The sequence below is a fragment of the Pseudonocardia sp. KRD291 genome (assembly GCF_019263595.1).
GTDB lineage: Bacteria > Actinomycetota > Actinomycetes > Mycobacteriales > Pseudonocardiaceae > Pseudonocardia.
This window is the reverse complement of record NZ_JADQDD010000005.1, coordinates 1-56,108: the sequence shown is the minus strand read 5'-3', so window position 1 is coordinate 56,108 and position 56,108 is coordinate 1. Positions and strand designations below refer to the sequence as shown.

Annotated in this window: 53 protein-coding genes, 1 tRNA gene, 1 pseudogene and 1 riboswitch; of the genes and pseudogenes, 20 read left to right on the top strand and 35 right to left on the bottom strand. The window is 71.6% G+C overall.

The window, feature by feature from the left end:
* Positions 1–538, top strand: a 538-nt coding sequence (locus I4I78_RS02035; RefSeq protein ID WP_308251854.1) for a helix-turn-helix domain-containing protein, incomplete at its 5' end; no start/stop codon positions are given.
* Positions 539–586: 48 nt separating this feature from the next.
* Here the strand turns inward: I4I78_RS02035 and I4I78_RS02030 are convergent.
* Positions 587–1,072, bottom strand: coding sequence for a hypothetical protein (locus tag I4I78_RS02030; protein WP_218609423.1), 486 nt, complete (start codon positions 1,070–1,072; stop codon positions 587–589).
* A 466-nt stretch (positions 1,073–1,538) separates the two neighbouring features.
* Between I4I78_RS02030 and I4I78_RS02025 the strand changes: the two genes are divergently transcribed.
* Together I4I78_RS02025 and I4I78_RS02020 are read left to right on the top strand one after the other, a co-directional pair.
* Positions 1,539–2,096: a L,D-transpeptidase gene (locus I4I78_RS02025; RefSeq protein ID WP_218609422.1), complete on the top strand. Its 558-nt coding sequence runs from the start codon at positions 1,539–1,541 to the stop codon at positions 2,094–2,096.
* A 126-nt stretch (positions 2,097–2,222) separates the two neighbouring features.
* Positions 2,223–3,041 carry a trans-aconitate 2-methyltransferase gene (locus I4I78_RS02020; RefSeq protein WP_218609421.1) on the top strand — a complete coding sequence of 273 codons (819 nt, stop codon included), beginning with the start codon at positions 2,223–2,225 and terminating at the stop codon, positions 3,039–3,041.
* Positions 3,042–3,048: 7 nt separating this feature from the next.
* Here I4I78_RS02020 and I4I78_RS02015 read toward each other — a convergent pair whose 3' ends face one another.
* Positions 3,049–5,313: a sensor domain-containing diguanylate cyclase gene (locus I4I78_RS02015; protein WP_218609420.1), complete on the bottom strand. Its 2,265-nt coding sequence runs from the start codon at positions 5,311–5,313 to the stop codon at positions 3,049–3,051.
* 277 nt (positions 5,314–5,590) lie between these two features.
* Positions 5,591–5,676, top strand: a riboswitch (SAM riboswitch).
* A gap of 178 nt (positions 5,677–5,854) precedes the next feature.
* On the opposite strand from I4I78_RS02015, the gene I4I78_RS02010 reads away from it, so the two are divergent.
* The 5 genes from I4I78_RS02010 to I4I78_RS01990 all read left to right on the top strand — a co-directional run bounded on the left by I4I78_RS02010 (position 5,855) and on the right by I4I78_RS01990 (position 8,632).
* The gene (locus I4I78_RS02010; protein WP_218609419.1) at positions 5,855–6,118 is read left to right on the top strand and encodes a hypothetical protein; all 264 of its coding nucleotides are present in this window, start codon (positions 5,855–5,857) and stop codon (positions 6,116–6,118) included.
* Positions 6,115–6,606 (top strand): OsmC family protein, encoded by a 492-nt coding sequence (locus tag I4I78_RS02005; protein ID WP_218609418.1) that lies wholly within the window; start codon positions 6,115–6,117, stop codon positions 6,604–6,606. The genes I4I78_RS02010 and I4I78_RS02005 overlap by 4 nt, the downstream gene beginning before the upstream one ends.
* Positions 6,607–6,678: 72 nt before the next feature.
* Entirely contained in the window at positions 6,679–7,635 is a 957-nt protein-coding gene (locus tag I4I78_RS02000) for a beta-ketoacyl-ACP synthase III (protein ID WP_218609417.1), read from the top strand.
* Between the two features lie 78 nt (positions 7,636–7,713).
* Positions 7,714–8,187, top strand: coding sequence for a hypothetical protein (locus I4I78_RS01995; RefSeq protein ID WP_218609416.1), 474 nt, complete (start codon positions 7,714–7,716; stop codon positions 8,185–8,187).
* A 172-nt stretch (positions 8,188–8,359) separates the two neighbouring features.
* Positions 8,360–8,632: a hypothetical protein gene (locus I4I78_RS01990; RefSeq protein ID WP_218609415.1), complete on the top strand. Its 273-nt coding sequence runs from the start codon at positions 8,360–8,362 to the stop codon at positions 8,630–8,632.
* Positions 8,633–8,761: 129 nt separating this feature from the next.
* Here I4I78_RS01990 and I4I78_RS01985 read toward each other — a convergent pair whose 3' ends face one another.
* The 3 genes from I4I78_RS01985 to I4I78_RS01975 all read right to left on the bottom strand — a co-directional run bounded on the left by I4I78_RS01985 (position 8,762) and on the right by I4I78_RS01975 (position 11,136).
* Positions 8,762–9,124 (bottom strand): hypothetical protein, encoded by a 363-nt coding sequence (locus I4I78_RS01985; RefSeq protein ID WP_218609414.1) that lies wholly within the window; start codon positions 9,122–9,124, stop codon positions 8,762–8,764.
* A 107-nt stretch (positions 9,125–9,231) separates the two neighbouring features.
* A complete protein-coding gene (locus I4I78_RS01980) occupies positions 9,232–10,023 on the bottom strand; it encodes a hypothetical protein (RefSeq protein ID WP_218609413.1) in 792 nt (263 codons plus the stop codon).
* Between the two features lie 147 nt (positions 10,024–10,170).
* On the bottom strand, positions 10,171–11,136 hold the full coding sequence (locus I4I78_RS01975; protein WP_218609412.1) for an aldo/keto reductase: 966 nt from the start codon (positions 11,134–11,136) through the stop codon (positions 10,171–10,173).
* An 88-nt stretch (positions 11,137–11,224) separates the two neighbouring features.
* On the opposite strand from I4I78_RS01975, the gene I4I78_RS01970 reads away from it, so the two are divergent.
* Both I4I78_RS01970 and I4I78_RS01965 read left to right on the top strand, forming a co-directional pair.
* Complete coding sequence (locus tag I4I78_RS01970; RefSeq protein WP_218609411.1) at positions 11,225–11,812, top strand: Chromate resistance protein ChrB; 588 nt, start codon at positions 11,225–11,227, stop codon at positions 11,810–11,812.
* A 43-nt stretch (positions 11,813–11,855) separates the two neighbouring features.
* A complete protein-coding gene (locus I4I78_RS01965) occupies positions 11,856–14,501 on the top strand; it encodes a cation-transporting P-type ATPase (protein ID WP_218609410.1) in 2,646 nt (881 codons plus the stop codon).
* Here the strand turns inward: I4I78_RS01965 and I4I78_RS01960 are convergent.
* Positions 14,459–16,078 carry an NAD(P)/FAD-dependent oxidoreductase gene (locus I4I78_RS01960; protein ID WP_308251853.1) on the bottom strand — a complete coding sequence of 540 codons (1,620 nt, stop codon included), beginning with the start codon at positions 16,076–16,078 and terminating at the stop codon, positions 14,459–14,461. The two genes, I4I78_RS01965 and I4I78_RS01960, sit on opposite strands and share 43 nt — an antisense overlap.
* Positions 16,079–16,480: 402 nt before the next feature.
* Between I4I78_RS01960 and I4I78_RS01955 the strand changes: the two genes are divergently transcribed.
* Positions 16,481–16,726, top strand: a complete 246-nt coding sequence (locus tag I4I78_RS01955; RefSeq protein ID WP_218609408.1) for a hypothetical protein — start codon at positions 16,481–16,483, stop codon at positions 16,724–16,726.
* 147 nt (positions 16,727–16,873) lie between these two features.
* Positions 16,874–17,062 carry a DUF4177 domain-containing protein gene (locus tag I4I78_RS33280; protein ID WP_218609407.1) on the top strand — a complete coding sequence of 63 codons (189 nt, stop codon included), beginning with the start codon at positions 16,874–16,876 and terminating at the stop codon, positions 17,060–17,062.
* A gap of 76 nt (positions 17,063–17,138) precedes the next feature.
* Here the strand turns inward: I4I78_RS33280 and I4I78_RS01945 are convergent, their stop codons facing one another.
* Positions 17,139–17,774, bottom strand: a complete 636-nt coding sequence (locus I4I78_RS01945; RefSeq protein ID WP_308251852.1) for a TetR/AcrR family transcriptional regulator — start codon at positions 17,772–17,774, stop codon at positions 17,139–17,141.
* A gap of 100 nt (positions 17,775–17,874) precedes the next feature.
* Here I4I78_RS01945 and I4I78_RS01940 point away from each other — a divergent pair, with 100 nt between their 5' ends.
* From I4I78_RS01940 to I4I78_RS01930, 3 genes and pseudogenes are all read left to right on the top strand, one after another.
* The gene (locus I4I78_RS01940) at positions 17,875–18,537 is read left to right on the top strand and encodes a peroxiredoxin-like family protein (protein ID WP_218609406.1); all 663 of its coding nucleotides are present in this window, start codon (positions 17,875–17,877) and stop codon (positions 18,535–18,537) included.
* 63 nt (positions 18,538–18,600) lie between these two features.
* Entirely contained in the window at positions 18,601–19,515 is a 915-nt protein-coding gene (locus tag I4I78_RS01935; RefSeq protein WP_218609405.1) for an ABC transporter substrate-binding protein, read from the top strand.
* Between the two features lie 44 nt (positions 19,516–19,559).
* Positions 19,560–19,772 (top strand): annotated as a pseudogene (locus I4I78_RS01930) (hypothetical protein); the annotation flags it as partial.
* Between the two features lie 276 nt (positions 19,773–20,048).
* Here the strand turns inward: I4I78_RS01930 and I4I78_RS01925 are convergent.
* Entirely contained in the window at positions 20,049–20,372 is a 324-nt protein-coding gene (locus tag I4I78_RS01925; protein WP_218609404.1) for a hypothetical protein, read from the bottom strand.
* Between the two features lie 432 nt (positions 20,373–20,804).
* Between I4I78_RS01925 and I4I78_RS01920 the strand changes: the two genes are divergently transcribed.
* From I4I78_RS01920 to I4I78_RS01910, 3 genes are read left to right on the top strand one after another with little or no spacing between them, the layout of a single operon-like run.
* Positions 20,805–22,043, top strand: a complete 1,239-nt coding sequence (locus tag I4I78_RS01920) for an acyl-CoA dehydrogenase family protein (RefSeq protein ID WP_218609403.1) — start codon at positions 20,805–20,807, stop codon at positions 22,041–22,043.
* Between the two features lie 45 nt (positions 22,044–22,088).
* Positions 22,089–22,754 (top strand): TetR/AcrR family transcriptional regulator, encoded by a 666-nt coding sequence (locus I4I78_RS01915; protein ID WP_218609402.1) that lies wholly within the window; start codon positions 22,089–22,091, stop codon positions 22,752–22,754.
* Positions 22,755–22,796: 42 nt separating this feature from the next.
* Positions 22,797–23,633, top strand: a complete 837-nt coding sequence (locus tag I4I78_RS01910; protein ID WP_308251851.1) for an NAD(P)-dependent oxidoreductase — start codon at positions 22,797–22,799, stop codon at positions 23,631–23,633.
* A gap of 101 nt (positions 23,634–23,734) precedes the next feature.
* Here the strand turns inward: I4I78_RS01910 and I4I78_RS01905 are convergent, their stop codons facing one another.
* The 9 genes from I4I78_RS01905 to I4I78_RS01865 all read right to left on the bottom strand — a co-directional run bounded on the left by I4I78_RS01905 (position 23,735) and on the right by I4I78_RS01865 (position 32,482).
* Positions 23,735–24,952 carry an NAD(P)/FAD-dependent oxidoreductase gene (locus tag I4I78_RS01905; RefSeq protein WP_218609401.1) on the bottom strand — a complete coding sequence of 406 codons (1,218 nt, stop codon included), beginning with the start codon at positions 24,950–24,952 and terminating at the stop codon, positions 23,735–23,737.
* 88 nt (positions 24,953–25,040) lie between these two features.
* Positions 25,041–25,241 carry a ferredoxin gene (locus I4I78_RS01900; RefSeq protein ID WP_218609400.1) on the bottom strand — a complete coding sequence of 67 codons (201 nt, stop codon included), beginning with the start codon at positions 25,239–25,241 and terminating at the stop codon, positions 25,041–25,043.
* Between the two features lie 2 nt (positions 25,242–25,243).
* Positions 25,244–26,578, bottom strand: a complete 1,335-nt coding sequence (locus I4I78_RS01895) for a cytochrome P450 (RefSeq protein ID WP_226378932.1) — start codon at positions 26,576–26,578, stop codon at positions 25,244–25,246.
* 236 nt (positions 26,579–26,814) lie between these two features.
* Positions 26,815–28,338 (bottom strand): aldehyde dehydrogenase, encoded by a 1,524-nt coding sequence (locus tag I4I78_RS01890; protein WP_226378931.1) that lies wholly within the window; start codon positions 28,336–28,338, stop codon positions 26,815–26,817.
* On the bottom strand, positions 28,335–29,390 hold the full coding sequence (locus I4I78_RS01885; protein ID WP_218609399.1) for an alcohol dehydrogenase catalytic domain-containing protein: 1,056 nt from the start codon (positions 29,388–29,390) through the stop codon (positions 28,335–28,337). The genes I4I78_RS01890 and I4I78_RS01885 overlap by 4 nt, the downstream gene beginning before the upstream one ends.
* 33 nt (positions 29,391–29,423) lie before the next feature.
* On the bottom strand, positions 29,424–29,828 hold the full coding sequence (locus I4I78_RS01880; RefSeq protein ID WP_218609398.1) for an SCP2 sterol-binding domain-containing protein: 405 nt from the start codon (positions 29,826–29,828) through the stop codon (positions 29,424–29,426).
* 147 nt (positions 29,829–29,975) lie between these two features.
* The gene (locus tag I4I78_RS01875) at positions 29,976–31,526 is read right to left on the bottom strand and encodes an acyl-CoA synthetase (RefSeq protein WP_218609397.1); all 1,551 of its coding nucleotides are present in this window, start codon (positions 31,524–31,526) and stop codon (positions 29,976–29,978) included.
* 102 nt (positions 31,527–31,628) lie between these two features.
* Complete coding sequence (locus I4I78_RS01870) at positions 31,629–32,018, bottom strand: hypothetical protein (RefSeq protein WP_218609396.1); 390 nt, start codon at positions 32,016–32,018, stop codon at positions 31,629–31,631.
* A complete protein-coding gene (locus tag I4I78_RS01865; RefSeq protein WP_218609395.1) occupies positions 32,015–32,482 on the bottom strand; it encodes a hypothetical protein in 468 nt (155 codons plus the stop codon). The genes I4I78_RS01870 and I4I78_RS01865 overlap by 4 nt, the downstream gene beginning before the upstream one ends.
* Before the next feature lie 151 nt (positions 32,483–32,633).
* On the opposite strand from I4I78_RS01865, the gene I4I78_RS01860 reads away from it, so the two are divergent.
* Together I4I78_RS01860 and I4I78_RS01855 are read left to right on the top strand one after the other, a co-directional pair.
* Complete coding sequence (locus I4I78_RS01860; RefSeq protein WP_218609394.1) at positions 32,634–33,572, top strand: ABC transporter ATP-binding protein; 939 nt, start codon at positions 32,634–32,636, stop codon at positions 33,570–33,572.
* A 53-nt stretch (positions 33,573–33,625) separates the two neighbouring features.
* Positions 33,626–34,150, top strand: coding sequence for a hypothetical protein (locus I4I78_RS01855; RefSeq protein ID WP_218609393.1), 525 nt, complete (start codon positions 33,626–33,628; stop codon positions 34,148–34,150).
* 64 nt (positions 34,151–34,214) lie between these two features.
* On the opposite strand, the gene I4I78_RS01850 is transcribed toward I4I78_RS01855, so the two are convergent.
* The 18 genes from I4I78_RS01850 to I4I78_RS01765 all read right to left on the bottom strand — a co-directional run bounded on the left by I4I78_RS01850 (position 34,215) and on the right by I4I78_RS01765 (position 55,684).
* Positions 34,215–34,427 (bottom strand): hypothetical protein, encoded by a 213-nt coding sequence (locus I4I78_RS01850; protein WP_218609392.1) that lies wholly within the window; start codon positions 34,425–34,427, stop codon positions 34,215–34,217.
* Positions 34,424–35,560: a peptidyl-prolyl cis-trans isomerase gene (locus tag I4I78_RS01845; RefSeq protein ID WP_218609391.1), complete on the bottom strand. Its 1,137-nt coding sequence runs from the start codon at positions 35,558–35,560 to the stop codon at positions 34,424–34,426. Before I4I78_RS01845 ends, I4I78_RS01850 begins: the two co-directional genes overlap by 4 nt.
* Positions 35,560–37,851: an RND transporter gene (locus I4I78_RS01840; protein ID WP_218609390.1), complete on the bottom strand. Its 2,292-nt coding sequence runs from the start codon at positions 37,849–37,851 to the stop codon at positions 35,560–35,562. Before I4I78_RS01840 ends, I4I78_RS01845 begins: the two co-directional genes overlap by 1 nt.
* A 107-nt stretch (positions 37,852–37,958) precedes the next feature.
* Entirely contained in the window at positions 37,959–39,422 is a 1,464-nt protein-coding gene (locus I4I78_RS01835; protein ID WP_218609389.1) for an MlaD family protein, read from the bottom strand.
* Between the two features lie 13 nt (positions 39,423–39,435).
* The gene (locus tag I4I78_RS01830) at positions 39,436–40,749 is read right to left on the bottom strand and encodes an MlaD family protein (protein ID WP_218609388.1); all 1,314 of its coding nucleotides are present in this window, start codon (positions 40,747–40,749) and stop codon (positions 39,436–39,438) included.
* Entirely contained in the window at positions 40,749–42,095 is a 1,347-nt protein-coding gene (locus I4I78_RS01825; protein ID WP_218609387.1) for an MlaD family protein, read from the bottom strand. The genes I4I78_RS01830 and I4I78_RS01825 overlap by 1 nt, the downstream gene beginning before the upstream one ends.
* The gene (locus tag I4I78_RS01820) at positions 42,095–43,453 is read right to left on the bottom strand and encodes an MlaD family protein (protein WP_218609386.1); all 1,359 of its coding nucleotides are present in this window, start codon (positions 43,451–43,453) and stop codon (positions 42,095–42,097) included. Before I4I78_RS01820 ends, I4I78_RS01825 begins: the two co-directional genes overlap by 1 nt.
* Positions 43,453–44,841 (bottom strand): MlaD family protein, encoded by a 1,389-nt coding sequence (locus tag I4I78_RS01815; RefSeq protein WP_218609385.1) that lies wholly within the window; start codon positions 44,839–44,841, stop codon positions 43,453–43,455. Before I4I78_RS01815 ends, I4I78_RS01820 begins: the two co-directional genes overlap by 1 nt.
* The gene (locus tag I4I78_RS01810) at positions 44,838–46,124 is read right to left on the bottom strand and encodes an MlaD family protein (protein WP_218609384.1); all 1,287 of its coding nucleotides are present in this window, start codon (positions 46,122–46,124) and stop codon (positions 44,838–44,840) included. Before I4I78_RS01810 ends, I4I78_RS01815 begins: the two co-directional genes overlap by 4 nt.
* Before the next feature lie 4 nt (positions 46,125–46,128).
* The gene (locus tag I4I78_RS01805; RefSeq protein WP_374225828.1) at positions 46,129–47,013 is read right to left on the bottom strand and encodes an ABC transporter ATP-binding protein; all 885 of its coding nucleotides are present in this window, start codon (positions 47,011–47,013) and stop codon (positions 46,129–46,131) included.
* Between the two features lie 342 nt (positions 47,014–47,355).
* Positions 47,356–48,240: an ABC transporter permease gene (locus tag I4I78_RS01800; protein ID WP_226378930.1), complete on the bottom strand. Its 885-nt coding sequence runs from the start codon at positions 48,238–48,240 to the stop codon at positions 47,356–47,358.
* A 16-nt stretch (positions 48,241–48,256) separates the two neighbouring features.
* Positions 48,257–49,129: an ABC transporter permease gene (locus tag I4I78_RS01795; RefSeq protein ID WP_226378929.1), complete on the bottom strand. Its 873-nt coding sequence runs from the start codon at positions 49,127–49,129 to the stop codon at positions 48,257–48,259.
* An 80-nt stretch (positions 49,130–49,209) separates the two neighbouring features.
* Positions 49,210–49,815: a hypothetical protein gene (locus I4I78_RS01790; RefSeq protein ID WP_218609383.1), complete on the bottom strand. Its 606-nt coding sequence runs from the start codon at positions 49,813–49,815 to the stop codon at positions 49,210–49,212.
* A 5-nt stretch (positions 49,816–49,820) separates the two neighbouring features.
* Entirely contained in the window at positions 49,821–50,996 is a 1,176-nt protein-coding gene (locus I4I78_RS32460) for a LuxR C-terminal-related transcriptional regulator (protein ID WP_226378928.1), read from the bottom strand.
* A 763-nt stretch (positions 50,997–51,759) separates the two neighbouring features.
* Positions 51,760–51,833, bottom strand: a tRNA-Thr gene (locus I4I78_RS01780).
* 130 nt (positions 51,834–51,963) lie between these two features.
* The gene (locus I4I78_RS01775; RefSeq protein WP_218609382.1) at positions 51,964–52,479 is read right to left on the bottom strand and encodes a 2'-5' RNA ligase family protein; all 516 of its coding nucleotides are present in this window, start codon (positions 52,477–52,479) and stop codon (positions 51,964–51,966) included.
* Positions 52,480–52,488: 9 nt separating this feature from the next.
* The gene (locus I4I78_RS01770; protein ID WP_218609381.1) at positions 52,489–53,640 is read right to left on the bottom strand and encodes a DNA polymerase III subunit delta'; all 1,152 of its coding nucleotides are present in this window, start codon (positions 53,638–53,640) and stop codon (positions 52,489–52,491) included.
* 10 nt (positions 53,641–53,650) lie between these two features.
* Positions 53,651–55,684, bottom strand: a complete 2,034-nt coding sequence (locus I4I78_RS01765) for an MFS transporter (RefSeq protein ID WP_218609380.1) — start codon at positions 55,682–55,684, stop codon at positions 53,651–53,653.
* Positions 55,685–56,108: the final 424 nt, after the last annotated feature.

Sequence of the window (56,108 nt, the reverse complement as noted above, 5' to 3'; positions counted from 1 at the left end):
CGCCATGACCGAGCCTGTCCGGGAGGAACCGGGGTTCGAGACGCCGGTCGGGACGCCGTGGCGCGAGCTCGACAGCGGCGCGTGCTCGATCGCCCGGACGATGGACGTGCTCGGCGACCCGTGGACGGTGCTGGTCGTGCGCGACCTGCTGCACGGCATCCGCCGCTTCGACGACCTGGTGACGCACCTGGGCATCGCCCGCAACGTGCTCACCCGCCGGCTCGCCGGGCTGGTCGCGGCCGGCATGGTGCACGCGGTCGACTACCGGGAGCCGGGCCGCCGCACCCGCAAGGAGTACCGGCTCACCCCCGCCGGGCAGGACCTGCGGCCGGTGCTGCTGGCGCTGCTCGCCTTCGGCGACCGGCACCGCTCCGACGGCGTCCCGCCGGTCGTGCCCGAGCACGCCGGCTGCGGGGGCGCGGTGCACCTGGAGACGGTGTGCGAGCACGGGCACCGGATCGGGCCGGACGACCGGATCCGCAGCACCCTCGGGCCGGGCGCCCGCCGCCGGACTCCCCGGGCCGAGGTCCCGGGCTGAGGTCCCGCGCCGGGATCCCCCGCTGAGGTCCCGCGCCGGGGCCCGGGGTCAGGTCCCCGAGGTGGTCGCGCCGGTGCCGCCCGGCGTCGTCCCCGTCCCGCCGCCCGGGGTGGTGCCGCCGGTCGTCCCGTCCTGTGTGGCCGCCGCGCCGGGCGGGGTCCCGCCGGGGCCACCACCGGGACCGGTCAGCCCGCCGATGAGCGCGGACAGCGCAATCCCGATCACCAGCGCCGCGGTGGCGATCGCCGCCGCGAGCCGCGCCGAGATCGAGCGCCGGGCCCTCCGGGCGGGAGCCTCGGGGAGCGGACCGGGCACGGGGCCCGGCTCGTACCCGCGCGCCGCGGCGTAGGCCGGAGCGGCCTGCGCCTCGGCGTAGGCCGGAGCGGCCGCGTAGGCGGGCTGCCCGAAGTAGGTGGTGTCGTCGGCGTCGTAGAGGCCGTCCGCGGACGGGCCGGCCGGGGCGGTCGCGCCCGGCCACTCCGGGACCTCGTTCGCGGGCCGGTCGACGACGGGCTGCTGCAGTCGGGACGTCATGGCGATCCTCCGGTTCACGCACCGGACCGGCCGGTGCACGCCCGGTCCCGTGTGGTCGGGGCGGCGGGAGCACCCGCCGCCATCACCTCACCGACGATGCCGACCGGCCCTGTCCGGCCGGTGTGCTGACCGTGTGCACCGCCTGTGCGGGCGGGGTCGCCCATGTCCCCACCCGTCCCTGCCGGGGCGACACGCAGTGATCGCAGGTCATCGCGCGTGTGGGTGGCGACCGCACGATCGTGAGCATTCGGGCGCAGGCTCCCCCGCCGGACGGCGCAGCCCACCGACGGTGCAGACTGATCGACGGCATCGACCGTGACCGACGGCAACACGTCGTCACGGAGCGGAAAATTGATCAGTTTCACCACGCAACCCCGCGGGGGGTCCGGACGTCCTACGGACGAGACCCCGAGACCGCCCACTTCTCCCCGGTGGGCGTCGGCGCGAACGGCGAGGAGCGCTACGAATGAGCAGCAGTCAGCAGGCAGGCACACGCCGCACCCGACGTGTGGTCGCGGGCGTGCTCAGCCTGGTCGCGGCGGCCGGCGTGGCGCTGGCCGGCTCGGCGGCCGCGGACTCGCCCGCGGCGGAGAAGAACCGCGCGGAGCCGCTCGTCGCCGACACGCCCTGCACGGCGACGGCGAAGGCATGCGTCGACCTCGACTCGCAGCGGTCCTGGCTGTTCCAGGACGGCAAGATCATCCGCGGGCCGATCAAGATCTCCTCCGGCGGCAACGGCCAGGAGACCCCGATCGGGCACTCGCTGCGGGTCTACCGCAAGGAGGCCGGCCACAAGAGCCAGGAGTCGCGGCTGCCCGACGGGGCGCCCGCGCCCATGCCGTGGTCGGTGTTCTTCCAGGACGGCGGGATCGCCTTCCACAGCGGCGACCCGGCACGCTCGTCGGCCGGCTGCATCCACGTGCCCGACGGCGACGCGAAGGCCTACTTCGACTACCTGCAGATCGGTGACCAGGTCCAGGTCCTGCGGATCGGCGAGGAGAAGGCCGCGCGCGGGCTCAAGTAGCGCGGCGGCGTCGCCTCTTCCGGGTGGACCCCGACGGGTCCGGTAACGAGATCACGCGGTCGAAGCGATGACGGGATGACCCCGAACGGTCGGTGACCGTTCCACCACATCCCGTCAGGAGATCCGATGGCTGCCGGCTCCCCGGACCGCACCTCGCCCCTCGACCTCGCGCGGCGGGTCGTCCGGAGCGCGCTGAGCGGGTCCGTGCGCGCCGCGGCCGGCCCGCTGCGGGCGCTGGCCCGGGCTGGGCGCGCCGACACCGACCCGCGCTGGGCGGGCACGGCGTGGCTCTGGCAGCCGGGATGGGGCAAGGGCTGCCACGACCGTCTGTACCGCCGTCCGAACCCGTACGGGATCGACGCGAACGACTACGAGCAGCAGAAGTACGACCGCGTCGTCGAGGCCCTGGCCGGGCGCCGCTTCGGGCGGGTGCTCGAGGTCGGCTGCGGCGAGGGCGACCTGTCCGAGCGCCTCGCCGGGCACACCGACGACCTGGTCGGCGTGGACATCAGCGACGCCGCCGTGGCGCGCGCCCGCCACCGGGTCCCGTCCGCCACGTTCGAGACCCGGACGCTGCCCGGGGCGATGCCCGAGGGCACCTTCGACCTGATCGTCTGCACCGACGTCCTCTACTACTGGGAGCCGGTGACGCTGCGCGTCGGCCTGGACCGCCTGCTCGAGCGGCTGCGGCCCGGCGGGATGCTGCTGGCCTACCACTACCGCGGCGACTTCGGGCAGATCGGGACCGCGGACGCCGTGCACGCACTGCTGCGCGGGCACCCCGGGACGCGGGGCACGGTGCGCGAGGACTGCGACGGCGTCGGCCCCGGACGTGTGGGTGCCCTGTTCGACGTCGTCACCGCGCCCCCCGCCGACGCCGTGGCCGTCCCGGCGCAGCGGAGCGCACCGGTCGAGGCTCCACCGACGGTCGCCGCCGCCGAGTGACCACGGCTCACCGCTGCCCGGACGGTCCTCCCCGTCCCGGGGGTGCGACCTCGTAGACGTGGTGCCGGTTGCGCCCGGCCGACTTGGCCCGGTACATCGCGGTGTCCGCGTCGCGCAGCACGTCGGCGGCGTCGAGGCCGCGCCGGGCCAGCGCGATCCCGATCGACACCGTGACGACGTGCACGGTGCCGTGGACGTCCATCGGCCGGGCCAGCGACTCCGCGATCCGGCGGGCGACACCGCGGGCCCGGTGCAGCGCCTCCGCGGCCGGGTCCCGGACGGGGCGCGCGCCGTCGGGCTCGCGCGGTGGCGCCTCGAGCATCACCAGGAACTCGTCGCCGCCGGTGCGGGCCAGCGTGTCGCCCGCCCGCAACGCCCCGGCGATCCGCTGCGCGGTCACCACCAGGAGCGCGTCACCCGCGGCGTGGCCGTGGGCGTCGTTGACGGACTTGAACCCGTCCAGGTCGCAGAACAGCACCGGGGTCTGCGCCCCGGCCTCGGCGCGGGCGATCACCTCGGTCAGCCGGTTGCCCAGACCCCGCCGGTTCAGCAGCCCGGTCAGCGGGTCGTGGGTGGCGGCGTGCTCCATCCGCCGCTCGGACTCGACGATGTCGGTGACGTCGCGGGAGAACCCGAGCAGCTGAGTGACCCGCCCGCCCGCGTCCCGGGTGAACGGCGTGACCCGCCGCGAGAGCCAGCGGTAGCGCCCGGACCCGTCGCGCACGCGCACCCGCAGCGGCTGGACGTCGCCGTCGTGCAGGAGGCTCGCGGCGTCGTTCGCGGCGTGCAGCGCGGCGCGGTCGTCCGGGTGCACCAGGCCGGGACCGGTGTGACGGTCGAGCTCGAGCACCTGTTCCGGGCTGAACCCGAGCATCGTCTCGACCGAGCGCGACGCCCAGAGGATCGCGTGCGTGCCGGCGTCGGCGACGAAGATGATGTCCGGGCTGGCCGAGAGCACCGCGTCGTGGAACGTGACGGCCGCCTGCAGCCGCTCCTGCACGGCCCGCTCCGCCGTGACGTCGGTGAACGTCGCGACGGCGCCGAGCAGGCGCCCGTCGCCGGCCGTGATCGGCCCGGCCCGCGCCACGACGTGCTGCGCCGGCCCGCCGCGGGGGCCGACCTGCAGGTGCAACCCGGTCAGGACCTCACCGTCCAGCGCCCGCCGCAGCGCCGCCCCGGCCGGCGGGTCCGGGTCGACCGGTCCGGGGTCGGCGTCGCCGGTGACCCGGCGGTGGGCGGCGTTGCGCAGCACGATCGCGCCGTCGGCGTCGCAGGCCAGGACGCCGGCGTCGACGGTCTCCAGGACGGCCCGGTCGAACTCGCGACGGTCGGCCAGCGCACCCATCGCGGCGTCGCGCTGGGCGACCGTCGTCGCCACCACGAGCACCGCGAACACGCACACCACGACGAACGTCTGGACCAGCGCGATCGGCGCGTACGGGGACGAGCCCGCCGCGGCCGCGAACGGGCCGGTCCCGTGCAGGGTGAGGAACGCGACCAAGGTCCCGACCACCGGCATCTGCCACACGACGGCCCGCAGGCCGAGCCGCAGGCCGGTGCCGACCAGGACGGCCAGCGGCACGAACGCCAGCGGCCAGGCCCGGCCGGGTGCGAACGTCGCGACGGTCGTCGCGACCGCGAGCACCGACAGGCCGACGCTCTCGGCCGGACGGCACGGCCGGCGCCGCCGCGGCAGGCGCATGACCAGGGGCACCAGCAACAGGACGGCCGCCGCCCGCGAGGCGGTGGCCGACCAGAACAGCTGGCCCGGGTCCTCGGCCGGCAGGGGTTGCGCGCTCAGCGTCATGACGACACCGGCCCCGAGCGCACCGACCAGCGCCGCCAGCAACAGGCGTCCCAGATCCGACGGGGCGCGCAGCCGCAGGCGCCCCGCCAGCAGCAACCCGGCCGCCGCCGCCTGGACGACGTCGCCCAGCGCCCACCCGAGCGCGACCTCCACGGAGCGTCCGGCCAGCAGCCGCAACGCGACGCCGGCCACACCGACGGCCAGCAGGGTCGCGGCCACCAGGACGCCGCGGCGCGCCCCGGGGGGCGGGCTCCCACGGCCGGCTCCGGACGCGGCCAGCGCGACCCCCGCCGTCGCGGCGGCCGCCCCCGGCCACCAGACCGCCAGAGGGGTCCGCGACGCGGAGACCTGGACCGCGAGCAGGCCCAGCCCGAACACGGCGACCGCGGTACCGGCCAGCAACGCCGCCACGGCCGCCGCGCCGGGCGGATGCCGGCCGGGCGTGGCGCCGTGCAACACGGTCATGGTTCTCCCGGGGTGGGGCCGGCCGGTGCGGGGACACCGTCGAGCCGGGATGTCGCGGACCGTGGGGGGAGCTCGGTCCGGCCGAGACGGCAGCAGACTAACGCGCCGACCCGGCCGATCACCACGAACAGACGATCGCAATCGTGGCCGGCGTCGCCCGCCGTCACCGGGACGGGATCCTTCCGGGCGGCGGGGAGAAGTCGACCGCCGATCGGATGGATCGGACCGCCGCGCATCACCTTGACACCCGCGCGCCCCGGCGGGTTTGCTGGACGTCGATCCATCCTGAGCGGCCGAGAGACCCGGCTCGACGACGCCGCAGCAACCCGCATACGTGGGTGCTACCGCCGGGAACGATGGGAGACCGACGTGCAGACCCCGGCGAACGACATCCTCGCGGTGTCGGCGTGGTCGAAGTCGATCTGGTGCAGGCGCCGGCATGTCGACCTCTGCCGGACCGGGGCGGCGCTCTGTCGGTGATGCCTCGCGGCCCACGGCCGCCGACGCGTCCCGATCCCCTCGCACCTCCCGGAGCATCCGCATGTCCACACCAGCCCCCACACCCCTGCGCGTCCCCGCGCCGTCCCGGTCCCTGCGCCGGTCGGCGGTCGCCGACCGGCTGCTCGACGGCCTCGAGGCCCTCGTCGCCCGGAACCGCGCACTGGCCACCCGGTCCCCGGAGGACAGTGGCCTGCACGCCGAACTGATCACCGCCGAGGTCGCGCACGAGCTGGCGATGGCCCGCAGCGCGCTCGCCCGCACGCCGCACCTGACCGTCGTCGAGCAGCCGGAGGCGGGCCGATGAGCGCTCCCGTCGTCGACCCGTCCACCCTGCTCGGCGCCGCCGTGTCCGAGCTCGACCGGGACGCGGAGAACGCGCGGCTGTCCTTCCACGCCACCGGCTCCGGTGCCGGCGGCGTCCGGGTCCGGCGCGATCCCGCCGGACCCGACGAGCCGGCGCACCTCGACGGCTCGCTGAACCCGGTGGAGCTGGCGCTGGCCGCGCTCGTCTCCTCACAGATCGCGACCTACCGCTACCAGGCCTCGGTGCTCGGGATCCCGCTCGACGACGTCCGGGTGGACGTCGAGGGCGAGCTCGACGTGCGCGGGTTCTTCGGGCTGGAGGGCACGGTCCGGCCCGGCCTCGACGACGTCCGGATCGCGGTCCACCCGCAGGGACCGGCACCGGCCGAGGACTACGTCCGGCTGCTCGCCGAGGTGGACGCGCGCTGCCCGGTGCTGGACCTGTTCCGGGCGCCGCCCACGGTGAGTGCCCGACTCGTCACATCCTGAGTTCGATCCGGGCGGAACCCGCTTCGCGAACTACAGTGGGGTCACACCTACGACAGGACGCGGGTTCCGCCCATGCTCTCTCGCGCGGCCGTTCTCACCGGGGTCGGTCACTGCCTCCCACCGGAGATCGTGACCAACCACGACCTCGCCGCACGCCTCGACACCACCGACGAGTGGATCCGCACCCGTAGCGGGATCGGGTCCCGTCATGTCGTCGACGGCGGGACGGCCACGTCCGACCTGGCCGTCGAGGCCGGGACGCAGGCCCTCAAGTCGGCCGGGGTCTCGGCGGTGGACATGGTCATCGTGGCCACGAGCACGCCGGACCACCCGTGCCCGGCGACGGCGCCGGCCGTGGCGACCCGGATCGGGCTCGGCACGGTGCCCGCGTTCGACCTCAACGCCGTGTGCTCGGGCTTCCTCTACGGGCTGGCCACCGCGAGCGCGATGCTCACCTCCGGGCAGGCCGGGTCGGTGCTGCTGATCGGGGCGGACACGTTCTCCACACTCATCGACCCGGAGGACCGGTCCACCGCGTTCCTGTTCGGCGACGGGGCCGGGGCGGTCGTGCTGCGCGCGGGCGACCCCGGGGAGGCGGGCGAGGTGCTGGCCCTGGACCTGGGCAGCGACGGTGACGGCGAGGACCTGATCCTCGTGCAGGACGCCGCGACCCCGTTCACGATGCAGGGCCAGGCCGTCTACCGGCAGGCGGTGGCCAAGATGTCCGAGTGCGCCCGGACCGTCATGGACCGGGTCGGCTGGGGCGTCGACGACGTCGACCGGTTCGTCGGGCACCAGGCCAACCAGCGGATCCTGGACGCCGTCGCGGACCGCCTCGGCCTGCCGCGCGAGCGGGTGGTGAGCAACCTCGAGCACGTCGGGAACACGGCCGCCGCGTCGATCCCGCTGGCGTTGTCACAGGCCGCGGCGGCGGGCACGCTGCACGCCGGGGAACGGGTCGTGCTCTCGGCCTTCGGGGGCGGGGCGACCTGGGGCGGAGCCGCGCTCACCTGGCCGGCACTGCTCTGACTCGTTCCCGTCCGGCCGTTCTCGTCGGGCCGACAAGTGGCGGTATCGACCGGGTGAACCGGTGGCTACCGTGAGTGCATGTCAGTGAATGCGGACGGCCCGGCAGGCATGACCGACGCGCAACGCGTCGTCACGATCCCGGAGCTGAGCGCGCCGAGCTACCTGCAGTCGGTGCTCTCGATCGCCTACCGCGACGAGGGCAATAGCGTCCCGCTGACGGTGGCCACCTCGGCCGGGATCGTGTTCGGCAACGCCGTGCACCCGACCACCTGGCTGCGCCGTCTCAGCGACCAGTTGCGGGATCTGACCAGCGACGATCCGCACAACGAGTCCGCACAGGCGATGGCGGCGATGTTCGAGCAGATGGCCGAGGAGCGCAACGACGACGCCCCCGGCCGGGACATCCCGATGAAGGACATCCACTGGGTCTACTTCACCGACGCGCTCGTCGCCCCGGTGCACAACGCGGTACCCGCCTACCAGGAGCCGGCCTGCTGGCAGATCGCGCTGCGTGACGTCACCGGCTGGACGATCGGGCTCCCCCCGAGCTGAGCGCCGACCGCGCCGGGGTCCTCGCCATCCATGATCGATCCGTGTGGTGGGTCCGGTGCCACCCGTGGCACCGATCGACCCACACAGATCGATCACTGCCCCGTGGGAGCGACCGTGAGGCAGCGCCGCGGGTGTTCCGGTTCCGGCAAAGCTCAGACGAAGGCACGCGACCGTGACACGGCGACACTCGTCCGGCGCCTTGCCGGTCAGCCAGTCGCAGGCGCGGGGATTCAAGGCCCTGGTCGACGCCGACGGGACCGGGAACGTCGAGGAACTGACCAGCTCCCGCCGTGCGCTCCGCGGAGTCCGGTGGACCGGCCGGAACTACGTATCCACGAGAGACGAGACGACGGTCGTGAACGCGCAGGCCGAGCCGGTCGGCCGGACGGACGCCGCAGCGGAGCTCGCCGCGATCGCCACGACCACCGTGACGACGCCCTCCTGACGTGACGGTTCCACCTCGCCGTTCATGATCGATCTGTGTGGTGGATCCGGTGCCACCCGTGGCACCGATCGACCCACACAGATCGATCACTCGCCGTGCGCGGCCGGGAGACACGCGACGCGGCCCTTCTCAGGACGGGCGCGGCGCGCCGGCACCCTCGACCAGCAGGGACCGCCAGGTCTTGCCCTCGCGCCGGCCGGACGCCACGTCGCCGATCGACCCGGTCGCGGAGGCGAGGTCCGGGCCCGACGGATCGGGAGCGCCGTTCGGGCGGGTCAGCGAGATGCGGTGACGGGTGCCTGCGATCGTGGCCGTGAACCCGCCGGAGAACTGGTACCAGGGGAACTTCACCCCGGTGACGGCCTCGAGCGGCTCGTCGAACACGACGCCGTCGTCGCCGGTGAACGACAGCCGCCCGTCGCTCAGTTCCAACACCCCAGGGGTGTTCGCGATCCCGGACAGGATCCAGGCCGGGCCGATGTGGTCGGTCATCGTTCTCCTCGTCTCCGCAGGTCGGATCGGCCTTCTCGGCCTCGGGAGAACGGTGCCGGACGAGCCGGGAGGAGCCCATCCCAGAAAGCAGGGATCCTGAGCCGCCGTCAGGAGCGGTCGGTGAACGTCCCGGCCAGGCGCAGGCCGCTGCCGCCTGCCATCCGGAGCAGCCCGGCCATCGCGACGATCAGCCCGAGCATCTCCATCGCCTCCTCCAGACCACCGAGGACCAGGTAGACGAGGTCGTCGGCCCTGCCGGTCTCGTCGAACCACCACCCCTCGATCGCCTCCACCCCGACCGCGCCACCGACGAAGATCAGCGCGGCGAGCGCGACCAGTCGTCCGCCCGGGCGGCGCAGCACCATCGGACCGCACCACAGCGCGACGACCGCGACCAGCACGGTCGCCGGGATGATCCAGGCGTAGGTGAGGAACCCGCTGGTCCCGAGCGTGGTGTGCAGGATGTAGCCGACCTGCTCGTGGTTGGCCGACACCTCGTCCATCGAGACCACGAGCACGGCCAGGGCGAGCACGATCCACCGCACGCGTTCGCGGCGCACCGAGTTCGCGGCGACCAGTGCGAGCAGCCCGGCGTTGACCAGGTGCAGGGCGGAGCTGAACCAGGTCGCGATGTTCAGCTCGCCGCCGAGCCGGATCGCCTGCGGGATCTCGAACCCGGGCCGGCCGTGGCCGATCGCCAGGGCGGCGAAGTGGGCGATCACCAGGACGGCGGCGACACCGAGTGCGACCCTCAGCACGGTGGTGCCGCGGACGAGCGTCAGGTGCGGCGCGGCGGGCTCCGGCGCGGGAGCCGCGACCGGGTCGGCCTCGACCCTCGCGATCTGCCGGGTCGCCGGGTCCTCGTCGGCCGTCCAGGCCATGTGGCGTCCAACGGTCATCTCCGGGCTCCTTCGCAGTCCGGCCGATCGACCGCCCCGGTGAACCTCAGCGGTGGTGGTGGGTGTCGGTCGGCCGTCCGTGGGGTGACGTGAGGGTAAACGAGCTGCGCCGCAACACGTCACGCCAGGCCGGCCACGGTGGACGGCTCAGGACCAGGGACGACCCGATCGGGTGGCCCAGTACTGCTCCGCGGTCCCGCGCGACGCGTCCAGCTCGGCGCCGACCCCGTCCGGGAGGACGACGCCGACGGCGCCGACGTTGCTCGCCAGCTGCGCCGTGTCCACCGGCCCGAGCAGCACGTGCCCCGCCCACGGCCGGGCGAGCGCGGCGGCCACGGCCAGATGGTCGATCGGGAGGTCGAGCTCCTGCGCCAGCCCGGCCGCCGCGCGTACCGCCGCCGTACCGTCCCGGCCCCCGGGCGCCAGACGGCCGTTCGCGAACGCCTCCTTGATGATCACCCGGGCGCCGGCGTCGGCCGCTTCGGCCAATGCCGGACCGGCCGAGGGCTCGAGCAGGTTCCAGGTGGACTGGAACGAGGTGAACAGCGGTTCGCCGTCGACCCGGACGTCCAGGGCCCGGCGGATCGTCTCGGGCTGGCGCGGGCCGGACGTGGAGATGCCGAGCCGGATGCCGCGCTCGCGCAGGCCGGCCATCGCCCGGTGCACGCCGGCGTCGTCGAGCACGCCGGTCTCCAGGGTGGCCGAGTGCACGTGGTAGATCCCGAGCCGGTCACCGAGCAGGTCCAGGCTCTGCGCGGACTGCTCGGTGAACGCGGTGCGGGAGTGGTCCTTGACCTCGTGCACCTCGGCGTCGACACGCCAGTCGCCCACGTAGCGGTAGCCCCACTTCGAGCCGACCCCCACGTCACCGACGTCGGGACGGGCGTCGAGCCAGCCGGCCAGGAACTCCTCGGCCCGGCCGTAGGAACGGGCGACGTCGACGTAGCGGATGCCGTGGGCGTACGCGGCGTCGAGGAGCGCGTGGGTCCGGTCGCGGAGCTGGTCGACCCCCCGGGCGTCGCCGAGGTCGGCGGCGCGGCCGGAGGTGATGTAGGCGGGGCGGGCCACCGCGGCCAGGCCGAGGCCGAGGCGGGCGACGTCGGTGTGGACCATGCGACCAGGGTGCCGTGCCGATCCGTGATCGACGAATCGGTCAACACGTGTTGCACCGGGCACAGGTGGCTCCGTAACGTCGGTCACCGTGTCCGACGACGGCGATGACGCTCCCGGCTGGGTCCTGCTACTGGCCCAGCTCCCCGCCGCGCCGTCCAGCCCGCGGGTGACGCTGTGGCGCCGGGCCAAGGCCGCCGGTGCGGTCGGCCTGCAGAACGGGGCCTGGGTGCTTCCCGGCACGGACGGCAACGTCGAGTTCTTCCGCGCCCTCGCCGCCTACGTGCGCGAGCACGAGGGTACTGCGCACGCCCTGTGCGTCCGGGCCGTCGAGGACCAGGGCGACGCCGAGATCGTCGCCCGGTTCCGGGGCGAGCGGGCCAAGGAGTACGCCGAGTTCCACGAGCGCGGGCTGGCGCTGATCTCCGAGCTGGACCGTGAGACGGCGAAGCTCAACTTCACCTTCGCCGAGCTGGAGGAGAACGAGCAGGTCCAGGACCGGCTCACCTCGTGGCTCGACAAGATCGCGGTGCGGGACTTCTTCCCGGACGAGCGGGCCAAGGACGCCGCCCACCTGCTGGACCGGTCCCGTCGCGCGCTCGAGCGCTTCACCGCGTCGGTCTACCGGGCCGAGGGCGTCGCCCCCGACCTGCCGCCGGACTCCGAGACCGGCGACTGATGCGCCCGTCCGGCGCTCCACGACCGCGTCCCGGCGGCCCGCGGTGAGCGACGCCGAGCTGCTCGCGCCCGACCCGGGACCGGCCCGGGCACACGCCGGGACCGCCGACGACGCCGTGACGGAGCTGCACACCGACACGGCCCGCGGGCTGACCGGCTCCGAGGCCGCGGACCGGCTGGCGGCGACCGGCCCGAACCGCTTCCGGACGCCGAGGCAGGTCACGTTCCGCACCGTGCTCGCGGACGAGATCACCGAGCCGATGATGCTGCTCCTGCTGGCCGTCGCCGTGCTCTACAGCGTGTGGGGCCGGCTCGAGGACACGATCGCCATCGTCGTCATCATCTCGGCGGTCGTGCTGGTCGAGGTGTTCGCCGAGTACCGCGCGAAGACCGTGATCGCCGCGCTGGGGACGCTGACCGCGCCGACCGCCCGGGTCCTGCGCGACGGCCGCCTCGGGCAGGTCCCGACCGAGGACCTGGTCCCCGGCGACGTGGTCCCGCTGCGGGCCGGTGCCCGGGTGCCCGCCGACGTCCGGCTCGTCGGGACGTGGGGGCTGCGGGTCGACGAGTCCGCACTGACCGGGGAGTCGGTGGCCGTCGGCAAGGACGCCGACGACGTGCTCCCCGCCGAGACACCGCTGGCCGAGCGGAGCAACGTGGCCTTCGCCGGGACGACCGTGGCCGCCGGCCGGGCCCGCGGCGTCGTCGTCGCGACCGGGATGGCCACCGAGCTGGGCCGGATCACCGGTCTGGTGCTGGAGGCCAAGCCGCCGCGGACGGCGCTGCAGCAGGCGATGCGCGACCTGTCGCGGGTGCTGGCGTTCGTGGCGATCGGGTTCAGCGTCCTGGTGCCGCTGATCGGGATCCTCGGCGGGCAGCCGTGGCGGGAGATGGTCCTGACCGGGCTGACGATGGCGTTCGCGACCGTCCCGGAGGAACTGCCGATCATCATCAGCCTGGTCCTCGGGCTGGGCGCCTACCGCCTGTCCCGGCGCAACGGGCTGGTGCGACGGCTGCGCGCCGCGGAGGCCCTGGGCACGGTCACGGTGATCGCGACCGACAAGACCGGCACGCTGACCGAGAACCGGATGGCGGTGGCCTCGCTGGCCGCCGACGCCGTACCCGAGGACCGCCTGCTCGCGCTCGGTGCGGCCTGTCACGACGCGACCGCCGAGGGCCGCGAGTGGTCCGGCGACCCGACCGACGTCGCGTTCCTGGAGGCCGCCCGCGACCGGGACCTGCTGCCGGGCACCCCCGGCGGCGTTCCGGGTGACGTGGTGGCCCGATTCGCGTTCGACGCGCACCGCGAGTCCATGACGGTCGTCCACAGCCGGGACGACGGCCGGTTCCTGCTGGTGACCAAGGGTGCGCCGGAGGCGCTGCTGGGGCGCTGCACCGCACGCGGCGGCTACCGGGCCCTCACCGCGGACGACCGGGCCGCGCTCGCCGCGCAGGCCGAACGGATGGCTGGCGAGGGTCTGCGGGTCATCGCCGTGGCGACCCGGGTCCTGGCCACGGTCCCCGGGTCCGTGGACGACGCCGAGTCCCACCTGACGTTCACCGGCCTGGTCGGGCTCGCCGACCCGCCCCGCCCCGAGGTGCCCGAGGCGATGGCTGCGGCGCGTCGGGCCGGGATCCGGGTCGTCATGGTCACCGGCGACCATCCGGCCTGCGCCCGCGCGATCGCCGGGCAGATCGGCCTCGACGGCGACGGCCCGCTGCTCACCGGCCGCGACCTCGACCGCCTCGACGACACCGCGCTCGACGACGCCGTGGCCGGCACGTCGCTGTTCGCGCGTGTCGCGCCGGAGCACAAGATCCGGCTGGTGGAGGCCCTGCAGGGGCGCGGCGAGGTCGTCGCGGTGACCGGCGACGGGATCAACGACGCCCCCGCACTGGCGCGCGCCGACGTCGGCATCGCGATGGGGGCGTCCGGCACCGACGTCGCCCGCGACTCCGCCGACCTGGTGCTGGCCGACGACAACTTCGCCACCATCACCCGCGCCCTGCGGGAGGGGCGCACCCTCTACGACAACCTGCGCAAGGGCGTGAAGTACTACCTGGCGTGCAAGGCCGGTCTGATCGCGACGACCGTCGTCGGGGTGCTCGTGGGGCTGCCGATCCCGTTCGCCCCGATCCAGATCGTGGTGATGGAGATGTTCATGGACATCGCCGGCAGCGCCACGTTCGCCGCCGAGCCCGCCGAACGCGACACCATGGACCGGCCTCCCCGGAACCCGCGGGACCGCTTCCTGGACCGGTCTCTGGTGCGCTCGCTGGTCGCCGGCGGGGTGTCGCTGTTCGTCGCCGTCGGCGGGATCTACCTGGTGGCGTCCTGGTCGGGCGAGACGACCGCGACCGCCCAGACCCTGGCGTTCCTGGCGTGGATGGTCGGCTACCTGGCCCTGGCGTGGGTGATGCGCTCGGAGCGCACGCCCCTGGCCGGGATCGGGTGGTGGTCCAACCGCTTCCTCCCGGCCTGGACGGTGGTGACGGCGGTGTCCATCGCGCTGATCATGTTCGTCCCGTTCCTGCGGGAGGCGCTGCGTCTGGTGCCGTTGAGCGGGACGCAGTGGCTCGTGGTGGTCCTGGTCCCGATCGTGGCGGTGTCGTGGATCGAGATCGCCAAGTGGCCGGGCGCGGGACGTCAGGCCGGGGCCGGGGCTCCGCGCAGGTCGAACCCGTCGTAGCCGGCGGCAGCCACGTCGACGAGCTTCTGCCGGTAGTTCCCGAGCCCGGCCATGTAGAACATGACCGCATTCTTCTTGCCCGGGACGTTCGCGCCGAAGATCCAGGAGTCGGCCTTCGGGAACAGCGTCATGTCCGCGATCTCCCGGCAGGTCGCGGTCCAGTCGTCCTCGGCGTCGCCGGTGGCCTCGACGGCCGCGCTCCCGCCCTCCTCCGCCGTCCGGATCAGGTCGGCGACCATCTCGACCTGGATCTCGATGGCCGGCGGGATGTTGGAGAACGGGCCGTTCGGGCCGAGGATCATGAACAGGTTCGGGAAGCCCGACGTCGCCACCCCGAGATAGCTGGTCGGCCCGTCCTTCCAGTGCTGCTGGATCGTCTCGCCCCCACGTCCGCGCAGGTCCATCCGCGTGTACTGGCCGTCGACCGCGTCGAACCCGGTGGCGAGGACCAGGATGTCGAGCTCGTGCTCGACGCCGTCGGAGGTGAGCACCCCGTTCGGGGTGATCTCCGTGATCGGGTTCTCCTTGATGCTGACCAGGGTGACGTTGTCCCGGTTGTAGGTCTCGTAGTAGTCCGTGTTGCACAGTGGCCGCTTGGCGTAGAGATCGCTCGGCATGAGCTTGCGGGCGGTCTCCGGGTCGTCGACGACCTCCTCGATCTTGGACCGGATGAAGTCGGACGCCGCCCTGTTCGCGTCCTCGTCGGTGGCGATGTCGGAGAACGTGCCGAACATGAACCGGAAGCCGTTGCCGATGTCCCAGTTCTCCTGGAACACGCGCCGGCGCTCGTCGGCGGACACGCTCATCGCCGGGACGTCGCTCTCGGTGAACCCGAACCCGACCGCCGAGTCCTTGACCTGCCCCCAGATCCGGTCGTAGTCGGCCCGGCAGCCGTCCACGTACTCCGCGCTCACCGGCCCGTTGCCGGACGGGACGCTGTACTGCGCCGACCGCTGGAACACCGTGAGGTGCTGGGCGGTCTTCGAGACGGCGCAGATGACCTGGCAGCCGGTCGAGCCGGTCCCGATCACACCGACCCGCTTGCCGTCGGTGGTGAGGTCCGCGGGCCAGGCGCCGGTGTGGACCAGGGTGCCCTCGAAGCTGTCGCGGCCGGGGATGTCGGGGAAGTTGGTCCGCGACAGCAGCCCGAGCGCGGTGACGACGTAGCGGGCGGTGATCGTCGCGCCGTCGTCGGTGGTGACGGTCCAGATGCCGCGGGCGTCGTCGAAGACCGTGGCGTCGATCCCGGTCTCGAGCTGGATGTCCTTCGCGAGGTCGTGTCGCTCCACCACGGCCTGCAGGTAGGCCAGGATCTCGGGCTGGTCGAGGTAGCGGGTCTCCCAGTCCCACTCCTGGAGCATCGTCTGGTCGAAGGAGTACCGGTAGACGAAGCTCTCGGTGTCCGACATCGCGCCCGGGTACCGGTTCCAGTACCAGGTGCCGCCGACCCCTCCGGCCTTGTCGAAGACCCGGACGGTCAGCCCCAGCTCGTCGCGGAGCTTGTGCAGCATGTAGATGCCGGCGAATCCGGCGCCGATGACGACGGCGTCGAGATCGGCCTTCTGCGTGTCGGACACGGTGAACTCCCTCGTTCCCAGGTCGACGGGGGTGTGGCTCCCGGCTCCAGTGTGACCCATGTCGCTCTCCGGGCCCATCCCTCGGCGTAGGCGTGGTTGACAGCCTCGATCGGCTCGGCTGCACTTGCCGGGTCCGAGGTCCACAACGGAGAGGTCCGGGCGTGCGCAAACTGCCGGCGGTCGTCGTCACCGCCCTGCTCGCCGTACTTCTCCTCGCGGTTCTGACCACGGCGATCCTGACGACGGGGGTCCTGAACGGGGGCTCGTCGACCGCCGCGGACGCCCCGCCGGCACCCGCCCCGCCGGCCGCACCCGCCCAGCCGGGCGCTGCGGCGCCCGCCGCGCCGGCGGCGCCCGCGCAGCCGGGTGCTCCGGGCCCGGCTCCCGCAGGCGAGGATCGCGGTGATCGGCCCGATGTGGCTCGGCGGCGACGCACCGCCCCGGATGCTCGCCGTCCGGGACGCCATCCGCGACGCCGCCACCGGGGCCCGGCTCCCGTTCGTCGACCCGCTGGCCGAACGCTGGTTCAACGGCAGCGACCAGGGCGGCATCGCGCCGGACGGCGAGATCCTCAACGACCAGGGCCACCAGCGACTGGCCCAGCTCGTCGACGAGGCCCTGAAGCGCAGCGGTGCGCTGCCGGGGTAGTCGACGCCCGGAGCGGTCCGCGGATGAGCCGGGGCCGCTGCTCTTGACCATGCCGCCACGGCACGGTGTCCACTGACCTCACGGTGGGACCGGAACTCCCGGAGACGCTCCGGTCGTACCGCCACGACGTCGAGGGAAGGACACAGCGTGGCCGCCACGTTCGAGCACAAGGTGTTGAACTACGCACTGGGGTGGAAGGGGTTCGACTACTCCAAGATCGAAAGCGAACTGAACGATCTGGGTGGTCAGGGATGGGAGGTCGTGGGCACCGTCCAGCCGAGTGTCGGAGCGGCCCCCACGGACATCGTCGTGTTCCTCAAGAGAGCCTCCGGCTGAGCCGACGCCGCAGCACCCACGCACCACCCATGACGACCACGGTCGACTCCACTCCGGGGTAGCGGCGGACCGGCCGCTACCCGGCGACCGCGACCTCGAAGGACCGGATGTGCGCGATCGCCGCGTCCAGGGCGGCCTGAAGAGGCGCGGTGTCCCGGTGCACCTGGGCCAGCAACAGCCCGCCCTGCAACGCGGCCAGTGTCACCATCGCGAGCCGGTCCGGGTCGGCCGACTCGTCCAGGTCGCCGCGGGCGCGCATGGCGGCCAGACCGTCCCGGATCGCGCCGGCCCAGCGGCCCAGGCCGTCGGCGAGATCCAGCCGGGCCTCCGGGTCGATCTCGGCGAGCTCGGCGGCCAGGGACCCGATCGGACACCCGCCTGCGCCGTTGCGCCCCGCCTGCACGCCGAGCACGAGATCGCGCCAGGTCTGCAGTCCCTCGATGCTGTCGAGGCGGCTGAGCTGCGGCTGCTGTGCCGCGAGGACCGCCTCGGTCTGGTGGGCGATCACGGCGCGGACGAGCTCCCGCTTGCCGTCGAAGTAGTGGTAGAGCTGCGAACTGCTCACCTCGGCCGCCGACCGGACGTCGTCGATGCTCGTCACGGCGACCCCGCGTTCGAACATCAGACCGGCCGCGACGGCGACGATCCGCTCCCGCGTGGCCCGGCCCTTGCGGGTCAGGCGGGGGAGCCCTCCTGCGGTGCCGGTGTCCACAGCACGATCTTACCTGTTCTGGAGTTGCCGATCCAGAACAGGTGCGGTAGAAAATGGCTCGATCCATCCAGAAAAATACGCACACCCCATGGAGCGAGCCATGACCACCGCGCACGAGACGATCGCCGACCGGATCGAGACGATGGCGCGGTCGGGTCCGGCCTCGCGCCTGCCGGCCGACGCCGCCGCCGCGTTCGCCACCGAACAGGCCGGCCTTCGAGCGGGGGGCGTCCCGGCGGGTGTGCGACGGCCCGGCTCGCCGATGCCGGACGCGGAGCTGCTCGACACGGACGGCCGGGCGACGAGCCTGTCCGCCGCCGCCGCGGGCCGGCCAGCGGTCGTGGTGTTCTACCGCGGCGCCTGGTGCCCGTACTGCAACCTCACCCTGCGCACCTACCAGGAGCAGCTCGTCGGCGAGCTCGACCGCCGCGGCATCGCCCTGCTGGCGGTCAGCCCGCAGCGACCCGACGGGTCCCTGACCACGGCCCAGGCCGACGAACTCACGTACACCGTCCTGTCCGACCCCGGCAACCAGGTCGCGACCGCGCTCGGGGTCGTCACGGTGCCGAGCGCCGAGGTACGCGACGCCCAGCGCGGGCTCGGCCTCGACCTCACCGAGGTCAACGCCGACGGCACGGCCGCACTGCCGATGCCCACGGTCGTCCTGCTCGACCCCGACGGCACGATCCGCTGGATCGACGTACATCCCGACTACACCTCGCGTACCGAGCCCGCCGACGTGCTGCACGCCGTCGAGACCTGACCGCAGCGGCGCTGGAGAAGGTCAGCCTTGCCTTCTTTACCGGCTCTTGGTCTACTCCACGCCGTGTCTGTTGTCGCCCGAACGGTCGCGGCCCTCGGCGCCGTCGCCCTGCTCATCACCGGCTGCGGTGCCTCCGATTCCAGCGCCCCCGCGGACGGACGCCCGGTCGCACACGCCATGGGCGTCAGCACGGTGTCCGCTCAGCCGAGTCGCGTTGTGGTGCTGGACACCCAGGAGCTCGACGCCGCCGTCTCGCTCGGTGTCACCCCGGTCGGGTCGACCCGCGCGTCGGTGTCCGAGGAGCTGCCCTCGTTCCTGCAGGGCAAGGTGGTGCCGGGGGCGATCAAGACCGTCGGCACGATCCAGGACCCGGACCTGGAGGCGATCGCCACCCTGCAGCCGGACTTGATCTTATCCAGCAAGCTGCGCCACGAGCGGATCTACCCGCAGCTGCAGGCGATCGCGCCGACCGTGCTCTCCGAGCGCACCGGCGACGCGTGGAAGGACAACCTGCGCCTCTATGCGGACGCGCTGGGTCGGGCGCCGCAGGCGCAGCGCCTGCTCACCGCGTATCAGACCCGTACATCTGAGCTCGGCCGCCGGGTGAACGCCGCGCAGACAACGGTCAGCGTGATCCGGCAGACCCCGGAGGACCTGCGGCTGTACGGCCCCCGCTCATTCGTCGGCTCGGTGCTGACCGACACCGGGTTCGCCCGCCCGGAGATCGTGCGCAGCGCGCCCAAGGCCTTCGTCGAGATCGGGCCGGAGCAGATCGGGCAGGCCGACGCCGACGTCGTCTACGCCACGACCTACGGAAACGTGCCGAAGCTCTCCGCGTCACCACTGTGGCGCTCGCTATCCGCCGTCCGGGCCGGCCGGGCCTTCGAGGTGCCCGACGACAGTTGGATGCTGGCCATCGGCCCGACCGGCGCCAACCTCGTCCTGGACGACCTGGAGCGGACGCTGACCGCGCCCTGACGGCAAACCCGACCAAAGCTCGCCGGTCAGCCCTGCACCGACCCCGTCCAGCAGCTCCTTGGTGCCGGCTGTCCCGGCGCACACCGGCGACGATCAAGGTCAACCTGTTCTGGGCCTTCGCCTACAACGTCGCCGCCCTACCCCTGGCAGCGCTGGGGCTGCTGAACCCCATGATCGCCGGGGCGGCGATGGCATTCAGCTCGGTGTTCGTGGTCGGCAACAGCCTGCGCTTGCGGCGTTTCACCAGTCGCGGGTGAGGCGCCCGGTGGGCGGGTTTCCAGCCGCCTGGTCGACCCGCCGGGACCCGGTCAGGCGGGTGTCCGTGCGAGTACGCGGAAGGCGATCCCGCAGCAGCGGAGTTTGCTCCGGAGCCAGGAGATCGATCCCCGCCGACGTGGGCGGGAGCGCTTCGCGGAGGCCATCACCTGACGCCAAGACGACCGGGAGGCCACGAACCGGCTCCTGAGGGGCGGCCAGGGACCCTCAATGGGCCTCTGACCTGGAGAGCCGCCTGGGAGAGTCGAACTCCCGACCTACGCATCACGAGTATTTCCGTCACCGGAAGTACCGTGCCCGCGGAGTCCATCCGTGCACGTCACGCGGACCACCGTGCACAGGAGAGACCACCGTGCGCCTGCAGTGGAGGCCACGAAGGAGGCCACGAACGTCGGCGCAAGAGCGAGCACCGTCCCCAGGCTCAACCCGATCTGCTGCTCCGCAGTCCCAGCGAACCGCAGATCCACCCGGGTCGGCACTCGCCCCGCCACCCGGACCCCCACGCTCATCACCGACGACAACCCGTCGTTGCGCTCGATGTCCTGGCCCCTGTCGGTGCTGGTCTTCTGGCTGGTGCTCATGCTGGCCTCCCGATGACGTCGGGCCTGTGTCGGCCCGGGTACCCCTTGTGGGTGGCGGGACGCTGTACCCCGCCGCCGCAAGGCGTCCCCGCACGGCCGGCGAGGCTCGCGGTCCACGGGCAGCCCGAAGGGCTGTCGCCGGAGGCGACGCACAGCGCCCTTGACCGTGAGACCGGCCGTGCGAAGCCACCGGGCCGACAGGCCACGCCGGAGGCGTTCCACAGAGGTCTCGGCCACGCGGCCATGAGCGGGCCTTTCGAGTAGCTGATTCACGCCCGTCACGACTCGCGAGACACCCGGGCCAAAGCCCGCGGCGCTGCGGTTCGGTCGGTCGCGACACGACTCGCCTCGCAGTCAACGGGCACCTTCCGCTTCACAAACAGTCAGTTGTGACTGGTACTGTGCAGATCTCACCGACGAGGAGCGTGCCCGTTGACGACCATCGACTCGACCGTCCCCCGGACCCAGGACCGGATGACCCACGACGTCTGGCTGCCGGAGGAAACCGTCGCACTGCGCAGCGAGGCTCGCGCAGCCGTCGAGAAGCGCCTGGTCCCGTTCGCCCGCGAGATCGGTTCGCGCGAGGAGTCTGCTGACTCCTTTCCCTGGGACGCGTTCCGCGGTCTGGCCGACGAGGGACTGTTCGCCGTCCCGTTCGGATCGGACTTCGGCCGGGGGCTCGAGTTCCCCATGCTCGGCACGTGCACGGTCACCGAGGAGATCGCCTATCACTCTTCGTCGATGGCCGGAGTCTTCGATGGTCAGTGCATCCTGGTCCCGCAGACGCTCGCGTTCGCCAGTGAGGACCTGCGTGCGCGGTTGATCCCCGAGCTCACCTCCGGCCGGGTCGCGTTCTCGTTCGCCACGACCGAGCCGGAGACCAGCTCCGACCTCACCGCCGAGCGGATGCAGACCGTCGCCGAGGAGGCCCCCGACGGCTTCGTCGTCAACGGTCGCAAGCGCTGGATCACCAACAGCGTCGTCGCGGGTTGGGTCTCGGTACTGGTCCGGGCCGGAGCCGACAGCGACCGCGCGCACATGCTGCTGGTCGACCTGTCGTCGCCCGGCGTGCGGATCGGGACACCGGATCTGAAGATGGGCCACCGTGGCCAGATCACCGCCGACATCGTCTTCGAGAACGTACACGTCCCCCGGTCGAATCTGCTCGGGCAGCCGGGAGCGGGGCTCGGCGTCGCACTGTCCGCGCTCGTGCGCGGCCGGATCGGGATCGGCGCAGCCGGTGTCGGCGTCGCCCAGGCCGCGCTCGACCTGGCCGTCGAACGCCTGCGAACACGCCAGGTGTTCGGAGGACCACTCGGCGCGATGCAGCACTGGCAGTTCACGATGGCGCAGCGCGCCACCGAGATCGAGTGCGCGCGCACGCTCTACCAGAAGGCAGCCACCCTCCTCGATCGCGGCGACCGCTCGGCAGAGCCGGAGGCCGCGATGGCCAAGGCCTACGGCACGAAGTTGGCCAACGACCTGGTCCGTGAGGCGATCCAGATTCACGGGGCACTCGGCTTCGCCCGCCGAGTCTCCGAGAGCGGAGAGTCGGTGCGGCTGGAGGAGATGTTCCGAGACGCCAAGATCTTGGAGATCTTCGAGGGCGCGAACGAGCTTCAGCAGTGGATCGTCGCCCGCACACTGATCGGCCGCGACGTCACCGGCTGAACAGCGGCCCGACTTCGTACCGACGACGCGGATATCGTTGTCCGCATGGCCGCTGCTCCGAACGGACCCCTCGCTCGACGGACGCAGGGCGAACGGAGTGCGAGCAGCCGCGCACTGATCCTGAATGCCGCCGTGGAGCTTCTGGTCGAGTCCGGCTACGCGGGGACCACCACCGTGACCATCCAGGAACGAGCCGGCGTCTCACGTGGTCGGCTCCTCCATCACTTCCCGTCCCGGGAGGCAGTGCTCGTGGCCGCCTCACAGCATCTCGCAGGCGAGCGGATCGCCGAGATGGAGCAGTGGGTCACCCAGTCGAGCTACGGGCGCACGCACGGTGTCGAACGGGTCGACCGCGCGACAGAGCTTCTCTGGGAGACCTTCCGGCAGCCCTACTTCTGGGCGGCGATGGAACTCTGGACGGTGGCTCGCACGAACGACGAGATTCGCCGCAGCCTGCAGCCCGAAGAACAGCGCCTGGGCACCGCCATCGAGCACGTCGTCGCGACGATGTTCGGCCCCGTGCACAGCAGCCACCCGGCGTTCCCCGAGACGCGCGAGCTGCTGTTCACCAGCATGCGGGGCGTAGCGATCACCTACACGTTGAGCCACAGAGATCCGGTATCCGACCCACACCTGCCGATGTGGCGGCGGATGGCCCGTGAGCGACTCGGCGTCGAGACCGGAGACCGGTCGAAAAACAGTCAGGCTTGACTGCTAACTTGGTGTGACGACCGCGGCGAAACGGAGTTTCCTGTGAACGACACCTCGACCGATGTACTGACCGGACGAACGATCCTCATGTCAGGAGGCAGCCGCGGCATCGGCCTGGCAGTCGCATTGGCCGCTGCCCGGCGAGGTGCGAACATCGCGGTGTTCGCCAAGACCGACGAGCCGGATCCGCGATTGCCGGGCACGGTGCACACCGCCGTCCAGCAGATCGAGGAGGTCGGAGGTAAGGGGCTGGCGGTCGTCGGGGACGTGCGGAACCCGGAAGACGTCGAGCGAGCGGTGAATGCCGCCGCTGATCGCTTCGGTGGCATCGACGTCGTGCTGAACAACGCCAGCGCCCTCAACCTCGCGGGTTCCTCCGAGCTGACCCCGAAGCGCTACGACCTGATGCAACAGATCAACTCGCGCGGAACGTTCCTTCTCACCACCAGCGCACTGCCACACCTGCGCGCCTCCGATCGCGCCCGCGTACTCACGCTCTCACCGCCCATCAACCTCGCACCGCACTGGCTCGGCAGATTTCCGGCGTACATGCTGTCGAAGTACGGCATGACCCTGCTGACGCTCGGCTGGGCGGCCGAGTTCGCGGAGGACGGCATCGCCGCGAACTGCCTGTGGCCGCAGACCACGATCGCCACCGCTGCCGTGGTCAACCTGCTGGGCGGCGGGGACGCGGCATCCCGCGCACGGTCGCCCGAGATCATGGCGGACGCTGCGCTCGCGGTGCTGGAGCTACCCGCCGGCCGGACGGGCGAGACCTTCATCGACGTCGATGTGCTGAGCGAGGCGGGTGTCACCGACTTCTCCGCGTACGGCGGCGGGCCCGACCCGGAGCTCGACTTCTTCGTCGACCCGTCCTGAACCGACTCCGTCGGGGCGGTCGACCGCATCGCGCCGAGCGCGGTCGTCGCCCCGGGCGGATCACGACAAATCTGGCCGGATCGACGGGCCGGCCGGGCTGATCAGCCGACCCCTGCGAACTCCAGCGCTTCGGCCCAGCTCGCCCGCGTCGCGATCAGTCGCTTGTACTTCATGATCTGGGTCGGCCGGTCGATGGTGATCGTGCCGACGAGCCGGTCCGCCCTCCGGTACAGGGCGAGGAACCGCGCGTCGCCGGTCTCGGCGCTGATCACTCGGATCTCGTCGGCCTGCGGACGACCGACGAACTGGATGCGGCTTCCGTACCAGTCCGACCAGAAGTAGGGGACCGTGCCGAGTTCGGTGGCGTGGTCCGGGTCCAGCGCATTGCGAGCGGCGAGGGCTCCCTGCTCGGCGGCCGTCGTCCAGTGCTCGAGGCGCATCATCTCCCCGTCGAACAGCTTGTTCGGGAAATGCACCACGTCGCCGGCGGCGTACACCCCGTCCGCGCAGCGCAATGTCGCGTCGGCGACCACGCCGTGGTCGCGTTCGTGCACCTCGAGCCCGGATCCCTCCAACCACCCGGTGCTCGGGTCCACCCCGATCCCGACGACGACCAGATCGGCCGGAACCGTGCTCCTGTCGCCCAGCCGTACGCCGGTCACCCGACCGTCGACCTGCTCGAGAGACAGCACGGTGGCCCCGCAGAACAGGTCGGTCCCGTGCGCTCTGTGCAGATACGCGCAGGCATGTCCCATGTCTTCACCCACGGACCGGACCAGCGGCACGGGGAGCGACTCGACGACGGTGGCCGGCAGGCCGCGCTTACGGGCTGCGCTGGCGACTTCGGAGCCGATGAATCCGGCCCCGATCACAACGGTGCGCGCACCCGCGTCCAACGCCGAGCGGACGGCGACGGCGTCGTCCCAGGTCCGCAACGTGTGTACTCCGGCGATCCCGTCGGTGCCGGGAAGCCGGCGCGCCGTCCCTCCCGTCGTCGCCACCAGCGCGTCATAGCCGATCTCGGTGTCGTCCAGAGCGATCAGGCGGGCCTTCGGATCCAACCCGGTGGCGGGGGCGCCGAGGCGCAGCTCGACTCCCAGCTCGTCGCGCAGGTGTTCCTCGGTACGGAAACGAGGGTCGGCCGGCGCTTCCTCGGACGCCTCCAGGAACGCCTTGGACAGGGGTGGCCGGTCGTAGGGCAGGTGCTCCTCCGCGCCGACGAGCGTGATCCGCCCGGTGTGACCGGCTTTGCGTGCCGACTCGACAGCCCGGATCCCGGCCAGCGAAGCACCGACGACGACGAGATGGTCCACGGTCATCGCGGGGCCCTCCTTTCTGCAAGACGAGCGCCCCGGTCTCCGTCGGGGGCCGGAGACCGGGGCGGTGGGACCGCGTGGGGAGCCGCGGTCAACTCTCGATGAGCCTCAGGGCTTCGGTCGGGCAGGCGGCGACAGCGGCCTCGCAAGCCATTCGGTGCTCGTCTGCCGGGGTTTCGTCCAGCACCGCGAGCGATCCGTCCTCGCGCACCTCGAAGATCTCCGGCGCCTCGGCCTCACACAGCCCGAGACCGCTGCACTTGTCCTGGTCCAGTACGACCTGAAGACTCATGATCACTTCTCCGGGACGAATCGGAACGGCATGCGCTTGACGCCTCGCATGAAGTTGGTGCCGAGCAGCTCGGGCTCGCCGGCCTCGAACTCGGGAATGCGGGTGAGCAGCTCACGGAACAGGGCCCGCAGCATCGACTTGGCAAGTTGGTTGCCCAGACAGAAGTGCACCCCACCACCGCCGAATCCGACGTGGTCACGGGCGTTCTCCCGGGACAGGTCGAACTTGTGCGGCTCGTCGAAGACCTCGGAGTCCATGCAGCCGGACGGGTAGAGCAGCACGACCTTGTCACCGGGGATGATCGTCTGGCCACCGATCTCGGTCTCCGCGACCGCTGTCCGGCGGAACGTCATGACCGGACTGGCGAAGCGGATGAACTCCTCGATGGCGTTGTTGATCCGTCCGTCGAAGTCCTCCATCAGCCACTGCCGCTGCTCCGGGAAATGGGTCATGGCCCGAACGGTCAGGCTGGAGGTGTGCTTGGTGGTGTCGGTTCCGGCCACCGCCATCAGGACGAAGAAGGCGCCGATCTCGAAGTCGTCCAGCGCCTGGCCGTCGACCTCGGCGTTGATCAGCGCGGTGATCAGATCGTTGGCCGGCTCGGCCCTCTTCGCCTCGATCAGCTCGGCTGCGATGTCGTGCAGGTTCGTCGCGGCCTCGATCTGGACCTCGTCCGCCAGACGGCCGGCGAGGGTCTCGGGGTCGGCCCACGCCACGATGTCCGCGGCGTTGCGGGCCGTGGACAGCCGAAGGTGTTCCGGAACGCCCATGATGTCGCAGAAGATCCGGGTGGGCAGCTGCTCGGCACAGCGCTCCACGAACTCGATCTCACCGGAGGGCTCGGAGGCGAACCCGTCGACGATCTCACGGGCGGCGGTCCGGATCTTCTCCTCGATCAGCTTGACCTGCTTGGGAGTGAACGCCGAGGCCACCAGCTTGCGCAGCCGGTCGTGCTTCGGATTGTCCATCGCCAGGAACGACTGGGTCAGCTCCAGGAAGATCGGCGGCAGCAGGTCGAACAGCACGCCCTGGCCGGAGATGAACGTGTCGTTGTCCCGGCTGACCTTCACGATGTCGGAGTGCTTGACGACGGCCCAGAAACCAGGGTCGTCGGGGTCGGGAGTGACCGCGTCGTCGACGGGGCGCTGCCAGGACACCGGCTGCTCCCGGCGGAGCACCTCGAAGGTCTTCTCCCGCTCCTCGGAGGTCTGGGCCCAGAACACCTTGCTGGCGACGTCGACCGGGTAGTGGTCGGGCTTGCGCTCCGCGGTCGCCGGGATCATCACGATCTCGTCGGGGTCGGCCTGCATCTCGAGGTCGAAGTCGGTCGCGGTCATGCATCCTCCTGGGTAGACCGGTGATCGGTCCTGCGCCGCCGGGCGGGCCGGAGCGGGTCGTGTATCGGTGACGCACCGTCACAGGGAAGTGTGTCGGGGACCGCGGCGCCGGACATCCTCCGCGGAGGGAGTCCGTCTCTCCCCATCGGGAGAGAGGCCGACGGGCCGTCATCCGTCTGTTGAGATGCGCCGGCCCGGACGAGGGCGTCTCCTCCGGGCCGGCGCGCTACGGGAGCTCAGTCGTCCGCGTGGCTGAGCAGTACGTCGTACGGACGCGCGTCGCGGCGGTTCGACAGGTCGAGGTGCACGTTCTTCACCTCGGTGAACGGGTCGAGTGCGTGGGGCCCGAGCTCGCGGCCCACCCCACTCTGCTTGTAGCCGCCGAACGGCACCTCACAGTTGATCTGGTGCGAGTCGTTGATCCAGACCGATCCGGCCTGGATCTTCTCCGCCACCTCCAGGGCACGCGAGTTGTCCGTGCTCCACACCGAGGACGCGAGTCCGTACTCGGTGTCGTTGGCCAGTGCCACGCCCTCTGGCTCGCTGCCGTAGCGGATCACCGACAGCACCGGCCCGAAGATCTCCTCGCGGGCGATCCGCATGTCGTTGGACACGCCGGTGAAGATCGTCGGCTCGATCCAGTGACCGCGCTCGAACCGTTCGCCCTGGGGGACCCTGCCGCCGAGGGCAAGAGTGGCGCCCTCTGCCTTACCGGACTCGATGTAGTCGAGGATCCGAGAATGCTGGCGGGCCGATACGACGGGACCCATGTCCGTGTCCCAGTCCCGGGTGTCGCCGAGCTGGATCGTCGAGGCCCGCTCGAGGAGCCGCTCCACGAACTCGTCGTGGATCGAGTCCGGCAGCAGCAGGCGGGTCATCGACTCGCAGATCTGTCCGGAGTAGAGCATCGAGCCGTAGAGCACGCCGTCCACCGCGAGGTCGATGTCGGCGTCGTCGAGGACCAGGGCAGGCGACTTGCCGCCGAGCTCCAGGGTCACCGCCTTCACCGTGCCCGAGGCCAGGCGCATGATCTCGCGGCCGATGTCGGTGGACCCGGTGAACCCGATCTTCCCGACACCCGGGTGCGAGGCCAGGCGCGCCCCGGCGTCCGGCCCGGGGCCCGGGACGACGTTGAACACGCCCGGCGGCAGGCCGCACTCCTCGGCGATCCGCCCGAACTCCAGCGAGGTCAGCGGCGTCTTCTCATCCGGCTTGAGCACCACGGAGTTGCCCACGGCCAGTGCCGGGGCGAACTTCCACAGCGCCAGCAGCAGGGGGAAGTTCCACGGCGCGATCGCTCCGACCACGCCGATCGGCTCACGGCGCATCGTCGACTGCCCGAGCACCGGGAAACTGGCCCGCGGCATCGGCGTCTCGAACTCGTAGCGGGCCGCGAGGTCGGCGAAGTACGCCAGGTGCGGCGCCGCGTAGCCGACGTGGAATCCGGTGGCCTGACGCACCGTGGCGCCGTTGGCCATGATCTCCAGCTCGACCAGTTCCTCGATCTGCTCGCCCAGCTTGTCGGCGATGGCGTGCAGCACCTGCGAGCGGTGCGCGGGCGTGGCCCGGGACCATCCGCCGTCGTCGAAGGAGGCCCGTGCCGCGTCCACGGCGGCGTCGATCGCGGAGGCGCCGCCGGACGCCGCGGTGGCGACCAGCTCGTCGTTCTGCGGGTCCCGGATCTCCAGGACGTTCTCGCCGTCGACCGCCTTCCCGCCGATCAGCATTGGGAAGTGGCGGACGGTCGTCCCGGCCGTCATGCGGTGGGGTCCAGGACGATCTTGGTGGCCTCGTGCTCGTGAAACATCCGGTAGGCCTCGGCGGCCTCGGTCATCGGCATCCGGTGCGAGATGAACCGGCTGGGGTCGAGCTTGCCCGCTCCGATCAGGGCCAGCGTCTCGTCCATGTAGTTGGTGATGTTCGCGACGCCCTGGGCGATGGTGACGCCCTTGAGGTAGAGGTCGCCGAACGGCAGCTCGATGGAGTCCTCGGTGTAGACGCCGGGGATCGAGATCGCACCGCCGGAGCGCACCAGCGAGCAGGCCGACAGCAGCGCCGACGGATGCCCGACGGCGTCGATGACGACGTCGGCGCCGCGCCAGTCGGTGAGATCCTGCACGGCCTCGGCCGGGTCGGTCTCGGTCGCGTTCACCGGGATCGCGCCGATCGCCTCAGCCTCCTTGAGTCGGACACCGACCTTGTCCACGACGATCGTCTGCGAGGCGCCGAGCACGTTCGCGGCCATCGCGGCGCACAGACCGACGGGGCCGGCCCCGACCACCGCGACGGTGTCGCCGGGCTGGATGAACTTCCGGACGGCCTCGTAGCCGGTCGCCATGATGTCGCCGACGAAGAGCTTGTCCTCGTCGGTGCCCTTGCCTGCCTCGGGCAGCTTGCGCAGGGTGCGGTCGGCGTTCGGCACGATCACGTACTCGGCCTGACCGCCGGACAGGCTGCCGAACGTCAGCCCCAGACCGAAGATCATCGTGCCGAGGCACTGACCGGGCCGGTTGCGGCGGCAGGTGTAGCAGGAACCGCAGCTCACGACGCAGGAGGCGACCGCCCGGTCTCCCTCGGAGACCAGGTTGACGCCGGAGCCGACGGCCTCGATCGTGCCGAGGAACTCGTGACCGAGGATCACGTCGTCCTCGATCACGATCCGGCCCTCGAACGGGTGCAGGTCGGTCCCGCAGATCGCGGTGAGGTCGACCCGCATCAGGACGTCACCGGGATCGGTGATCTCCGGCTTCGGAACGTCCATGACCTCGATCTTGTGCGGCTCGCGAAGCACGACCGCCTTCATCGTCGCCATCGTCGGCGACCTCCTTCTCTACTGGTCCGGCCGTCAGGCGCTCTGCGCGTCCTTGTCCGCGACCAGGTCGCGGTACATCGGGAACAGCGGCTTGGTCAGCGGGACCAGCTTCAGGATCTTGTTGACCGGGCCCTTTGCCTTGACCTCGCCCTTGGCCAGGCCGACGGCGAGGTTGTAGTCGCCGCGCCAGAACTTGTCGCCGGTGTCGGCGCGCATCATCAGCGTGATGTCGGCCTTGTCGTCGTCGGCTCCGGTGTGGACCTCCATCGCCGGCTCGTGCATCTTGACCCACATCTCGGTGTCCGGGTCGGTGTAGAGCACGCGCAGGTTCAGGCCGGCGGCACGCATCTTCGGACCGGATTCGGCGTGGTCGTTGGCGGCGCGGAATACCCCGCCGATGTACTTGTCGACCTCGTTGCTGTCGGCGAAGTAGGCCATGTGAATCTCCTGAAGAAGTGGGGCACGCGGCGGAGCCGGCGTGCGGTTCTGCGACGTGACGAAGGATCGCGGGCCGGTGGGGTGGCCCACATCGCTCCCGGGGGGTGTATCCGTCTCACCAATGGCTGCCGTAGGGGCGCTCGGAGCTCAACCGAGGGCGGTCGAGGGCTCGCGGTAGCGACGCCGCAGCTCGTGCTTGACGAGCTTGCCGGTGGCAGTGCGCGGGAGCGTCTCCACGAAGTCCACGCTGCGGGGGGCCTTGTAGTGCGCGATCCGCTCGCGGACGAACGCGAGCAGTTCGTCGGCCAGCTCCGGGCCGTCCAGGACACCGTCGGTCGGCTGTACGACGGCCTTGACCTGCTCGCCCATCTCCGGATCCGGGACGCCGATGACGGCGACGTCGAAGACCTTCGGATGCAGGGCCAGGCAGTCCTCGACCTCCTGCGGGTAGATGTTCACCCCACCAGAGATGATCATGAAAGCCTTGCGGTCGGTGAGGAACAGGTAGCCTTGGTCGTCGAGGTAGCCGACGTCGCCGGTGGTGGACCAGTTCTCGTGCCCCGGGTGCTGTCCCTCGCGGGTCTTCTCCGGATCGTTGTGGTACTCGAACGCGACGTTCTCGCGTTCGAAGTAGACGGTGCCGACCTCGCCGGCCGGCAGGTCCGTACCGTCGTCGTCGCAGATGTGGATGACGCCGAGACCCGCCTTTCCGACCGATCCGGGCCGGTTGAGCCACTGCGCCGAGTCGATCAGCGTGACGCCGTTGCCCTCGGTCGACGAGTAGTACTCGTTCAGGATCGGGCCCCACCAGTCGATCATCTTCTGCTTCACGTCCACGGGGCACGGCGCGGCGGCGTGGATCGCGACCCGCAGCGACGACACGTCCGCCTTCTCCCGGATCTCGTCCGGGAGCTTGAGCATCCGCACGAACATGGTCGGCACCCACTGGCTGTGCGTGACGCCGTAGGTCCCGATCGCCGACAGCGCGGCCTCCGCGTCGAAGCGCTGCGGCATCACCACGGTGCCGCCGAGGGCGTGGACGATCCCGCCGAACCGCAGCGGCGCCGCGTGGTAGACCGGCGCCGGGGAGTAGTAGACGGTGTCGTCACCGAAGGCGTACATCGGGCCGAACACCGCGGTGTAAAGGTCTCCGGGCTCGTCCACCTGCCGGTCCGGCAGGGCCGGCTTGATCCCCTTGGGACGTCCGGTGGTGCCGGAGGAGTACAGCATGTCGGCACCGCGCGGCTCGTCGGGCAACGGGCCGTCCGGGGCGGCGCCCAGGACCGCGTCGTAGTCGTCGAACCCCGTCACCGCGCCGCCGAAGGCGAGCCGCCTGTCCACCGCCGGTACCTGCGAGGACACGGCCTCCGCCAGCTCGGCGACCGCTGCCGAGGCGACCAGCGCCCGGGCCCCGCAGTCGCCGAGGATGTAGGTCGCCTCGTCGGCGGAGAGGTGGTGGTTGACCCCCGTGACGTAGAGCCCCGAGCGCAGCGCGGCCCAGTAGACCTCGAACACCTCGGGGGCGTTGTCGGAGAGGAACGCGATGTGATCGCCGCGGCGCAGTCCGGCCTCGTGCAACACGTGGGCCAGCCGGCGCGACCGGTCGTCGAGCTCGGCGTAGGTCAGGGTGCGCCCCGACTCGGGGGCGATCACGGCCGGCTTGTCCGGGTGCGTGCGCGCGTGGGTTCCTGGGAACACGGATTCTCCTTCGACGTCGACCGACCCAGACATCGTCGTGAGGTCGACCGGCCCCGACATCGCTCCGCAGGGGTGGTTCCCTGCCCCCAACGGACCCGCGGCTCAGGCCGCGCGGCGTTCCCGGCTGCGCCCGGCCAGGTGTCCGGCGAGTCCGCCCATCACGATCGCGGTGAGGAGCGTCAGCACGAGCTGTTGTGGGTCGAGCGCGCCGGTGGCCAACACTGTCAGCGGTAGCACCAGCAAGTACCCGGCGACCGCGGCGCCCGCCCCCTGCACCCGTGGGTCCGGCGCGTCACCGATCCTGTACCCGGCGACGACGAACGCCAGGACGGCGGTCAGGATCAGCCATGCCGGCCCCACGACCGGGACCCGCGCGCCCAGTGGCGCGGCCAGGCCGCCGACCACCATCACGCTGAAGCAGATCGACGCGCCGCGGACCAGGTTGACCCAGTCCACTCGGTCGGAAAACCAGTCGAAACCGGGGACGTTCACGCAGTACCTCCTCGCGACCGCAGGTAGCGCTGCGCACCGGGCAACAGCAGCGGGATCGTCCCGACCACCAGCAGCACCATCGTGGGCACGGTCTCCCAACGCCCGGTCAGGGCGAGCAGTACCACCGACACAACGCCGGCGAGCACCGCCGGGTAACGGCTCCAGCGCTGTCCGGCCGCAAGCGCGACCGCCAATGCGACGAGCACCACGGCGACGACGAGCAGCACGCTCGGGGTCACCGGGCCGTCCGACGTCGAGGAGGCGTCGGCGGCGGCGTCTCCCACCTGGCTACGGACGGTGCCGAGCGTGTCCTCGTCTGCAGTGCTCTCGACACCGGTCGACGTCCACGCGACGACCAGCGCGACCGCGGTCAGCACCCAGGCGACACCGGAGACGAGGATCGACCAGGGTGGTCCGCCCCGCCGATCCGCCGCAGTGCCGGGGGAGGCTTCGAGCTCGGTCATGCGGCGAAGGCTAGGCGCGCACAGGGCCCGCGGGACCCGGGAACCGTCCGGAGGGGGCACGGAGATCCCCCTTCCGGAAGGGGACCGGAGGCATCGGCGAACGCTGTACTGACACCTCCCCGCCGCACACGCGGGGCAGGAGAGGTCGCCGATGCCCGCAGCACCCCCCGGACGGGGCCCGACCGTGGGGCCCGCGGTCGAGTTCAGCGGGGTCACCACGGTTCTGGACGACACCCCGATCCTGCTCCGGCTCGGCCTGCGGCTCGAGCCGGGCGCCATCACCGTCCTGATGGGGCCGTCCGGATCCGGGAAGACGACGCTGGTCCGCCACCTCGCCGGCCTGTTCCCCCCGAACGCGGGACGGATCAGCGTCGGCGACGACGACGTGTGGACCGCCGGTGAGCCCGGGCTGCGCCGGATCCGGCGTGGGATGAGCGTGCTGCTCGGCGGCTCGTCCCTGTTCGACGCCTCCCTGTTCGCCTCGCTCTCGGCCTACGACAACGTCGGCTACGGCCTGGGCGAGCGCGGGATACCGAAGTCCGACCAGGAAGCGTTGATCATGCGGCGTCTGCGCGAGATGCGCCTCGACGACCGACCCACCGCAATGCCGTCCGAGCTGCCCGCGCACGCCCGCAAGCGCTTGGCGCTCGCCCGCGCCCTGGCCGTAGAGGCGCCGCTGGTGGTGCTCGACGAGATCGAGACCAGCCTGGACGCCGCGCACACCCCGCGGGTGATCGCGGCGCTGCGCGAACAACACGAACGCACCGGCGCCACCATGCTCGTCACCACTCACGACGTCGCCCTGGCGCGCACCCTCGGCGACACCCTGGCCGTGCTGTGCAACGGTCGCATCGTGGCCACCGGCCCGGCCGCGGAGCTGCTACGCGGGGTGGAGACCGGCGACGAGTTCGACCGGCGGTTCCGGCTCTCGGACTTCATGGGCCCACCCCGCCTCTCCGACGCCGAGGCCGCACTCGGGACCGACGGCGACCGGCGGCGGGTGTTCGAGATCGACACGAGAGCGATCGTGTTCGCGGTCGCCGCGGTCGCCCTGGTCACCACCTGGGTCCTGATCCTCCTGCTGCGCTGACTCCCGGCGCCGACCACTTCGACGACCTGCCCCGCACCGCCCGAGAGGACCCCATGCCCGCTCCCTGCACGATGCCCGCCGCTCTGCGGCTCCCGGCCGCGCTCGTCGCCGCGTTGGGCCTGCTGTCCGGCTGTTCGACGGACCGACCGGCCACCACGCAGCCGGCGTTCACCGCCTCCGGCGCCGACACCACGCTGGCCGTCACCCGGTCGACGGCCGGGCTCGTCCTGGCCGATGGCCAGGGCCGCGCCCTCTACGCTCTCGTGCCCGACGGCGTGGGTACCGCCGCACCCGCCTGTAGTGGCCCGTGTGCACAACGCTGGCCCCTCTACGCCGCCGACGGCGTCCCGGCCGCGGCACAGGGCACGCTGAACGCGCTGCGCACCGACGTGATCGGCACCGTGCCGTCCGCCGCCGGCGGCGAGCAGGTGACCTACGCCGGTCGGCAGCTGCACCGCTTCGTCGGCGACACGGCACCCGGCTCGACCGCCGGCCAGGGGACCGTCGAGTTCGGTGGCACCTGGATGCTGGTCTCCCCGAACGGCGACCCGGTGCGCCCGTCCGGCGTCCGCCCCTGAGCCCTCACGCAAACGACGGGCCCGGCACCAGGTGCCGGGCCCGTGAGTGGGCGCGAGATGTGCCTCAGATGAACGGCGCGGCCACCGCGAGCAGCGCGAACACCACACCGACCGCCAGGCACACGATGGCGCCGCGACGGATGACAGTGATCCGGTGCTCCTGGTGCTCGTCGGGCATGCCCGGCACGAGACCGAGACTCGCCGCGTGGCGCCGGCCCAGCTCCCCCATCACGACCAGCACGGCAGCCAGCCCGGCGAAGACCAGGACGACGCTCATCCGCCGCCGCCGGCCGGCGGGACCGACGGGGTCGCACTGCCGCCGGGCAGGCCGGGTCCGGCCCCGGTGGGGGCGCTGTCCGGGTCGGCCGGGCGGTAGTCGTCGGCGTAACGGACGTCGCCGTCGGCCAACGAGGTACGCATCCATTCACTCCACACCGCGAGCCGCCGGTCGAAGTCCACGAGCTGGCGCAGCTTGTCCTTGACCTGGTCGAAGTTCGCCGGGACGCCCGGGGTCACGGCGCCGACCTGGCCCACGTTCCAGCCGAACTGGTTCTGCACCGGGCCGTAGATGCCGCCCTGCGGGGCCGAGAACGCGGCCTGGGCGTAGGCCGGCTGCAGCTGCTGGGAGCTGAGCTTCCCGAGCGCCCCGCCGGAGTCGCGGGTCGCGTTGTCCACGCTCGTGGTGCGGGCGACCTGGGCGAAGTCACCACCCGCGCGCAGCTGAGCGGCGACCTTGTCCGCGGCCGCCTGGTTGGTCAGAACGATGTTGCGCAGGTCCCGGGTCTCGGGCGCGCCGAGGCGCTCGGCGTACTGCGGAAACGCCGCGCGCAGGTCGTCGTCGGTGGTCGTGACGTCGTCGGTGACTTTCTTGAACATGTCGCCGATCGCCATCTGCTGGCGGATCTCGGCGAGCACCTTGTCCTCGGAGGTGCCCACGTTGCCGAGCACCGTGGTGAACTCCTTGCGCGCGGCCGGGCCCGGTCCGAGCTGCTGGGCGACGTACTGGTCGAGGGTGGCGCGCACCTTGGCGTCCGCCACCCCGACACCCATCTCGGTGGCCCGGTCCTCGAGCACCATGCTCACCGCGACGGCCTTGGCGGCGTCACGCCGGAACGCTTCCAGCTTCGCCGGGTCCTCGGTGGGCGGCTGCACTCCGTAGAGCGCGCGCAGGGTCTGCACCCGCTCGTCGAGATCGGCGACGGTGACCACACGGTCGCCGACCGCCAGGGCGGCCCCGTCCGGAACCCGCTGGTTCCACCACCAGACCCCGCCGGCCGCTCCGGCCAGCACGGCCAGCGCGACGACGGCGGCCGTGACCCGGCCGGGCCAGGCGCGCGGGACCCGCGGGTGGCGGACGGCGTGGACCGCCCTTCCCAGGGTGCGACCGAGGGCGGCTTTGATCGACGACATCACATCACTCCAACGAGGGGGGAATCGTCCGCGGTGCGCTCGTCCAGCCGGTCGTCGACCGGCGGCGTCACGGCGGGCGGGGAGACCAGCACGACGAACCGCGCGGCGCCGTAGGACAGCACCACCGACAGTGCGAGAAGCAGACCGAACTCGCGGATCAGGGCGAGCTGCGAGACCGCCAGTACGGCGAATCCCGCGCCCGAGGTCAGCGCAGCGAGGGTCACCGCGGTGCGCAGCCGGGGGTCGCGACCGCGCGCCGCATCACACGTCATGATCGTGAACTCGCAGCCCACGGCCGCGGTGAGCGAGCCGAGTGCGACCGTCAGCGGGTTCAACGGGGTGCCCGTGACCCACAGCAGGAACAGCTCGGCGCCGGTGGCCAGCGCCGCCGCGCACACCGCGCGGGCGGCGTCGCCGCGGCCTGCCCCGCGGCTCGCAGATGCAGTCCGTCGGCTCAGGCCGGCGAACAGCACGATCCCGGCGGCGACCAGGCCGGCCGTGCCTGCCAGATATCGGTCGTCCGAGACCAGGTCGTAACCCTGCACGGCCACGGCCGGTAGACCGGAGAGCTCCGTGGTGTACCCGGGCGGGGCCGGCGGCAGCTCGGCGGTGATCGCCGTGGTCAGGGTCCGCAGCCGGTCCAGGTCGTCGAGGCGGACGCCGAACGAGAGCACCGACTCCCGGCCGTCGCTGCGCAGAACCGCGCCGGTCAGGTACGGCGGCAGTAGCCGCACCCCGGCCTGGATCTGATCGGGGGTCGGGGTGGGCCCGAGGAACGACAGCAGCGCCGGCGCGGACAGCGCCGGACGAGCCTCGTCGCCGTGGCCGCGCACGATCGTCTCCTGGGCCCGGGTCATCCACTCCCAGGCCTGCGGGGTGAGCACGGTCGCCGCCGGGTCGTCGGCGCGGATCACGACCGACAGCTCGCCACCGGAGCCCATGACCCGCTCGACCTGGTCGGCGTCGGCCACCGCGGGCAGGCCGGCGCTGAGCTCGTCGACGCTGGTCTGCAGGGGCAGGAACGGCAACGTCGCCCATCCGGCCAGTGCGACCAGCGCTGCCCCGGCGGCCAGGACGAGCCTGCGCCGCGGCGACCGCACCGGGGCCGACGGCAGCAGCGGCGGCTCCTCAGGAACCGGGTCCGGGCCGGCGAGCCCGCCCGGCCGGTAGACCACCCAGCCGAGTGCCACGGCCAGCGCGACACCGATCGCCAGGGTCAGCCCGAGGTCGCGCACGAACGGCAGCGGCGACAGCGCCAGCGTGCCGAAACCGGCGGCTGTGCCGATCGCGACCACCAGGACCGTGCGCGGACGGGCTCCGCGGGCGAAGTAGGTCGGGTAGTAACTTCCGAGCCCGACCAGCACCGGTAGGAACGCCACCACGCCGAGCGAGACCGGCCACCCGGCCCAGCCCAGCACCGACAGAGTCAGCGCGGTCGCGGACAGGGTGACCGCGAGCGGGATCAGCCGCCGGCGTCGGCGGGTCCAGGGCACGAGGAACAAGCACAGCCCGATCGCACCGATCGCGATCGCTCCGATCACCGGCGCCTCCCGGTCCACCGAGGCGCCGAGCGCGGCGGTGATCGCGGGGACGCCGGAGACGGTCGTCGAGGACGTCGGCAGCCCGGCCTCTGCCACGGTGTCGCGCACCGAGGTGACCAGCTCCTCGGTCGACGCCTGCGACAGCCCCTCCCGGGGACGTACCAGCACTGCCAGCGACCGGTCGTCCGGGACGACGTAACGCCACTGCGGACGCGGCTCACCGGAGGAGTTGTAGATCGAGTTGTCGATGAAGCGCTGGTTGCGCAGCGTCGGCAACCCGACCGGCAGTCCCTGCACGATCAGCGGGCCGTAGCGTGCGTCGAACCCGGCTACGGCCCGGTCGCCTGCCGAGGCCTGGGCCGCAGGACCCTCACCGGCCGCGCGGGACTGGTTCACCGCGAGCGTGCGGAGTCCGTCACGACGCCCGGTCAGCTCGGCGAGCAGCTTCTGCGACTGCCCGGCGAGCTGGTTGAGGGTGGTGGCGGGCCCGTAGACGCCCGCCACGTCGGGCAACTGCGACAGCGTGCCCTCGAGCCCGAGCACCTGAGGCAGGACCTCGCGGTCGAGCAGCCCGGAGCGCTCGTCGGAACGCAGGAGCACGACGATCGGATCACCGCCGAAGGACTCCGCGAGCTGCTCGAAGCGCTGCACCGAGGGGTCCGACGAGGGCAGGAACGACTCCACCCCGGTCTCCACCCGGATCTGGGCGATCCCGCCCACCCCGAACGCGACGACCAGGATCACGGCCACCAGGCCCGCGGCGCGACGCCCCGAAGGGCGCGACGCCGCTGATGCGACACCACGCCCTTCGGAGGTCGGCCGGAGTCGCGAGAACATCCGGCGGATCGTCGACACGGTCATCGGCCTCCCGAGGTCAGCCCGGAGAGCAGGCCACCCGAGGGCTGCTCCTCGGAGGACGGTGCGTCCGAGGTGGGCGCACTCGACGACGGTCCGGCCTCGGGGGCCGGTGCCGGCGCCCCCGCGGTCGGTGCGGGGCCCGGCGCCGGGCGCCGGTCTGCCGGGCCGGGGTCGGCCACGACCGGCGGAGGCGCGTCGTCGGCCGGGTCGTCCTGGGTCCCCGGCCGGGGGTAGGGGTTGTTGTCGTCCAGCAGCGGGACGTCGTTCAGCGGGACCGGGTTGCCCTTGAACGACTGGGCGTGGAACACCGGCATGACGCGGAGCAGGGTGCCGTTGGCGTCTCCGCGGGAGACCGTCCAGCCGAAGCTGGTGAAGAACTGGTTGAGGTCCCCGCCGTAGGGCTTCAGGTACTCCAACATCGGGTTGAGCTGGTTGAGCGCCGCGTCCGCGTTGGGCAGCAGGTCCTGCAGGTCCTGCGAGAACACCGGGACGCGGTCCAGCGTCGGTGGGGCCTTGTCCAGGGTCTGGTCCAGAGCAGGCAGCAGTCCGCGCAGATCCGCCGTGGTCGCGGGCAGCTCGTTCAGCGCCGCGTTCAGCGACGGCGCGGCCCGGTCCAGGTTGGCCGCCACCGGGGCGAGCCCACCGGCGAGCCGGGACAGGTCGTCGCTGGCGTCGTTCGCCGCAGCCAGGGTCGGCGGCAGCTCCCGGATCGTGTTCTCCAGGTCGGTGCGGTTACCGGCGGTGACCTCGGTGACCGCGTTGGCGTCGGACACCAGGTCGGCGATCCGACCGCGCTGCACGTCCAACGCGGCGAGCACCGCGGCGGTGTTCGTCGAGAGCAGCTCCAGGTCCTTCGACTGGCCGGCCAGAGCGTCGAGCGCGGTGCCGCCCTGCCGTCCCAGATCCCCGAGGCCCTGCAGTGCCCCGGACACTCCGGCCTGGGTGTCCTTCGTGGCCGACCCCAGGGACTGCAGCGTCGAGGCCAACGCGACCCGTCGGTCCTCCGGAAGGGTCCGGATCAGGTCGTCGAGCAGTACCGGTGACGCCACGGCGCCGTCGGGCAGTCGCGAGTCGGCCGGAACCTCGGCGCCTCGTCCGTCGACGAGGGACACGTAGGTCTCCTCGACGAGGGTCTTCGAGTTGATCTGACCGGTGACGCCCTGGTGCAGCGGGACCGCGTTCTCGTCGGTCAGGTTCATGACGACCTCGGCCCGCCCCTGGGGGGTGGGCTCGATGGTCAGGACCTTGCCGACCTTGACACCGTTGAGGGTCACGTCCGACTGCGGGACCAGGTTGTTGACCTGGTCAACCTGGAACGTGGACCGGTACTCGTCCTGGGTGTAGCCCGGGACGTAGCCGCCCACGGAGGTCCAGAAGAACAGGAACACGAACGCCGACGCCGCGGTGAAGACGAGCAGGATCGTCGTCCTGATCGCCGGGAGCGCGGAATGGGGGATCTTCATCGTGGGTCACCTCCTAACGGGGTGTCGGGGTGAGCTCGTCGGCTCCGGGAGCGGGGATGACGGTCGGGCCGACCTGCAACAGGCCGCGCAGGATGCCGCCGTTGGCGTCACGCAGGCTGGTCACCGACGACGTCTGGTAGACGAAAGCGTTGAGGTCCGGCAGGTACTGCTCCAGGCCCGCGGTGACCGGATCGAGCCGGCCGGAGATCGACTCGAGATCCGGCAGCGTCCCGTTGAGGTCGTTCACGAACGGCCGCAGGTCGGCCGCGACCGGCTTCAGCTTCTGCGCCACCGGGCGCGCCTTGTCGATCGTGGTGTCGAGCGTGTCGACCGTGTCGTTGAGCCGGTCCAGCGCCGAGGGCAGCTGCTCGGACGCGGCCTTGACGTTGTCCAAGGTCGGGTCCAGCTGGTCGGAGAGCTGCTGGACACTCCCGGTGGCGGCACCCAGGTTGTCCACCACTCCGGGCAGCTGGTTCAGGCTCGACCTCAGCGCGTCGCTCTGCGCCGATACCGTCTTCAGCGTCGTCGACAGCGAGTTCGCCAGGGCGGTGAGTCGCTTCTCGTCGCCGCCGACCGCGCCGGACAGCTGCCCGATCGAGGTGACCAGCCGGGCGAGGTTGTCCCGGCGCCGGTCGAGCTGGTCGACGACCGGCTTGAGACGGTTGACGACCTCGGTGGTGGCTCGGACGCCGGCCGGCAGGTCCTGCGGCGCCTTGGCCAGAGCGACGTCGGACGCCTCGAGGAGGCTCTGCACGGCGGAGAGGGCGTTCTCGTCCAGGTGCGCCAGCGCCGCGTCGATCTGGACCGGCGGCTTCGCGTTGGCCACCGGTAGAACGCCGTACTCCTCTAGCGGCGCTCCGGCCGCCGTGCCCGGGTCCATCTCGACGTACATCTCGTTCAGCGGGCTCTTCGGCCGGAGCACCACGGTCGCGTTGTCGTAGACCGGGCCGTCGTACGCGCCGCGGTCGATGGCCAGCAGCACCAGCGCCTGCCCCTGCGGCGACAGCTCCGAGGAGCGGATGTCGCCGACCGGGACTCCGGACATCCGGACCTCCTGGCCACGGCCGGGCGCGAGCGCAGGCGTCTCCGAGAAGGTCGCGTAGACCATGGTCTCGTTCGCCCACGGAGGAACGAACCGCTGCTGCGACAGGATGTACCCACCGCAGACCAGGCCGAGCGTCATCACCACGAGGAGGGCGATGACGTTTCGGCCCAGCCCGGGCTCGTTGCGGATACGGTCGAAGCCGCTACGCAGGCGGGCACCGAGCCCACCGGGCTGCTCCGACCCTGCCGACTCCGCTGTTGCTGTCGACTGCGACTCGGACATCACCGGCCACCCGTCCCGTAGAAGAGCTGCTGGTACATGTTCTCGAGGCTCACGTTGCCCGCCGCCGGGATCGTGCCGAGGCCCGGTCCGGGGTGGAACGCGACCGCGTGCCCGTTCGGGTCGACGTAGGCGCCTGCCTTGTTCAGACCGCTGAACATGTGGCCGAGCTCGTCCTTGAGCGGAACGCCCTTGTTGTCGACCGCGGCGAACGGCCCCTGCCCGACGAACGGCGTGTTCAGCGAGTCCAGTACCGGCCCGTTGAGTCGTTGCAGCGGAGCCGGCAGGTCGTCGAGGACGCGGGTGGCGCCCTCACTCGCCGGGATCAGGCCCTCGACCAACGGCCGCGTGTCGGCCAGCGCGGAGCGCAGGTCGGCGACCAGAGGGCGGGCGTCGGCCAGCACCGGCTCGATCCGGCCGAGGAGCGTGTCGAGCTCCTGCACCGAAGGACGCGCCGGGCCGGCGGTCTCCCGTACCTTGTCCAGGCTGACGTTCAACCGCTTCAGGCCGGCGTCGGTGGTGTCCAGTACGCCGGGGAGCTTGCCGATCGTCTCGGCCATGGGGCCGGAGGTCTCGGCGAGCACCTGCGTGGTGTCCTGCAGGTTCGCCACGGTCCCGTCCAGCTGACCCGGCTCCCGGTTGAGCGTCGCGGTGGTCGACTGCAGTCCCTTGACGACGGCCGTCAGGTCCGTCTCCGGGTTGGTGCCGCGGGCGGCCTCGATCACCCCGGCGCCCGGGCCGAGGGTCCCCGGCGCGGCGGCCAGCAGATCGTGCAGCGCGTCGTTGCCTCCCGCGTTGCCCAGCGTCTCGTCGAACTGGGTGACCGTGGTCCGGGCTCCGGCCAAGGCGTCCGGCTGCAGCCGCTCGACGACGTCGTCGACCTCGGTGGGCAGCCGCGTGCGGTCCAGCGGGATCTGCTGGGTCCACTCCGCGGTCCGGTCCCCTCCCGGGACGAGCTCGATGTAGAACAGTCCGGACAGCAGCGTGGTGGGGCGCAGCCGCGCCGAGGGCTGGTCGCCGACGGTGCCCACCACGTTGTCGTCGACGACGACGGTCACGATCGCCCCGCCGTCGTCGGCCGGCCGTACCGAATCCACGACGCCGGAGTTGACCCCGGCGACCTTGACCTTGCTGACGTCCTCGAAGAGGAACTGGTTCGCCTCGAAGTGAATCTCCCGGGTCTCCGACCCGGTCAGTTTCGCGAGAACGGTGTTCAGCTGGGGCTTGAACAGCCCGGCCACGAGGGCCACGACCATCAGCCCGATCACCGCCAGCGCGGCCACCCACAGCGGGAGGCGTCGCCGGCCGACCGGCTTGTGAACCTTCTGGGTGCTGACTGCGTCAGTCATCAGTTGCCTCCGAGCAATCCGCCGGCGGCGCTGTTCCCGGCGTCGGGCTGTTCCTCCGGACGGGCGTTGGACTCACCGGGGACCGGGAGGATGCCCTGCGACGCCTGACCGGGCGTCTCACCCGGGGCCGGGTAGGCATCACCGGTGCGGAGCGGGTCCTCGAGACCGGCCGCACCGGAGAAGCTCTCCACCCTCGGCAGCAAGGTGAACCGGAGGTGGTGTCCGGCGGCGTCGCCGTCGGAGAGGGCAGAGCTCGCGCTGGTGAACCACTGCGAGATCTCCGGCGAGTAGGGCGCCAGCACCTGCAGCGGGACGTTCGCGAAGTCGACGGCCTGGGTCACCTTCGGTGCCACCGGCCGGGCATCCGCGATCGCCGGGGTCAACGAACCCAGCGCGGGCTCTGCGGTTTCCGAGACGCCGGGCAGCTTGTCCAGCGGCTGCGGGCCCTCGACGAGCACGCCCCGCAGGTCCGGCGTCGCGTCGCCGAGCGAGCGCGCACCGGTCTGCAGCTGGGTCATCGCCGAGGTCGTCGACGCCAATGGCTGCTGCAGGTCCTCCAACGCCTTGCGGGTGTTGGGTAGCGCCTCAGGCGCGATGTCCAGCGTGCCGCCGAGAGCCTGGCCCCTGTCCGCGTTGATCGCGGCGAACGTGGTGTCGAGCTGCCCCACCAGCGAGGAGATCTCCTGCTCGCGGCCTTCGAACCGCGAGGACAGGCTCTCCAGCGAGGTGAGCATCGAGGTGAGGTCGCGACCGTCGTTCGTCGTCAGCGACCGGGCGGTGGTGCCCAGGTCAGGCAGGATCCCCGGACCGGCCTTCGCCACATCCTGCAGATCCTGGCCGTGGCCGGCGGCGCCGTTGCCCAGCTGCTGCAGTGAGGACCGCGTCGCGTCCTGGGTGGCCGGGTCGAAGACCTTGGCCAGGTCCAGCAGCTGCACGGCGCCCCTGGAGCGCTGCTCCGGGAGCGTCTCGTCCTCCCCCAACTCGCCTGCTCCGGCCGTGCCGGAGTCGAGGTCGAGGTACTGCTGGCCCAGTCCGGACCGTCCGGTCACCGCGGCCGAGCCGTCCCGGTAGACCTTGGTGTCGCCGTCATCGAGCTGCATCCGGACCTGCGGGACTCCCTCCACCAGCGTGATGTCGTCCACCCGACCGACCCGGATCTGACCGATCCGGACGTCGTTGCCGATAGCCAGGTCACCGGTGTCGGACACGGCGGCGTTGCGGTACTCGTGCTGCGCGAAGGGAAGCCCCTTCTGCGCGTTGAGTGCGACGTAGAGGAAGAAGCCGGCTCCGACGAAGATCAGGACCCCGATCAGTCCGGACCGGAAGCGCGCTCCGCGCTTGGGCTTGGCACTCGCCATCACTGGCCTCCCAGAAGGGTTCCGACGGCGCCCTGCTCCTGCTCGGGCGTGAGCCCTGTGGCGCTGCTCTCGGGCGTGGGCTGAGGCGCCAGCAGGGTGTTCGAGTCCTGGCCCGGCTGGGCCGCCGTACCCGGGCCCGGTTGGCTCGGTGCGGGCTCATTGACCTGTGGGTTCGGGCTGGGGTCCGGCCCGGGCGCGGGCGCCAGGTCCGGGAGACCGCCGGGTACGAAGCCGCTCACCGCGTCCGGGTTGGCCACGTAGCTGGCCCGGAAGTAGTGCGACAGGCCGTCCTTCTCGTTCGTGGTCAGCGCCCAGTTGCGGATGAACCCCAGGACGTTGCCCAGGTTCCCGTTCAGGTCCTTGACGATCGGCTCGGCGCCGTCGACCGTGCGTTGCAGGTCGGGGCCGGCCGCCTTCAGCTCGGCCGCAACCGGCTGAGCCTGGTCGAGCAACTCGCTCGCCCGGTCCAGCACCGGGTCGGCCGAGGCCAGCGCCGGGTCGGCGGAGTCGGCGAAGCGCTGCAGCTCCTGGCTGATCGCCACCAGGTTGTCGGTCGTCGGGCGCAGGTTGCCCAGCGTCACCGCCGTGGACCGGGCAGTACCGGTCAGCTCCCCGAGAGTGGCCCGGGCTGCGGCGAGGGTGCCGGGAAGCTCCTGCAGCGTGCCGCGCAGTTGTGCGTCCCGGGCGGCCGTGGTGTTCAGCAGCGAAGTCGTCGACCCGACCAGGCCGTCGAGACGCTTGCCCTGGTCGACGGCCAGCGCACCGGTGACCGGCTCGACCTGGTTGACGACCCGGCCGAGCAGCTCGTTCTGGTCGGACAGTACCGACACCAGCTTGTTGGTGTCGGTCATCGCCGGGCCCAGCGCGGCGAGCGTCTTCTGGATGTTGTCACCGTTGTTCGCGGTGCCCTGTCCGAGGGTGGTGACGAGCGCGGCCAGCGCGCCTGCCGTCGGGTCGTCCAGGGTGTCGAGGATGTTCTGCAGGTCGGCGTCCTGACCGGTCCGCTCGACTCCGAGGACGGCGTCACGCGGCAACTCGGGCGATGCCGGTGTTCCGGTCGTCAGGCTGATAAACCGCTCGCCGAGCAGGCTCACCGGTGCGACCCGGGCGGTCGCATCCGAGTGGATCGGAAGCGCACGGGCGTCCACCCTCAGTGGCACCTGGGCGACCTTGCGATCCGGCAGGAACTGCGGCTCGCCGACCTCGCCGACCGTGACTCCGTCGATCTTGACCTGCTGCCCGGAAAGGATCGGACTCACGTCGGCGAACTCGGCGATCACGATCCGGCCGTTCTCTGCGTTGCCGATCCCCGCCGCGGCGCCGGTCGCCGCGACGAGCGCGACGATGCCGACGGTAAGTACCCGCCAGCGGGAGAATCCGAGCGTCATCGCGGGCCCTCCCCGCTGGCGTCACCGAGCTGCGGCAGGAGCGGCGTCTCCGCGGATCCGCCGTTACCGGAGGTGTCGGCAGCCTGACCGGGCGCGGGCGCGGTCTCGCGCACGATCCCGGGCGGCGTCAACCCCGGCGGGTAGACGGTCGGCGTGGTGGTGCCGGCCTGGGCGAAGATGCGCATGTAGCGGCCGTTCGCGTCGTAGTTCTGGCCGGCCGAGCCCCACGTGGTGAGGAACCCGGTGACCTCGGGGGTGTAGGGCCGCAGCGTCTCCAGCACCGGGGCGTAGCCGCCGGCGAGCTCGGCCAGACCCGGCAGCGAGCGGTTCGAGGAGTCGAGCAGGCCCGGCGTGCGGTCCAGCAGCGTCGAGGCCGCCTCGAGGGTCGGCTTGAGGTCGGCAACCAGTGGCCGAAGGTCCTGCAGCAACGGGGCCAGCTGCTCGGAGACCCCGGGGAGCTTCTCGGTGGCCGGGCGCAGGTCCTCCAGCAGCGGCAACGCCTCGTCGGTGACGCCGGGGACCTTGCCCAGAGTGCCCTGGGCCGTCTTCAGGGTCGGAGGCAGCTTGGCCAGGGCGGCGCGGAGCTGCTCGCGCTGGCCGGCGGTGGCCCGCGCGCTGGTCGACAGCTCGTCGATCACCGCGCCGACATCCTGCTGACGCTTGGCCAGGGTGTCGACGGTGCCGTTGAGGTCGGTCACCAGGTTCTTGATGGCCGGACCGTCGGTACCGATGCCACGCAGCACCGAACCGACCGCAGCCAGTGCCGGGCCCGCGGTCTGCACGGTCGCGTTCAGATCCTGCTCGTGACCGGTGACGGTGTTCTGCAGGGTGCCCACCAGGCTGCTCAGCCGCTCACGCGTCGGCTGGTCGAGTGCGGCGAGAACGTCGGCGACCTCGGTCGGCTTCGGGAAGTCACCTTGGACCATGCCGCCGCTGGGGATCTCGGCGTAGTCCTTCGGTCCGTCCTCGACGAACAGAAGGCGCTCACCGACGACGGCCTTCCACTGGACGTGCAGGAAGGCGCCGGCGTGCAACGGGGCCAGGTCGTCGTCGATCGAGATCTCGACGACGGCGTGCCCCTGCTCGGGCCGGATCGACTCGATCGTCCCGGCCTCGAATCCGTCCACGTAGATCGGGGCGTCGGGGATCAGGTTCGGGTTGCCGGCCGGCAACACGGCGCTGACCGTGTACGGCTCGTTGGCGCCGGTGGCGGCGACGAGGACGCCTCCGACGGCGAGCAGTGCCACCACACCGGCGGCCAGCTTGCTCAACAGTCCGCTCATCGGCTCAGTCCATCCCGAGCGGGCCGGCGGACTGACCTGCCAGGAACTGCTTGACGAACGGGTCCTGGTGCTCGAAGGCCTCGTGCGCCGGCCCGTAGTGGACCACCTCGCCCTTCCAGATCAGGCCGACGTAGTCGCTGACCTTGCGAGCGGTCTTGATGTCGTGCGTGACCAGCAGATAGGTCCCGCCGTGCTGGTTGTGGACGTCCATGATGATGTCGCACAGCAGGCTGGTGCGGACCGGGTCGAGGCCGGAGTCCGGCTCGTCGAACAGCACGATGTCCGGGTTCATCACCAGCGCTCGGGCGAACCCGGCCCGCTTCTTCATACCGCCGGAGACCTCGTTCGGCGCCTTGTGCGCCGCCTTCGCCAGACCGACCTCGTCGAGAGCGGTCATGACCGTCTTCTCGACCTCTTTCTCGGACTTGCGCGTGTGCTTGCGCAGCGGGAAGGCGACGTTGTCGTAGAGGTTCATCGAGCCGAACAGCGCACCGTCCTGCCAGCAGACGCCGAAGCGGGTCCGCATGTCGTAACGCTGGTTCTCGCTCATCGACCAGATGTCGACGCCGCCGACGTAGACGGCGCCGCGGTCGGGAGCCAGCAGGCCGACGAGATGCTTGATCAGCACCGACTTTCCGGTACCGGAGGGCCCCAGCACAGTGGTGATCGCGTCGTGCTGGAAGTTGAAATTGATGTCCTTGAGAATCTCGGCGCTGCCGAACGATTTGGCCAGCCCCTCCACCTGCAGGATCGGGTCGGTCCCGTGCCGGAACTCCCGGGTCTCGGTCGACCAGCCGGGTCCGCGGGCGGGCTGCGCGCCGCCGACCGGGTTGGGAATCTCCTGGGTGGGGTACTCGGTATCCGAGCCCGTGTACTGAGGTGAGGTCACTGATCCTCCTGGGGACGACCGGCCGTGTTCCGACCTTCGTCGGCACACGGTCACTGCGGTGGTGGGCCGTCCCGTGGGGAGCCGGGCCCGGGTGGGGTGGACGCATCTGGTCCGGGAGAACGCACCGGCGGGATGCGGGGAGCGTCGCCGGTGTCGAGCGACCGGGCGGTGGCGGGGAACGTGCGCCCGGTTCGTCCGGCGCGAGCGGGGAGCGTGCGCCGAACGGGAGAGCTGAGTCCGGCTCGGAGTCGTCCGGAACGTCGTGGCGGGTATCCAGGGGGCCGCGGTAGCGGTGCCCTTGGGGAGGTCCGGTCCGCCCTGGGACGGCGAGCCGGACCGGCGTCAGTTGGCGATCGGAGAGTTCGTCTCGAGCCCCCAGAAGGCCAGTGTGCCGATGGTCCCGATGACCGAGATCAGCACGAGATTGATGATCATGGATTTGGCGGTCGCGCGGCCCACGCCGACGGGGCCTCCGCTGGCGTTGTAGCCGTAGTACAGACCCACACCGACGATCACGATCGACTCGACCATGATCTTGGTCATCACCGCGATCGAGTCGTACGGACTCTGATACAGCCAGAACAGGTAGAGGAACCCACCGGGCGAGACGCCGCCCAGGTTCACGACCGTGACCAGGTACATCGCGCAGTAGAGGATGGCCAGGCCGACCGCGTACATGAACGGCACCGCGATCACCGTGGCCGCGATCCGTGTCCCCACCAGGTAGGACTTGGACTTGATGCCCATGACCTCCATGGCGTCGACCTCGTCGGAGATCCGCATCGAACCGATCTCCGCGACGTAGCCGCAGCCGACCTTCGCGGCCAGGATCCAGCCCCACATGTAGACCGACAGCTCGCGCAGGCCGCAGTAGGCGTCGAAGACCGACGAGTAGAGCGGGGCGCCGATCTGCTTGAGCGTGTAGCTGGCCTCCAAGCCGCACTGCCCGCCCATGATGAACATCATGAACCAGATGATCAGGGCGGAACTGAAGATCAGAATGCCGGCCTGGCGGAAGACCTCCGGCACGTAGCGCCGGAACATGTCGGGGAAGTCCCGCACGGTGTCGGCGGTGAAGCGGCCGATGTCGCCGGCCTCGGTGAGGCCGCTCTTCAGCTTTCCGGTGATCGAACCGAAGCTGATGTCGACGCCCTGCTTCTCGGGAGCGCGGAGCTCCTCCGGGTCCTCGGGGTTCTGTGCCGAACCCCGGTCGTCGAGCATCGTCATGGCGTCCGCACCTCCCTCACTTGTAGACGCTCATCTGGGGGTTCAGGCCGAGCATCGTCAGCGTGAACACGAAGTTGATGACCCAGACCCCGGCGAACGAGATGACGACCGCCTGGTTGACCGCCTTGCCGACGCCGATCGGGCCGCCCTTGGCGTTGAGCCCGACGTAGCTGCAGACGACGCCGATGATCAGGCCGTAGAGGGCGCACTTCGCGACGCTGCCCCACATGTCGACCGTGTTGAGCAGATCGAACAGCGAGCCGTAGTAGCCGGCGTAGCTGGCGTCGAAGATGGGGCCGGCGGCCACGTAGCCGCTGACCAGACCGACGACCAGAGCCAGGATGTCCAGGACCGCGGTCATGATCGTGCAGGCCAGCACCCGCGGGAGGACGAGTGTCCGGATCGGGTCGACGCCGAGGACCTCCATGGCGTCGATCTCGTCCCGGATGCGGCGGGCTCCCAGGTCGGCGGTGATCGCCGTCCCGACGACGCCGGCCACGACCATGCCGTTGATGAACGGAGCGAACTCACGGACCGACGCGAACTCGAAGAACGCGCCGAGGCGGTACGGGATGCCGAAGGTGTAGAAGATCGCGCCACCGGTGAGGCCCGGCGCCCCGAACCCGAACCCGAACGCGGCCAGCGACATCGGCAGCCAGGTCAGCTTCAGGATGTCGAAGCACTGGTCCCGGGTGTCTCCCCAGAAACCGACCGGCTTGCGGATGGCCAGGGCGAACACCTTGACCATCAGCTGCCACATCTCGCCGGCCGTGACGAACGGGTCGGCGATCTTCTTCAGCAGACCCGGCGTACCGGAGCCCTTAGCCGACCGGCGGGGTACTTCGGCCGTCCTGTCGGGCTGCTGGGCGAGCGTCCCAGGCGTGCTCATCCACTCTCCTTCGAGTCGACCGGCGCGTATCGAGGTCGGGTGGCGGCGATCACTAGACCTCCACCGAACTGTGAGTCTCGTCAGCGAGAGGAGTCCTCACACCTCCCGCTGGGGGCGGTTCCGCCTCCCCCTCGGGGGGTATGCGGAGCGGCATCTGCGTCGGGGGAGGTCCGGCGAGCCCGACGGGCGCGGCGGCGGGCCATGAGCATCCGGCCTCCCAGCACACACGCAGCGAGTAACGAGCCCACTCCGAGCCCGCCGAGCAGCGCACCGGCGATCGGGTGCACGGGAGCCAGCATCGGGAGTACGGCGCCCGCGACCACCACCATGAGCGTGGCGACGAGCGCGTCGACACGAGGCCAGGAGGGGGAGCGCCACACCCGGACCAGCCCGGCCACCCCGCCGATCCCGAAGGTCAGCAGGGAGCAGCCGAGCAGGTGGACCACGAGGGGGTCACGCAGGGCGTGGCCCCCCGTGCCGGCGAGCGCGGAGGGCGGGCCGAGCCGGCGCAGGGCCTCGTCGATCCGCTCCGGTGCCGGATCGCTGCCGGCTGCCTCGGCGACCTCCGCCCAGACCCGGGCTCGTAGATCCTGGCGCTGGTCGCGGGGCAGGCCTGCCGAGGCTCGGTCGAGCTCGTCGAGGTAGGCCCGCACCGGTTCCGGCACGGACGCGGACGTGGTCGGCATCGCTCTCAGCGACGTCCGTCGCCGGCCTGGACGCGCTCTCGCTGCACGTCGTGGCGACTGCGCAGCCAGTGCGATACGGCCTCGGCCCGATTCGCCACACCAAGCTTGCGCAGGATGTGCTTGACGTGGGACTTCACCGTGCCCTCGGAGATCACCAGGCGGCTTGCGATCCGGGAGTTGGTGTCGCCCGCGGCCATCAGTCGCAGCACCTCGACCTCGCGCCGGGTCAATGTCGGGTCCACCGGGGCCGAGCGGAGGAAGTGGTCGACACCACCGGACGGACGCGACCGCCGGATGTCGCCGGGCGCCTCGTCGACGTCGTCCTCGTGCCCCCACAGCACGCGCGAGTCCCCCTCGTCGCGCACGGCGGCGAGACGCCGGGACAGTTCGTCGACGTCGCGGCGGATGGTGCCGAGCTCGTCGAGCACCATCGTGCGGGTCAGCGCCTGCCCCAGGCCCTCGGTGAACATCGTGAGGATCTGGCGGTCGAGCTGGTCCACGTTGCGCTGCTGGTAGTAGCAGTCGACGTGGACGAATCCGGCGACCACGCCGTGCACCACGATCGGAGCCGCGGCGTAGCTGCGTGACATCGACGCCTCGGCGATCTCCTTGTGCACACCGGGACGGTCCTGTACCTGGTCGACCAGGATCGAGGTACGCCGACGGACCATCTCCGTCTCGACGATCGACCCGTTGAGTTGCTGCGGAGTGCTCCGCCCGACGGCCAGGATCTCCCGCGCCCACATCTCGTCCTTGTCCACGTGCACCCGCTCCGGGATCCAGAGCGAGTCCGCGACCCGGGAGACGATCGAGCGGTCGAAGCCGAGACTGCAGGCCGTGGTCGCCGCCGTGTCGAGCAGCGTGCTGCAGCTCTTCGTCTCGCCGAGCATCGCCAATGCGGCACGCACTCGTTGCAGTGCCCGGTCCTGGCTGGCGATCTGGTCGAGCAGGAGTCTCTCGTCGAGCTCCTTGACCGCCTGCAGCACCTGCACGAGGTCCGGCGAGACGCTGTTCGTTCCAGTCGTGAGGGTGGCCATGGCCGACGCCCAGATCGCCTTCAGGACGACACGGGCCGACGGGTGGTCGACGACGTGCTCGGGATGGGGCAGTGTGCCCGGGTCGAGCAGCCGGCGCGAGGCGAGCAGCAGGTCGATGACCTGGCCCTCCTGCGGCCGGGGCATTCGGCGCCCTCGAACCCGCCACTGAGTGCCGGAGTCACAGCGGCGCATGAACGCCACCCGGGTCGTACTTTCACCCATACCGTCCTCCTCCTCGAGGTGCCCCCTGGACCGGACTTGTCGTCCGCGGTGTGTCGAAAGACCTCAACGAGCACCAGACTGCGCAGGATGCGCGCTGGTTGCCGCCGACTCGTTCCCTATTTGCAGTCATCGATGACCGTTTATGGTGGGACGACAGTCACTCGCCAGACAAGGTCAGTATGACGAGAACTATCCGTATGTGCAGCTAGGCGGTTTGCGACAGGAGCGGCCGAGACGTCGTCGACGTGCGGATGGACAGGCTTCGACGCTCTACTTGTGGTCAAGCTCGACTGAAGCCGTATCACTCGATCGGGCTACCCGCCGGCGAGGACATCAGCGCGCCAGTGGTCATTGCGAGCCAGATCAGGTGACGCGCGCGGCTCCTTCCGCGATCGACAGGCTCGGCCTCGGTACCGAGGGCGGCTCGATCGAGGGACTGCAACGATCAAGCCCAAGCGGATCACTCGGTGGCACGCGCCGCGCAGGATTCCGTGGATTACGCGGATGCCTCCGCCTGCGAGCGGACTCCACGCGCGCGGAGCCGCTCGGGAGCCAGGAGATCGAGGCCTGCCGACGGGGCCGGGGCGCTTCGCGGAGGCCATCACCTGACGCCAAGACGACCGGGAGGCCACGAACCGGCTCCTGAGGGGCGGCCAGGGACCCTCAATGGGCCTCCGACCTGGAGAGCCGCCTGGGAGAGTCGAACTCCCGACCTACGCATTACGAGTGCGTCGCTCTAACCGACTGAGCTAAGGCGGCGGGTACTGCGGTCGGAAGTGTACCGGCCGCCCGTCGTCCACCCGTCACCCCGGGGTGGGTCCGCAGCCGCACAGCTTCCGTCCGTCCGCACCTGCTGCAGGAGGTGCGGATGGATGGGAGGGGTGCGAACTCAGGAGCGGACGTCGTCGAAGTGGTGGCGGGGGCCGGGTGACCAGGGACCGCCCCGGTAGTGCCAGAGGGCCAGGCCGGTCACCGGCACGTCGTAGGGCTCGAAGCCGGAGGCGAGACCGTCGTGCAGGGCGCGGGCCTCGGACGGGTCGACCTTGTTCTGCACCGTCACGTGCAGGTCGTCCTTGCCCCGGTCCTGACCGGTCAACCAGGGGTCCCAGGCGCGCGCCAGGTCGCGGCGGAGCGTGGCGAGCTCGGGGCAGGCGAGGGTGAACGCGACGCCCCGGCCGAGCAGGCGCACGCCGGTCACCCGCGCCGTCGGGGCCGGGCGGCGCACGGCGTCGGACACCGTGTGGGAGATCTCGGACTCGTGATCGCCGGGGAGGTGGTGGAACAGGGTGAGGTGGGCGTCGATGTGGTTGCGCCCGGCCGGGAAGTGGCGGCGGCGCAGGTCGTCGAAGTGCTGCCGGGCCGGCTCGTCGAGGAGCGCGGTGAGGATCAGGGGACAGTCATCCACGCTGCAGTGTCATCCACGGTGCAGGGCGGTCATCATGGCCTCGACCGCGATCCGGGGCTTCACGTTCTGCTCCAGAGCGTCCCGGCAGGCCAGCACCGCCTCCAGCCGGCGCAGCGCGGACTCGGACCTCCACTCGGCGGCGGCGATCCGGATCTCGTGCTCGCGGTCGGGGTTGGTGAGCGCCACGTCGGCACCGGTCGCCGCGATCAGGGTGTCCCGGTAGAAGCCCGCCAGGTCGACCAGGGCGCGGTCCAGTGCGTCGCGCTGGGTCCTGGTGGCGCGGGACTTCTGGCGCTTCTCCAGATCGCGCTCGGCGGCCTTGGCGGCTCGCGCCGCGCCCGCGACGCCCTTGCCGGTGCCGCCCCCGCCCATCGCGACGGAGAGCTCCTCGCGTTCGGTCTCGTCGCGCTGCTCGCGCAGGTCGTTCGCCTCGGTCTCGGCGGAGCGGATCAGGGACTCGGCGTGGAAGAACGCGTCGCCGAGGCGGTGCAGCTGGGTCGGCACCGCCAGGATCGACTCGCGGCGCGACCTCGCCTGGGGGTCGCGGGCCAGGCGCCGGGCCCGTCCGACATGGCCACCGGACACCGAGGCGGCCCACTGCGCCTGGTCGGGGTCGATGCCGTCGCGGTCGCGCAGCACGCCGGCCACGGCACCGGCGGACGGGCTGCGCAGGTGCACCAGGCGGCAGCGGGAGCGGATCGTCACCGGCACGTCGTCGGGGTGGTCCGACGGCGCGCAGAGCAGGAACACCGTCTCCGGCGCCGGCTCCTCCACGGCCTTGAGCAGGGCGTTCGATGCGCCCTCGGTGAGCCGGTCGGCGTCGGCGATGATCACGATCTGCCAGGGCGCGGTGGCCGGCCTGCGGGCGGCGAGCTGGACCAGGCTGCGCATCTCGGCGACCGAGATGGACAGGCCCTCGGGCACGATCTCGCGGACGTCGGCGTGCGTGCCGGACAGGATCGTGCGGCACGACGCGCACTGCCCGCAGCCCTGGTCGGGACACTCCAGGGCCGCTGCGAACGCGCGCGCGGCGTTCGAGCGCCCGGAGCCGGGCGGGCCGGTGAACAGCCACGCGTGCGTCATCGACGCGGGGTCCGACGCGGCGTCGCCGAGCTCGGCGACGACCGCGGGCTGGCCGACGACGTCGTCCCAGACACTCATCGGCGCGGGCTCAGGATCGGGCCGGCGGGGGGCCGTCGTCGGTGACCGCCGGGATCGGGCCGGTGGCGGTCGTCGACGTGGAGACGGTCCCGGCGTCGGCAGCCGCGGCACCGGGGGCCGGAACCAGCGGGAACACGCCGTCGCGCACGCGTTCGGCGACGTCGTCCTCGGTGCCGTCGGCGTCGATCACGACGTGCCGGTGCGGTTCCACCGCGACCATCCTGGCCAGCAGCTTCTGCACCCGGGCGTGCTCGGCCCCGGCGACCGGGGCGGCGGCGCCACCGGCGGCGTCCGGCGCCCGGTCGAGCAGCACCGACATGTCCGGACGCAGCCGGCCCGAGGCCCACTTGCCGAGGTTCTCCAGCTCGCCGTCGTCGGGCGCGGCGCCCATCTGCTCGGCGGCCACCCCGAACTGGGCCAGCGGGCTGGCCATGAACCGGTCCATCACCACCACGGCGCCGGACTCCAGCGCCGGGCGGATCACGCGCTCCACCAGGTCGGCCCGGACCGCGGCCGCGGCCAGGGCCTTGGCGCGCGCGCCGGCCAGGTCTGCCTCGCGGGTCGCGGCGCTCCACCGTGCCTCGTCGCCCTCGTCGTCCGGCTCCACCACGCGGTGCCCGCGCTCGCGCAGCGACGCCGCGAGGAGCTCGGCCTGGCGCGAGGTCTCGGCCGGGGTGGCGCCCTCGACCGCGATCAGCACGCCGGAGCCGGTGCGGCGCTCACCGTGGCGCAGCGCGGCAACCAGATCGGTGAGCAGCGGCTCGAGGCGGCGGTCGTCCATCTGCCGGTAGGCGAACGTGCCGACGACCGCGGCGACGATGCCGGCTCCGGCCAGGACGAACCGGGTGCCGTCGACCAGGTACGGGGTGCCGTCGATGGTGACCGTGCGGGTCGCGACCACGCCGACCACGATCGGCACCAGCGACATCGCGCCGAGCAGCACCACCCGCACCAGCGACTGCACGAACGCGTTGACCCGGCCGCGGACCTCGTCCGCGACCTGGGTGCCGATGATCGTCAGACCGGTCAGGAACGCGACGCCGGCGAAGCCGCCGACGAACATCACCGCGACGATCGCCATGAACAGGTGCACGGCGAGCGCGACCACCACCAGCGACAGCCCGGCACCGACGATCGCGGTGCCGAACAGGCGGTTGTGCGGCAGCCGCTGGGCCAGGCGCGGCCCGACCGCCATCCCGAGCGCGAGACCGCCGAACACGCCCACGAACAGGATCGAGTAGGCCGCGTCGCCGCCGCCCAGGCTCGACGAGTAGAGCTTCGCCGTCGCGATCACGGCGCCGCCCGCGGTGAACGCGCCGATGATGCCGATCACCAGGCCGCGGATCAGCGGCGTGGTCGCGACGAACGTGAAGCCGTCGCGGAGCATGAACGCCAGCGACGGCGGCTTCGCGGCCCGGTCCGCCTTGTTCGGGCGCCCGGAGAGCTCCGGGATCCGGAACCACACCATCAGCGCGGAGAACAGGAACGCGAACGAGTTCACGAACAGCGCCAGGTAGACCGCGGTCGTCGGCGTCGTCGCGTCCACCAGCGGGGCGAACTTCGTGACCAGCGCGAACAGTCCGGCTCCGCCGGCCACGGCGACGCCGTAGGTGACGACGAGCCCGAGCTGGGCGGCCGTCTCCATCTGGTCCGGGCGGCGCAGCAGGTTCGGCACCGCCGCGTCCTTGGCCGGGATCCAGAACATCGCGCACAGCTCGATCAGGAACGTGGCCGCGAGCAGCCACCACAGGGACCCGACGATCGGGATCGAGAACAGCAGCAGGAACTTCAGCGTGTCGCAGGTGGCCATCAGCTTGCGCCGGTCGAACCGGTCGGCCAGCGCACCGGCCAGCGGCCCGAACAGCAGCGACGGCAGCAGCTTGGCCGCCACCGTGCCGCCGAGCGCGAAGCTCTGCGCCGTGTACCCGGCGCCGGCGGCGAGGTGGGTCGCCAGCGACGTCATCGCCAGGACCGAGAGCCACTCGCCGGTGGAGGTGATCGCGGTGACCGTCCACAGCCGGCGGAACGCCGGGATCGCCAGCACCGACGACACCCGGTGCGACGTGGGCGCGGAAACCTGCGAGCTCGCGGGGGAACCGATGGCGGCTCACCTCCTCGTACCGGGCCGGGGTCGCCGGGTGTGGTTCGGCGACGCTGGATCGGCGGTTGACGGGCCCCGGCGACGAGCCGGTAGTGGCCCTCAGGGTAGTCGGCGCCTCCGACACACGTGGAAGGACGGCGCCGTGCGGTGCGACGTTGGTCCGGACGAGCGGGCGAGCGGTCGTACCCGGTCAGACGATCGACACCACGGTCTGGATCACGATCACGGCGAAGACCAGCACGAAGAACAGGGTGAACAGCCGTGATCCGCGGCGGCTGCGGGTGCGCCGGGCGAAGCCGAACAGTGACGGGTCCGGTTCGACGGGCGGGCGCGGGACCCGCGGGTCGCTCGCCGCGGGAATCCCCCC

Excerpts from the sequence above, each read along its gene's own strand:
- I4I78_RS02030 (WP_218609423.1), bottom strand. The coding sequence starts at position 1,072 with ATGACGTCCCGACTGCAGCAGCCCGTCGTCGACCGGCCCGCGAACGAG.
- I4I78_RS02025 (WP_218609422.1), top strand. The coding sequence starts at position 1,539 with ATGAGCAGCAGTCAGCAGGCAGGCACACGCCGCACCCGACGTGTGGTC.
- I4I78_RS02020 (WP_218609421.1), top strand. The coding sequence starts at position 2,223 with ATGGCTGCCGGCTCCCCGGACCGCACCTCGCCCCTCGACCTCGCGCGG.
- I4I78_RS02015 (WP_218609420.1), bottom strand. The coding sequence starts at position 5,313 with ATGACCGTGTTGCACGGCGCCACGCCCGGCCGGCATCCGCCCGGCGCG.
- I4I78_RS02010 (WP_218609419.1), top strand. The coding sequence starts at position 5,855 with ATGTCCACACCAGCCCCCACACCCCTGCGCGTCCCCGCGCCGTCCCGG.
- I4I78_RS02005 (WP_218609418.1), top strand. The coding sequence starts at position 6,115 with ATGAGCGCTCCCGTCGTCGACCCGTCCACCCTGCTCGGCGCCGCCGTG.
- I4I78_RS02000 (WP_218609417.1), top strand. The coding sequence starts at position 6,679 with ATGCTCTCTCGCGCGGCCGTTCTCACCGGGGTCGGTCACTGCCTCCCA.
- I4I78_RS01995 (WP_218609416.1), top strand. The coding sequence starts at position 7,714 with ATGTCAGTGAATGCGGACGGCCCGGCAGGCATGACCGACGCGCAACGC.
- I4I78_RS01985 (WP_218609414.1), bottom strand. The coding sequence starts at position 9,124 with ATGACCGACCACATCGGCCCGGCCTGGATCCTGTCCGGGATCGCGAAC.
- I4I78_RS01980 (WP_218609413.1), bottom strand. The coding sequence starts at position 10,023 with ATGACCGTTGGACGCCACATGGCCTGGACGGCCGACGAGGACCCGGCG.
- I4I78_RS01975 (WP_218609412.1), bottom strand. The coding sequence starts at position 11,136 with ATGGTCCACACCGACGTCGCCCGCCTCGGCCTCGGCCTGGCCGCGGTG.
- I4I78_RS01940 (WP_218609406.1), top strand. The coding sequence starts at position 17,875 with ATGACCACCGCGCACGAGACGATCGCCGACCGGATCGAGACGATGGCG.
- I4I78_RS01925 (WP_218609404.1), bottom strand. The coding sequence starts at position 20,372 with ATGAGCACCAGCCAGAAGACCAGCACCGACAGGGGCCAGGACATCGAG.
- I4I78_RS01915 (WP_218609402.1), top strand. The coding sequence starts at position 22,089 with ATGGCCGCTGCTCCGAACGGACCCCTCGCTCGACGGACGCAGGGCGAA.
- I4I78_RS01905 (WP_218609401.1), bottom strand. The coding sequence starts at position 24,952 with ATGACCGTGGACCATCTCGTCGTCGTCGGTGCTTCGCTGGCCGGGATC.
- I4I78_RS01900 (WP_218609400.1), bottom strand. The coding sequence starts at position 25,241 with ATGAGTCTTCAGGTCGTACTGGACCAGGACAAGTGCAGCGGTCTCGGG.
- I4I78_RS01895 (WP_226378932.1), bottom strand. The coding sequence starts at position 26,578 with ATGACCGCGACCGACTTCGACCTCGAGATGCAGGCCGACCCCGACGAG.
- I4I78_RS01890 (WP_226378931.1), bottom strand. The coding sequence starts at position 28,338 with ATGACGGCCGGGACGACCGTCCGCCACTTCCCAATGCTGATCGGCGGG.
- I4I78_RS01885 (WP_218609399.1), bottom strand. The coding sequence starts at position 29,390 with ATGGCGACGATGAAGGCGGTCGTGCTTCGCGAGCCGCACAAGATCGAG.
- I4I78_RS01880 (WP_218609398.1), bottom strand. The coding sequence starts at position 29,828 with ATGGCCTACTTCGCCGACAGCAACGAGGTCGACAAGTACATCGGCGGG.
- I4I78_RS01865 (WP_218609395.1), bottom strand. The coding sequence starts at position 32,482 with ATGACCGAGCTCGAAGCCTCCCCCGGCACTGCGGCGGATCGGCGGGGC.
- I4I78_RS01860 (WP_218609394.1), top strand. The coding sequence starts at position 32,634 with ATGCCCGCAGCACCCCCCGGACGGGGCCCGACCGTGGGGCCCGCGGTC.
- I4I78_RS01855 (WP_218609393.1), top strand. The coding sequence starts at position 33,626 with ATGCCCGCTCCCTGCACGATGCCCGCCGCTCTGCGGCTCCCGGCCGCG.
- I4I78_RS01850 (WP_218609392.1), bottom strand. The coding sequence starts at position 34,427 with ATGAGCGTCGTCCTGGTCTTCGCCGGGCTGGCTGCCGTGCTGGTCGTG.
- I4I78_RS01845 (WP_218609391.1), bottom strand. The coding sequence starts at position 35,560 with ATGTCGTCGATCAAAGCCGCCCTCGGTCGCACCCTGGGAAGGGCGGTC.
- I4I78_RS01835 (WP_218609389.1), bottom strand. The coding sequence starts at position 39,422 with ATGAAGATCCCCCATTCCGCGCTCCCGGCGATCAGGACGACGATCCTG.
- I4I78_RS01830 (WP_218609388.1), bottom strand. The coding sequence starts at position 40,749 with ATGTCCGAGTCGCAGTCGACAGCAACAGCGGAGTCGGCAGGGTCGGAG.
- I4I78_RS01825 (WP_218609387.1), bottom strand. The coding sequence starts at position 42,095 with ATGACTGACGCAGTCAGCACCCAGAAGGTTCACAAGCCGGTCGGCCGG.
- I4I78_RS01820 (WP_218609386.1), bottom strand. The coding sequence starts at position 43,453 with ATGGCGAGTGCCAAGCCCAAGCGCGGAGCGCGCTTCCGGTCCGGACTG.
- I4I78_RS01815 (WP_218609385.1), bottom strand. The coding sequence starts at position 44,841 with ATGACGCTCGGATTCTCCCGCTGGCGGGTACTTACCGTCGGCATCGTC.
- I4I78_RS01810 (WP_218609384.1), bottom strand. The coding sequence starts at position 46,124 with ATGAGCGGACTGTTGAGCAAGCTGGCCGCCGGTGTGGTGGCACTGCTC.
- I4I78_RS01800 (WP_226378930.1), bottom strand. The coding sequence starts at position 48,240 with ATGACGATGCTCGACGACCGGGGTTCGGCACAGAACCCCGAGGACCCG.
- I4I78_RS01795 (WP_226378929.1), bottom strand. The coding sequence starts at position 49,129 with ATGAGCACGCCTGGGACGCTCGCCCAGCAGCCCGACAGGACGGCCGAA.
- I4I78_RS01790 (WP_218609383.1), bottom strand. The coding sequence starts at position 49,815 with ATGCCGACCACGTCCGCGTCCGTGCCGGAACCGGTGCGGGCCTACCTC.
- I4I78_RS32460 (WP_226378928.1), bottom strand. The coding sequence starts at position 50,996 with ATGCCCCGGCCGCAGGAGGGCCAGGTCATCGACCTGCTGCTCGCCTCG.
- I4I78_RS01770 (WP_218609381.1), bottom strand. The coding sequence starts at position 53,640 with ATGAGTGTCTGGGACGACGTCGTCGGCCAGCCCGCGGTCGTCGCCGAG.